Genomic DNA, 43655 nt, shown 5'->3' on the forward strand with positions numbered 1-43655 from the left:
AGCGCCGCGGGATGCCGAAGTCTTCCTCGAGGATCGCGCCATCTTCGGTGGCGTTGAACAGACCCAGAGGCGATTCGAATACCGGCGAGCCCTTGATCGCATAGAAGGGCACTTTTTCCATCAACTGTTTCAGCTTCTCGGCCAAGGACGATTTACCGCCACCGACGGGGCCGAGCAGGTAGAGGATCTGTTTCTTCTCTTCCAGGCCTTGGGCGGCATGGCGGAAATACGAGACGATCTGGTCGATGCATTCTTCCATCCCGTGGAAGTCTTCAAAGGCCGGATAGCGACGAATCACCTTGTTGGAGAAGATCCGCGACAGCCGCGAGTTGGTCGACGTGTCGAGCAGCTCGGGTTCGCCGATGGCCATCAATAGACGCTCGGCGGCGGAAACGTAAGCGCTGCGGTCCTTTTTGCACAGCTCCAGGTACTCCTGCAGCGAGAGTTCTTCCTGGCGTGTGGACTCGAAGCGTTGTTGGAAGTGGCTAAAGATACTCATGACGTCACCTCGCTCGATACGTGGAGCCGACGCCGGATCACTCAGTCGATGCTGGCAAGCAGCCGTGGTGGCTGCCTGTTTACCCCCCAGAACACTTTCGCGGTCGACAACCTTGAAAGTCACTCCCGATGACCCGTGCGCCGGTGTACCGGCTCTCCCCTGTTTTGGATGGCCTGGGCTTAAGGATAGTTGGGAATTCGAGAGGTAAAGGCGAGATACGTAATTAGTTGTGGCAGACCGTTCGTCTGCCCCGCGCAGGCCCACGGCAGCCGGGGCCTGCACGTGACAAAAAAATTATTCGGCGGCGCCTTGCGCGGTTTCCGACGGATAAGTCGTACGCCACAACTCAAAGCCACCGTCCATGCTGTAGACGTCGGAGAAACCCTGACTGATCAGGTAGGCGGCCGCGCCCTGGCTGGAATTGCCGTGGTAGCAGACGACAACGGTCGGTGCATCGAGGTCGGCGCCTTGAATGAAGGCGTGCAGCGAGTGGTTGTCCAGATGCTTCGAACCGCTGATATGCAGGGCGGCAAAAGTTGCAGGATCACGGACATCGACCACGACTGCGCCTTGCTCACGCAGGGCATGGGCCTGTTCCGGGGGGATTCGTTTGAATTCGCTCATGGCGGGTTCCTGTAGCTCGGCAGAGTGCGCAGTCTAACGCGGGGCGCTGACTGGCAGAGTTTTGGGGATAAGTGGTGCGACTGATGGCGCAAGCCCGCCGTGTTCATCGCATTTGCATGACACGCGCTCGCCGCTGTCGACGTTCATCAGGGTCAGGCTGCCGCCCCAGACACAACCGGTGTCCAGTGCCGAGATGCCCGGTTCACGGACATCGCCTTCCAGCGCGGCCCAGTGGCCGAAAATGATGCGCAGACCGCGGGTCTTGCGCTCTTTGTGCTGGAACCATGGCTTATAGCCGGGCGGGGCAGTGTCGAGACCTTCCTTGCTCTTGAGGTCGAGCTTGCCCTCGGCGGTGCAGAAGCGCATGCGGGTGAAATAGTTGGTGATGACGCGCAGGCGGGTCACGCCCGTGAGCTCGCTGTCCCACTTCGCCGGCTCATTGCCGTACATACCATCGAGATACAGCGGAAACAGGTTGTCGTCACGTAGTGCGGCTTCGGCCTCGGCGGCGTACTTCAAGGCCTTGCGCAAGGACCATTGCGGAGGGATACCCGCGTGCACCATGGCCACATCGCGTTGCTCGTCGTAATGCATGAGCTTTTGCTGGCGCAGCCATTCGAGCAACTCGGCGGCATCAGGTGCTTCGAGAATCTCGCTCAGGGTGTCGGATTTCTTCAGGCGTTCGATATTGTTGGCGGCGGCCAGCAAATGCAGGTCGTGGTTGCCGAGTACGCAGACCAGCGACTCGCGCATGCCATAGAGAAAGCGCAGGGTCTCCAGCGACTGAGGGCCACGGTTGACCAGATCACCGACCAGCCACAGCCGATCAAGCTTCGGGTCGAACGCCACTTGCTTGAGCAAGCACTTGAGCGGATCGAGGCAGCCTTGCAGGTCGCCGACGGCGTACGTCGTCATCAGTGCAAGGCTCCGGGCACAGCGAGGCGGAAAGGTTTGATGATCGCGTCGAAATGCTTGCCGTCATCGGCGACCATTTCGTAAGTGCCCTCCATGGTGCCGACCTTGGTGGTCATCACCGTGCCGCTGCTGTAGGTGTGGCTTTTGCCAACCTCAATCAGCGGTTGCTGGCCGACAACGCCGGCGCCGCGAACCTCTTCGACATGCCCGTCACCGTCGGTAATCACCCAGTGTCGTGACATCAGCTGGGCAGGGCACTCGCCATTGTTCTGCACGGTGATGGTGTAGGCGAAGGCGAAGCGGTGGTGCTCGGGTTGCGATTGGTCTGCCAGATAGCGGGTGACGACACTGACATCGACCTGATAACGAGGATCGGACATGCAAAAGGGCCTTAAGCAAAGCGGAACGCGAGGCGTAGCTGATGGGGAATCAGTCTAGGCAAGTATCGGGCAGTAAACCAGAGTGGCGGTCTGCCCGATAGCGTTCATCGCCGGTCAGTCGGCGGCGGGGGCGGCAGGAACCTGCTCGGCGAGCTTGTCGGCCAGGCGCACGAATGCGGCCAGGTCCAGTTGCTCGGGGCGCAGGCTGCCATCGACACCGGCGGCTTCGATCTCGGCAGCGGTCATCAATTGCTTGAGGGTGTTGCGCAGGGTCTTGCGACGCTGGTTGAAGGCTTCGCGAACGACGCGCTCGAGCAGGCGATGATCCTTGGCCGGGTGCGGCAGTACCGCATGCGGCACCAGGCGGACGATGGCCGAGTCGACCTTCGGCGGCGGGTTGAACGCGCCCGGGCCGACGTTGAACAGGTGTTCCACACGGCAGTGATACTGAACCATGATTGACAGACGACCCCAGTCGCCGCCGCCCGGGCCAGCCGCCAGGCGCTCGACCACTTCCTTCTGCAACATGAAGTGCATGTCGCGAATGATGCCGGCGTTGTTCAACAGGTGAAATATCAGCGGCGTGGAGATGTTGTAGGGCAGGTTGCCGACCACGCGCAGGCTGTTCGGTGCGGCGTTCAGTGTGTTGAAGTCGAACTTGAGCGCGTCGCCCTGATGCAGGTTGAAGTTGCTCTTGCCGGCAAACTGCTGGTTGAGGATCGGGATCAGGTCCTTGTCCAGTTCCACCACGTCGAGCTGCGCACCGGAGTTGAGCAGGCCAGCGGTCAGCGCGCCCTGGCCCGGGCCGATTTCCAGCATGCGGTCGCCGGATTTGGCACTGATGGAGCGCAGGATGCGGTCGATGACGCCGGCATCGTGCAGGAAGTTCTGGCCAAAGCGTTTGCGCGCCTTGTGTTGGTATTGCTCGGTCATAAACGGGTCTCGGCCATCTGGTAGGCGGTTTCCAGGGCGACCTGCAGGCTGCCGGTGTCGATCTTGCCGCTGCCGGCCAGATCCAGGGCAGTGCCGTGGTCGACCGACGTGCGGATGATCGGCAGGCCGAGGGTCACGTTGACCGCCGCGCCGAAGCCTTTGTACTTCAGCACGGGCAGGCCTTGGTCGTGGTACATCGCCAGCACTGCGTCGCAGTGCTCCAGATATTTGGGGGTAAACAGAGTGTCGGCAGGCAGCGGGCCACGGAGGTCCATGCCCTCGCTGCGCAGGCGCTCTAATGTCGGTTCGATGATGTCGATTTCTTCATGGCCCAGGTGTCCGCCTTCGCCGGCGTGCGGGTTGAGTCCGCAGACCAGAATGCGTGGCCGGGCGATGCCGAATTTGTCTTGCAGGTCGGCGTGCAGAATTCGCGTGACCCGCTCCAGCCGCTCCGGGGTGATTGCATCGGCAATCTCGCGCAGGGGCAGGTGAGTAGTGACCAGGGCCACGCGCAAGCCGCGGGTAGCGAGCATCATCACCACTTGGGCGGTGTGGGTCAGGTCGGCGAGAAATTCCGTGTGTCCGGAGAACGGGATACCGGATTCGTTGATCACGCCCTTGTGTACCGGAGCGGTGATCATCCCGGCGAAGTCGCCGTTCAGGCAGCCGTTGCCGGCACGGGTCAGGGTTTCGAGGACGAAGGCGGCGTTAGCCTTGTTCAGTTGTCCGGCGACCACGGGAGCGCTGAGTGGAGTGTCCCAGACATACAGGCTACCGGCGGGGGCTGGAACCGCCGGCCAGTTGTCAGGCGCAACCTCAAGCAAAGTGACGGCCAGCCCCAACTGCGCGGCCCGCTCGGTGAGCAGGTCGCGGCTGGTGATGGCAATCAGGGGATGTGGCTGGGCTTGCGAGGCGAGCAGCAGGCACAGGTCGGGACCGATGCCGGCTGGTTCGCCGGGTGTCAGCGCGAAACGCTTGGGTTTCACTGCGCTGCCTGGTCTGCACCAGGGAGTTTGATTTCTACGTAGGCTTCTTCACGAATCTGACGCAGCCAGTTTTGCAGCTCTTCATCGTATTTTTTGTTGCGCAGAACATTCATTGCCTGTTGCTCGCGAGCCGACTCGGTGCTGTCGGTGGCGCGGCGGCCAAGGACTTCCAGTACGTGCCAGCCGTACTGAGTCTGGAACGGCTTGGACAGCTGACCTTGTGGGGTCTTGGCCATCACTTCGCGGAATTCCGGTACCAGTGCGTTCGGGTCGATCCAGTTCAGGTCGCCACCGTTGAGCGCCGAACCCGGGTCTTCGGAGTAGTTCTTCGCCAGTTCAGCGAAGTCTTCACCGGCCAGGATGCGATCGTACAGCGACTGCACCAGGGCCTTGGTCTTGGCTTCGTCACGGATCGGGCTTGGCTTGACCAGGATGTGGCGCACATGCACCTCATCACGCATCTGCGCTTCGCCACCACGTTTGGCCAGCAACTTGAGGATGATGAAACCACCCGGAGTGCGTGCAGGCTGAGTGATGTCGCCAACCGCCATGCTGCTCAGCTCGCGGTCGAACGGCGGTGGCAGTTGCGCAGCTTTACGCCAGCCCATGTCGCCGCCTTCCAGGGCGTTGTCGCTGCCGGATTTGGCAACGGCCATCTGACCGAAGTCGGCGCCTTGCTTGAGCTTCTGGTAAACGTCCATCGCCTGACGGTAAGCGCTCTGAATCGCATCAGAGTTGGCGCTTTCCGGCGTCGGGATCAGGATGTTGGCCAGGTGCAGTTCTTCGGACAGTTGCATCTTGCCCAGGTCGGAGGCGAGGAAGTTCTTCACTTCCTGCTCGGAGACCTGGATGCGCTCTGCCACACGGCGCTGACGCACACGGCTGATGATCATCTCGCGCTTGATCTGGTCACGGGCGTCGTCATAGGACAAACCGTCGTGTGCCAGGGCGGCGCGGAATTGATCCACGGTCATGTTGTTGCGCTGGGCAATGGTGCCGACCGCCTGGTTCAGCTCTTCATCGGTAATGCGGATGCCGGAACGCTCGCCGATCTGCAGTTGCAGGTTTTCGACGATCAGGCGCTCGAGCACCTGCTGATCCAGCACGCCCGGAGGCGGCATGCCGCCGCCACGCTTGGCGATGGTCTGCTGAACTTCGTGGACGCGCTGGTCCAGTTGGCTCTGCATGACCACGTCGTTATCAACGATCGCGACCACTTTATCGATGGACTGTACTGCGGCGTTGGCCGCAGTACCCAGGAACAGCGCGCCCAGCAGCAGCGGGCGCAGAGAATCAGAAAGCTTGGTCTTCACGTTGACGATAACCTTGGATGCCTTTGTCGAGGAAGCTCTCTACCTTGGCGCCAGTCAGGCCGCCGAGTCCCTTCAGAACAATTTGGAGGAAGACGCCGTGGTCGCCTTTTTCGTTTTCCGGGGCGTTCTGACTGAATTCGTCATAGCTGACCCAGTAACGATTGATCAGGCGCAGTTTCCAGCAGCAGTTGTCGTATTCGAAACCACCGAAGGCTTCCAGCGTACGGTTGCGGTTGTAGTCGTACTGCCAGCGGCTGATCGCGCTCCACTGCGGAACGATCGGCCAGATGACCGAGAAGTCATGCTGCTGGATCTTGTAGTAGTCCTTCACGTAGCCAGGCTGGCCCGGCGTGCCGTAGTCGCCACCACCCACCGACCATTTACCGGTGTTCTGATCGTAACGAACCTGGTCGTTGCGATAGCGATAACCGACGTTGACCACCTTGTTCGGGTTGTCTTCAGGCTGGTAATGGAACATCGCGCTGCCGGAACGCGGGCTGCGGCTGTCCGGGTCCCAGTTGTAGTCGGCCGTGGTGCGCCAGTCACGGTTCCAGCGATATTCGTATTCCAGAGCGTACGGTGATACGTCGGACTGGGCATCTTTACGATCGTTGAACGCGATGCCTGGCAGTTGGACTTCACGATCCTTGAAGTAGTAAGCCTGGCCGACGCTGATGCGTTGACGCTCGAAACCGTCGTCTTCGATCCAGCGGCTGGTCACACCCAGCGACAGCTTGTTCTCGTCGCCGACACGGTCGGAGCCGGAGAAGCGGTTGTCACGGAACAGCGACGCGTAGTTGAAGGTGTATTCGCTGGTGTCGAATACCGGAATGTCTTCCTGATCAACCTTGGGTACATACAGGTAGAACAGACGCGGTTCCAGAGTCTGGCGATAGTTCTTGCCGAAGTACGACGTGTTGCGGTCGAAGTACAGGCCGCTGTCGACGCTGGCGATCGGTACGCCACGGCTCTGGTTGCTGTCGAAGGTGCCGTTGAGTTTGTTCTGCTCGGCGGTTTGATTGGCGATCTGGCCTTTGCCAATACTGTCCAAATCCAGCTGGTATTGGGTGTACTGATACTTGAGCGATGGCTTCAGGAAACCATAGGTCCAGTTCATCGGCAGACTGACACCAGGTTTCAGATTCAGGCGGTCGCCGTTGGCTCGCGCCAAGCCTTGAACATTGGTGTCGAGACGATCATCGATCGTACCGTCTTCGTTGGTGAATTTGCCATTTTGCAGATCACGATCAAAGCGAACAAGCTCGGTCTCGTAATCGAAGTTCAAACCTTCCGGGTGATACGGCAGTTGCCCGTTGAAAGTGATCTGCGGCAGACGGCCGTAAGGCGTGATGTTCGAAACGGTCGCGAGTTGGTACTGCTGAGCGTTCAACGTGGCGGTATACGAGTCGCCACGATAGGAAACCAGACCCTGTTGGTTCACGAAGTCAGCACTCTTCACACCGATCTGATCAGTGGTCAGGTCCTGGAAGTAGTACGGATCGCTGATCTTGGTGTAGTCGACCTGAGTCATCACACGGGAGTCGAGACCGCCCTTGTGCTGCCAGTTGTACATGTAGCGATTTTTTTCGTAATCGGACTGCTTGCTGCGATCGGTATCTTCGTCGTTCAGATACGCCGCACCAAACTGGCCTTCGCTGGACTTGGTCAGGTAACGGAACTCGCCTTCGACCAGCATGCCGCGTTTGCTCATGTAACGCGGGTACAACGTGGCATCGTAGTTCGGCGCCAGGTTGAAGTAGTACGGGGTGACCAGCATGAAGCCGGTATCGCTGCCGGTGCCGATGGTCGGCGGCAGGAAGCCCGATTGGCGACGATCGTCGATCGGGAAGTAGATGTACGGCGTGTACAGGATCGGAATGTCCTTGACCCGCAGTGTCACGTTGGTCGCGGTACCGAAGCCGGTGGCAGGGTTCAGGGTGATGTTGTTGCCCTTGAGCTGCCAGGCGTTGCTGTTCGGTTCGCACGTGGTGTACGTGCCGTCCTTCAAGCGGATGATCGCGTTCTCGGCACGCTTGGCGTACAGCGCGTTACCGCGGATGCGCGATTTGTGCATCACGTATTCGGCGTTGTCGACCTTGGCTTCACCGGTGTCGAGCTGTACATCGGCGTGATCGCCGACGATCAGTGCACCGTTGTCGCGAATGCGCACGTCGCCATTGAGTTCGGCGCGGCTCTCGGCCTGATACAGGCTGGCCTCGTCGGACTCGACCTGCATGCTGCCCTGACGCAGGACCACGTCGCCGGCCAGCGTACCCACCTGATCTTCGGTGTTGTAGCGCGAGGCTTTGGCGCCGATAAAGGTCGGTGCGTCACTTTTATTCGTCTTGTCATTCATGCCAGGACGAATCGGTTCGATATAGGAACCAGAGCAGTAAGGACCGGTCTCGGCCAATTGGGCGGCGGTGAGCTTCTCGCGCGGAACCCAGTCGAGGTGACTGTAGTCTTCGCTACGGGATTTCAGGCCGCGGCCTTTGGCTTCGGTGACCAGCACAGGCTTGGCGCCGGTGTCGGATGTGGAACCGTTCTGGGTCGGGGCTTCGCCGGCGGCGCTGACAGCGCTGCCGTCATGCACCGGACGCGGCGGCAATGCAGCTGCCGGCGTCTTGGGCGCACACGCCCAGCCACCCGTTGCCGAGACGGCGCAGTCATACTGCTCGGCGGCAACAACGAATTGACTGGCCAGAGGTTGCATAGCCAGCAGACTGCCGGTTACCAACAACGGAAATTTTTTACGAAACGCGGGGGATTTCAATGCCATCTTATTAGTCCGGGCTTCCTGCGTGCCATCTGCCCGCGGTGTGGGCCGCACGCCTCTCGATGGTCTGAAAAAGATGCTGGATAATAAAGCATGACCCGCTTGACGGCTAGCGCCGTCGGAGACCCTTGCAATGCCTGACCAAGATGTACGCTTGCAACACCTGAAAGTTTGGCTCGATGAGCAGTTGGCAATCCTGTTTGCAGATCAGGGCTGGGGCGCCGTGCCCCCGGCCACGTTGACCGCGGCCAGCAGCGACGCGAGTTTCCGCCGGTATTTCCGTTGGGAAGGCGCGGGTCGCAGTTTCGTCGTGATGGACGCGCCACCGCCCCAGGAAAACTGCAAACCGTTCGTGGATATCGCCTTTTTGCTGGCGAAATCCGGAATTAACGTGCCGAAAATTTATGCAGAAGACCTCGAACGCGGATTTCTTTTGCTCAATGACCTGGGCAACAAGACCTATCTGGACGTAATCGACAGCGAAAATGCCGACGCTTTGTTCAGCGATGCCTTGCAGGCGCTGTTGGCTTTTCAGCAATTGCCGATGGTCGCACCGCTGCCGAGTTACGACGTGGCACTGCTGCGCCGCGAGCTGGAACTGTTCCCCGAGTGGTATGTGAAGCGCGAACTCGGCGTCGAGTTCGACGCGGCACAGCAGCAACAATGGCAAGCCGTCAGCGATCTGCTGATCGACAGCGCCCTGGCTCAGCCGAAAGTGCTGGTGCACCGCGACTACATGCCGCGCAATCTGATGCTCAGCGAGCCGAATCCGGGCGTACTGGACTTTCAGGATGCGGTCTACGGCCCGGTCACCTACGACGTGACCTGCCTGTTCAAGGACGCCTTCCTCAGTTGGCCTGAAGAGCGCGTGCGTGGCTGGCTGGAAAGCTACTGGCAGCAAGCCTCGGCGCTGGACATCCCGGTGCAAGCGGATTTCGAAGACTTCCTGCGTGCCAGCGACCTGATGGGCGTACAACGCCACCTGAAAGTCATCGGCATCTTCGCCCGCATCTGCCATCGCGATGGCAAGCCGCGCTACCTGGCCGACGTGCCGCGTTTCTTCGCCTATATAGAAGCGGTGCTTGCGCGTCGTCCTGAACTGGCGGATCTGCAGGCGTTGCTCGCCAGTCTGCGTGGCGGAGCGACTGCATGAAGGCGATGATTCTGGCGGCAGGCAAGGGCGAGCGCATGCGCCCGCTGACCCTGACCACCCCCAAGCCGCTGGTGCGTGCCGGTGGCGTACCGTTGATCGAATATCACCTGCGCGCACTGGCGGCAGCCGGTTTCAGCGAGATCGTGATCAACCATGCCTGGCTCGGTCAGCAGATCGAAGATTACCTGGGCGACGGTTCGCAGTTTGGCGTGAGCATCCAGTACTCGCCGGAAGGTGAGCCGCTGGAAACCGGCGGCGGGATTTTCCGCGCCTTGCCGCTGCTCGGTGACGATGCGTTTCTGGTGGTCAACGGTGACATCTGGACCGATTACGACTTCAGCGTGCTGCATCAACCGATCAATGGTCTGGCGCATCTCGTACTGGCGGACAACCCGGCTCATCATCCGGCGGGCGATTTCATCCTGACTGACGGCCGGGTGAGCGATGCTCAGCCGGGTGCGCAAACCCTGACCTACAGCGGCATCGCTGTCCTGCATCCGCAGTTGTTCGATGGCTGCACGGACGGCGCATTCAAGCTCGCACCACTGCTGCGCAACGCCATGGCTGACGGACAGGTCAGCGGTGAGCGTCTGAAAGGTCACTGGGTGGATGTCGGTACGCATGAGCGTCTGGCCGAAGCTGAAGCATTGATAGAAGCGAGTCGTTGATATGTTGTGGCCAGGGACTCTGATTGGAGCCGGAGCGGGTTTTGCGATTGCCAGCATTCCGGGGGCCATGCTTGGGGCATTGTTGGGACAGGCGCTGGATCGGCGCCTGCACCTGCAAAGCTGGGGGCACTTGCGGGAAAAACTCGGCGGACGGCCGATGTTGCGCAACGACGAATTGCTGTTCGTGTTGCTCGGGCGTCTGGCCAAGAGTGACGGGCGAGTGACGGACGGCCATATCCAGCAGGCGCGCAATGAAATGAACGCCCTGGAAATGAGCGAACCGGCACGGCGACGGGCGATTGCTGCGTTCAATCGCGGTAAGGCCGGCGGCGACCGCCTGCGCGGTTATCTGCGCCGCCTGAGTGCTCAGCCGCATGCCGCCGAGGGCGTGTTGCGCGCCTGCTGGCGGATGGTCTGGGCCGACGGTCGTGCGGGCGTCAGTGAGCGTGAATTGTTGGCGCAGTGGGGCAAGTGGCTGGGTTGGACAACCCACCAGATTCAGGCGCTGGCCAACGATTACGAGCCCAATAAACGGCCGATTGTCAGTGCCGCGGTGAGTTATCAGGAAGCGATGCGCCTGCTCGGGGTGTCGGCGACCAGCGAGCCGGCGCAGATCAAGCGCGCCTATCGCCGGCTGCTCAGTCGTCATCACCCGGACAAGATCGCCGGCAGCGGCGCGACGCCGGAGCAGGTGCGTGACGCGACCGAGAAAACCCGCGAGCTGCACAACGCGTTTACGCTGATCCGGGCGCGGCGGGATTTTCGCTGATCGTTGCCGTTAAAGATGGGGCGGCTGAAATGGCCTCATCGCGAGCAGGCTCGCTCCCACACTGATTGCATTCCTACAGATGGAATGCATTCAAATGTGGGAGCGAGTCTGCTCGCGAATGGGGCGACTCGGTCTTCCAGTCAGTCCGTCTTCTGCGGATTCAACCAGCCACGCACCCGCCGGAACAGCTGTTCCTGCTCAGCCTTTTTATCCGGTAACGCCTTGAGCGCCACCTGGCTGAAGGTCGAAGTCTTCAAGCGCTTGCTGGCCTGCATGCGCTCCAGCGCCGCGTTGCGATCCAGCGCCTTGTCCATGTAGAAAATGTCGGCGGTCGGCAACTTCAGGGTCGGTGTCAGCTCGGCCAATTGTGGCTTGGCCTTGCTCGGCGTTTGCGCATCGACCATCACCAGTTTCTCGACCTGCGAACTCTGCCGCTCGCTGAGAAAGCGCGCTGCCCAGTACGCGCCCGTACCGTGACCGAGGACCACGACCCGGCGTGCGCTTTGCTGCTCGGCGTAGGCGATCGCCGCATCGATCCGCGCAAAGATCCGTTCGGCATCAGCCTTGGATTGTTCTTCAGTCGTTTCGGCGACCACCTGATCCGCCACTTCCGCTTCACCGCCCGCCGCCTGTTCGATCGGTTGCGCAGTGGTGGAATCCTTGCTGCCACTTTCCGGGGCTTTCGGCGCGGCGGCGGGCGCAATCACCCGCGGTGCGATGACATCGCTTTGCAGATCCGGCAGGGTGATACTCAGGCTGCTCCACTCGACATCGGGCAATTTGCTGCGCAGTGGGCCGATCACTTGCGGCCAGTCAGCGGTTTCGCCGGCGCCGGGGACGATAATCACCGCACCTTTGGGCTCGGCAGTGTTGGCCGGTTTCCACAGGGCGAGGAAAGTATCGGCGCCGGCCTGCAATTGCTGCTGTTCTTGTGCCGGGACTTTGCGTTCCAGTGCTGCGGCTTCTTCCTGACTACGCTCAAGCAGTGGCTGGCGTTCGGCCGGTTTTTCGGCGGCCGGTTGCTCGGCGGTGGAGGCGGGCGCCGGATCGGCGGCTTCGACGGAAAACGCACAAGGCAGGATCAGCGACAGGCACAATGCTGGCATTGCCAGGCGGTAGACAGAGGGCATCGGTTATTCCAGGCCAGAAAAGTATCCCGGCAGCCTAATGGGTTGGTCAGAATTTGTCAGTGCAAGAGACTTCAATGATGCGTTTTTGCTGCCTGTGGGTTATCGGCTGGTTGTGTTTTCCCTTGATGGGCTGGGCGGCGTCTGCGCCGGCGGCGCATGCAGCGCTGTTGACGCCCGGCGAGCAGCAATGGCTGGCGCAGCACCGTGAGCTGCGTGTTGGCCTGGTATTGCAGGCGCCGTACGCGCAATACGACCGGCGCTTGCAGCGACTGTCCGGGGCTAATGTCGAATTGATGAAGGCGCTGGCCAAGACGCTGAACGTCGAGCTGAGCTGGCGCAATTTTCAGGACCTGGCGCAACTGGAAGACGCCGCCCGCGAAGGTGAAATCGACATCGCCCCGGGCCTGACCCAGACCCCGGGTGCGCTGCGCCTGTGGCTGTTTTCCGATCCCTACATGCGTGTGCCGCAACTGGTGGTCAGCGACCAGAAGAGCGGCGGCGTGGTCGAGCTGGAAAAGCTCGACAGCCTGTCCCGCGTCGCGGTGCGCATGCCCAGCGTCACCGCGGATTATTTGCGCAGCACCTATCCCCATCTGAATCTGCAAGGCGTGCCGCTGGAGCGTCAGGCACTGCAACTGTTGCTGACCCAACAAGCGTCCTACGCCGTGATAGATGAAGCGCAACTCGGGCGCTTGTCCGCCGAGCCGGAGTTCGCCGGGTTGGTGGTGGTCGGCGATATCGGCTTGCCGCAGCTGTTGCGGGTTGCCACGCGGCGCGACTGGCCGCAATTGGCCGGGATCATCGAAAGCGCCTTGCGAGCGATCCCGGCCAAGGATCTGGAGCGCCTGCACAACCAATGGCTGCAACCCAAGTACCCACGGCTCACGGAGTCGCCGGGGTTCTGGCAGAACCTCAGCCTGTTGTTTGCGGTGTTGTTGCTCAGTTGCCTGGCCATCGTTGTCTGGCAACGACGCCAGCAACACAGCCTCGAACAGCGTCTGCTGGCTGCACGTGAAGACATCGCCCTGCGCGCGGCCAGCGAAGAAGCCTTGCGCCTGACCCAGTTTTCCATCGATCAAAGCACCGTCGGCATTCTCTGGGTCAACTGGGATAGCCATGTGCGCTACGCCAACCGCGCTGCGGAACACATGCTCGGTTATCCACAGGGCGCGCTGATCGAACGGCCGCTGATCGACTTCGAACCCGGCCTGCACATGGATCGCTGGCTCAACCTGTGGAAACGCGCGCGGGCCAGTGAAGAAGGGCCGCTGAGCTTTGAAACCAGTTGCGTGCGCGCCGATGGCAGCATCCTGCCGGCGGACGTCTCGCTGAGTTTTCTGCGTTTTCGCGACAGCGAGTATCTGGTGGTTTATCTCACCGACGTCACCGAGCGCCGCCGCGCCCTGGCCGCGTTGCAGGAAAGTGAAGCGCGCCTGCAAGGCATCGCCGCCAACGTTCCAGGGCTGGTGTTCCGCCTGGAGCGGGCGCCGGTGACCGGGCAGATCGATTTCGCCTACATCAGCGAGGGCAGCGAGAGTCTGGTCGGCTATGCGCCGGCCGCCATCGCCCATCGCGACATGGGCTTGCGCAGTCTGGTGCACCCGGACGACAGGGCCAGTTACCACCAGACTCAGGATCAAGCGCTGGACACTGACAGTGACTGGTCGTGGCAGGGTCGCATCCTCACCCGTCAGGGCGAGCAGCGCTGGGCCGAGATCAAGGCAATCACCCGACAGCTGGAGGATGGCGCCTATGTCTGGGACGGCATCGTCTGGGACATCAGCGAAAGCAAACGTATCGAGCTGGAGCTTGCCGCCTCCCGCGAGCAACTGCGCGAATTGTCGGCGCACCTGGAAAGCGTGCGCGAAGAAGAAAAGGCGCGGATCGCCCGCGAAGTGCACGATGAGCTGGGGCAGATGCTCACGGTGCTGAAGCTGGAAACCTCGATGTGCGAACTGGCCTACGCACAACTCGACCCGGGGCTGCACGAGCGCTTGAACAGCATGAAACGCCTGATCGCCCAGTTGTTCCAGCTGGTGCGTGATGTGGCGACGGCGTTGCGCCCGCCGATTCTCGATGCCGGGATTGCTTCAGCGATCGAGTGGCAGGCGCGGCGCTTCGAGGCGCGTACGCAGATTCCGTGTCTGGTGCAGGTGCCGGACAATCTGCCGGCGCTCAGCGATGCCAAGGCGATCGGGCTGTTCCGCATCCTGCAGGAGGCGCTGACCAACGTCATGCGCCATGCTCAGGCGCATACTGTGGAGCTGACACTGGCGCTGCAAGGCGACGAGTTGTGTCTGACGGTCAGCGACGATGGCGTAGGCTTTGTCGCTGCGGCGGATCGGCCGACGTCCTTTGGTTTGGTCGGTATGCGCGAGCGGGTGCTGATCATGGGCGGACGCTTGTTGCTTGAGAGTGAGCCGGGGGAGGGCACCAGTCTGCATGTGTGGGTGCCGGTGAATGAGGTCTGATGGTTATGTGGTGTTCGGGTCGACGCTTTCGCGAGCAGGCTCGCTCCCACATTGGAATGCACTTCCCTGTGGGAGCGAGCCTGCTCGCGAATGACCTTGGCGCTGAATAAGAATAATGGAGAAGAACGTGATCCGTGTATTGGTAGCCGAAGACCACACCATCGTCCGTGAAGGCATCAAGCAATTGATCGGCCTGGCCAAGGATCTGCAAGTGGTGGGGGAGGCGAGCAATGGCGAGCAGCTCCTCGAAACCTTGCGCAGCGTGCCGTGTGAAGTGGTGCTGCTGGATATCTCAATGCCTGGCGTCAACGGGTTGGAGGCGATTCCACGGATTCGCGCGCTGAACAATCCACCGGCGATTCTGGTGCTGTCGATGCACGACGAGGCGCAAATGGCCGCCCGTGCGCTCAAGGTCGGCGCCGCGGGCTATGCGACCAAGGACAGCGATCCGGCATTGCTGCTGACGGCGATTCGCAAAGTGGCGGCCGGCGGACGTTACATCGACCCGGAACTGGCCGACCGCATGGTCTTCGAAGTCGGCCTGACCGACACGCGTCCGTTGCATTCGCTGCTGTCCGAGCGTGAGTTCTCGGTGTTCGAACGCCTGGCCCAGGGCGCCAACGTCAACGACATCGCCCAGCAACTGGCGCTGAGCAGCAAGACCATCAGCACCCACAAGGCGCGGCTGATGCAGAAGCTCAACATCACCTCGCTGGCCGAGCTGGTCAAATACGCGATGGAGCACAAACTTCTCTAAAGATCACCGCAGTTAAAACTGTAGGAGTGAGCCTGCTCGCGATAGCGGTCTGTCAGGCAATACTTCAGTGACTGAGCCACCGCTATCGCGAGCAGGCTCACTCCTACAGGGGATCTTCATAGCGCCCGAAATTGCGAGCATACCCATTAGCGACAACCGCTTTTGCTTGTTCTCGTGGCTTGTCGCGTGGCGCTCGTCGCTCGCTTGCCAAAACGCGCCATCCTTGTAGGGCAATCCCTACCCCCAACCTTCCATCCGGCTGAGGCGATTCTCTCCTGCGCCCCGATTTGCGTGGCTGGCGCCAGCCACTAGGCTTAATCCACAGCAGTTACCAATAACAAAGGTGTGGGTATGAGCCAGGTCGATTCAAACGCAGGGGCCAGTGACGTGCTGGTCAGCTTTCGTGGAGTGCAGAAGAGCTACGACGGCGAGAACCTGATCGTCAAAGACCTCAACCTGGACATTCGCAAAGGCGAGTTCCTGACCCTGCTCGGGCCGTCCGGCTCGGGCAAGACCACCAGCCTGATGATGCTCGCCGGGTTCGAAACCCCGACCGCCGGCGAAATCCTCCTGGCCGGCCGTGCAATCAACAACGTGCCGCCGCACAAGCGCGACATCGGCATGGTGTTCCAGAACTACGCGCTGTTCCCGCACATGACCGTGGCCGAGAATCTGGCCTTCCCGCTGACCGTACGTGGCCTGAACAAGAGCGACGTCAGCGACAAGGTCAAGAAAGTCCTGAGCATGGTCCAGCTCGACGCCTTCGCTTCGCGCTATCCGGCACAACTCTCCGGCGGTCAGCAGCAGCGTGTGGCGCTGGCGCGGGCGCTGGTGTTCGAACCGCAACTGGTGCTGATGGACGAACCGCTGGGCGCCCTCGACAAGCAACTGCGCGAACACATGCAGATGGAGATCAAACACCTGCACCAGCGCCTCGGCGTGACCGTGGTCTATGTGACCCACGACCAGGGTGAAGCGCTGACCATGTCCGACCGCGTCGCCGTGTTTCATCAGGGCGAGATCCAGCAGATCGCCCCGCCGCGCACCCTCTACGAAGAACCGAAAAACACTTTCGTCGCCAACTTCATCGGCGAGAACAACCGCCTCAACGGCCGTCTGCTCAGCCAGAGCGGCGAGCGTTGCGTGGTTGAGTTGGGTCGCGGCGAGAAGGTCGAGGCGCTGGCGGTCAACGTCGGCCAGACCGGCGAACCGGTGACCCTGTCGATCCGCCCGGAGCGCGTCAGCCTCAACGGTTCGAGCGACCAATGTGTCAACCGCTTCTCAGGGAGGGTAGCGGAATTCATCTATCTGGGCGACCACGTCCGGGTGCGCCTGGAAGTCTGCGGCAAGACCGACTTCTTCGTGAAACAGCCGATTGCCGAGCTCGATCCAGCGCTCGCGGTCGGCGACGTGGTTCCGCTTGGCTGGCAGGTCGAGCACGTTCGCGCACTCGATCCTCTTCTAGAGGCGCATTAAGCGCCCCGGCAATACCAACACCAACCCTGCACGTGGAGAGAACAATAAATGTTGAGATCCCTGAAGTTCACCGCCCTGACCCTGGGCCTGATGGGTACGGCCAGCGCGATGGCCGCCGGTCCCGATCTGACTGTGGTGTCGTTTGGCGGGGCGAACAAGGCGGCGCAAGTCAAAGCCTTCTACGCACCGTGGGAAGCGGCGGGCAACGGCAAGATCGTTGCCGGCGAGTACAACGGCGAAATGGCCAAGGTCAAAGCCATGGTCGACACCAAGAGCGTGTCGTGGGATCTGGTGGAAGTTGAATCGCCAGAGCTGTCCCGTGGTTGCGACGAAGACATGTTCGAACAACTCGACCCGGCAATGTTCGGCAAGACCGAAGACTACGTCAAAGGTGCGATTCAGCCGTGCGGCGTGGGCTTCTTCGTCTGGTCGACCGTGCTCGCGTACAACGCCGACAAGCTGAAAACCGCGCCAACCAGCTGGGCCGATTTCTGGGACACCAAGAAATTCCCGGGCAAGCGTGGCCTGCGCAAAGGCGCCAAGTACACCCTGGAATTCGCGCTGATGGCCGACGGTGTTGCACCGAAGGACGTTTATAAAGAGCTGGCGAGCAAGGGTGGGCAGGATCGCGCGTTCAAGAAACTCGATGAACTCAAGCCAAGCATTCAGTGGTGGGAGGCCGGTGCACAACCACCGCAATACCTTGCTTCCGGTGACGTGGTCATGAGCTCGGCCTACAACGGTCGCATCGCCGCCGTGCAGAAAGAATCCAACCTGAAAGTGGTGTGGAATGGCGGCATCTACGACTTCGATGCGTGGGCCATCCCGAAAGGTCTGGACGCCAAGCGCGCCGAAGCGGCGAAGAAATTCATCGCCTACTCGGTTCAGCCGCAGCAACAGAAGACCTACTCGGAAAACATCGCCTACGGCCCGGCCAACACTCAAGCAGTCCCGCTGCTGAGCAAGGACGTGCTGAAAGACATGCCGACCACCCCGGAAAACATCGCCAACCAGGTGCAGATCGACGTCAGCTTCTGGGCTGATAACGGCGAGCAACTGGAACAGCGCTTCAATTCCTGGGCTGCGAAGTAATCCGAGAGCTTGCTCTCCTGTGGGAGCGGGCTTGCTCGCGAAAGCATCAGCACATTCAACATTGATGTCGACTGATGCGCCGCCTTCGCGAGCAAGCCCGCTCCCACATCTGGATTTGTGTGCATCAATCGATCGAGGTGGTTCGCCACCTCTGTAACGATCAAAGATTTGCGGAGTACGTCATGGCCATCGCCGTTCCCCTGAACGAGGGCGCCAGCCCCACCTTGAAGCAGAAGCTCAAGCGCGCCGAGCGGGTCAACCGCTGGAAGGCCCAGGCGTTGATTGCGCCGCTGGTGCTGTTTCTGTTGCTGGTGTTTCTGGTACCGATCGTGGCGCTGCTCTACAAAAGCGTCGGCAACCCGGAAGTGGTCGGCGGCATGCCGCGCACCGTGGCGGCCATCGCCAGTTGGGACGGCCGTGGCCTGCCCGCTGAACCGGTATACAAAGCGGCCGGCGAAGATCTCGCCGAAGCCCGCAAAAACCAGACGCTGGGCGATCTGTCCAAGCGCTTGAACATGGAGTTGGCCGGCTATCGCAGCCTGCTGACCAAAACCGCCCGGGCGCTGCCCTTCGCCAGCGAACCGGCCTCCTATAAAGAAGCCCTCGAAGCGCTCGACGAGCGTTGGGGCGATCCGGCCTACTGGCAAGCGGTCAAACGCAACACCAGCAGCATCACGCCTTACTACCTGCTGGCGGCGGTGGATCACCGTATCGATGATCTCGGCGAACTGGCCCCGGCCACCCCGGATCAGGCGATCTACCTCGACATCTTCGCCCGCACGTTCTGGATGGGCCTGATCATCACCGTGATCTGCCTGTTTCTCGCCTATCCCCTGGCTTATCTGCTGGCGAACCTGCCATCGCGGCAGAGCAACCTGCTGATGATTCTGGTGCTGTTGCCGTTCTGGACCTCGATTCTGGTACGGGTCGCGGCGTGGATCGTGTTGCTGCAATCGGGCGGGCTGATCAACAGCGCGCTGCTGGCCATGGGCATCATTGATAAGCCGCTGGAACTGGTGTTCAACCGCACCGGGGTCTACATCTCGATGGTGCACATCCTGCTGCCGTTCATGATCCTGCCGATCTACAGCGTGATGAAAGGCATCTCGCCGACCTACATGCGCGCCGCCATCTCGCTGGGCTGCCATCCGTTCGCCAGTTTCTGGCGGGTGTACTTCCCGCAGACTTATGCCGGCGTCGGTGCCGGTTGCCTGTTGGTGTTCATCCTCGCCATCGGCTACTACATCACCCCGGCGCTGCTCGGCAGCCCGAACGATCAGATGGTCAGCTACTTCGTCGCGTTCTACACCAACACCAGCATCAACTGGGGCATGGCCACTGCGCTGGGCGGCCTGTTGCTGCTGGCGACCGTGGTGCTTTATCTGATCTACAGCTGGCTGGTGGGCGCCAGTCGCCTGCGCCTGAGCTAAGGGGAATTTGAAATGCTGAGTCCTTACATGTCGCCCATCGAACGGGTGTGGTTCTACAGCTTGCGGATCCTCTGCGGCCTGATCCTGCTGTTCCTGATTCTGCCGGTGCTGGTCATCGTGCCGCTGTCGTTCAACTCGGGCAGTTTCCTGGTGTATCCGTTGCAGGGCTTTTCTCTGCACTGGTATCAGGACTTCTTCGCCTCGGCGGAATGGATGCGCTCGCTGAAGAACAGCATCATCGTCGCCCCCGCGGCGACCGTGCTGGCGATGGTCTTCGGAACCCTGGCGGCGATCGGCCTGACCCGTGGCGACTTCCCCGGCAAGGCGCTGGTGATGGCGCTGGTGATTTCGCCGATGGTGGTGCCGGTGGTGATCATTGGTGTGGCGAGTTATCTGTTCTTCGCACCGCTGGGACTGGGCAATAGCTTCTTCTCGCTGATCGTGGTGCACGCGGTGTTGGGTGTGCCGTTCGTGATCATCACCGTGTCGGCGACGTTGCAGGGGTTCAACCACAATCTGGTGCGGGCGGCGGCCAGCCTTGGCGCTTCGCCATTGACCACGTTCCGTCGGGTGACCCTGCCGTTGATTGCGCCGGGGGTGATTTCCGGGGCGTTGTTCGCCTTTGCCACTTCGTTCGATGAAGTGGTGGTGACGCTGTTCCTCGCCGGCCCCGAGCAAGCGACCTTGCCACGGCAGATGTTCAGCGGCATTCGCGAGAACCTCAGTCCGACGATTGCGGCGGCGGCAACCTTGCTGATCGCCTTCTCTGTCATCCTGCTGTTAACCCTTGAATGGCTGCGCGGTCGTAGCGAGAAACTGCGTACCGCGCAGGTCTGACGCCGTACACGGTCAAAACTGTAGGAGGGGGCTTGCTCCCGAAAGCGGTGGATCAGTTGAAGTTGATGTCGACTGACACACCGCTTTCGGGAGCAAGCCCCCTCCCACAAGGATTTGTGTTGTATGCGAAGTTTTGTGTCATTCATGGGGTGAATGCCAGACAACCTCAAAACCCCAGCTAACCTTGTGCTCAGCTCCCACATCTATAAGAGGCTGCGCACGATGAGTCTGTCCCAGTTCAAAATCGCTCACAAACTGATCACCGGCGCCGGGGCCATCGAGCAACTGGCGGCGGAGCTCACGCGGCTGGATATCGACAACCCGTTGATCGTCACCGACGCCGCGCTGGTCAAGTCCGGCACCGTGGAGCTGGCGCTGTGCCAATTGGGCGGGCGCGAGTACGAGATTTTTGACCGGGTGCTACCGGACCCGGAAATCGCCATCGTCGAAGATTGCATGCGCGTGTATCGCGAGGGCGGCCATGACGGCTTGATCGGTCTCGGTGGCGGCAGTGCCATCGACATCGCCAAGAGTGTCGCCGCGTATGCCGGATACCACGGCGCGCTGGAAGACCTGTTCGGCGTCGATCAGGTGCCGCGCAAAGGTCCGCCGCTGATCGCCATCCCGACCACCGCCGGCACCGGCTCGGAAGTGACCAACGTCGCCATCCTCTCCGACAAGGTCGCGCAACTGAAGAAAGGCATCGTCAGCGACTACCTGTTGCCGGACGTGGCGCTGGTCAGCCCGCAAATGACCCTGACCTGCCCGCGCAGCGTCACCGCCGCCAGTGGTGTTGATGCGCTGGTGCATGCCATCGAATCCTATCTGTCGGTCAACGCTTCGCCGATCACCGACTCGCTGGCGCTCGGCGCAATCAGGTTGATTGCCAGGTCGCTGCCCAAGGCCTACGCCAATGGCGCCAATCTGCAGGCCCGTGAGGACATGGCCACCGCCAGCCTGATGGCCGGGATGGCGTTCGGCAATGCCGGGGTCGGCGCGGTGCATGCGTTGGCCTATCCGTTGGGCGGGCGTTTCAACATCGCCCATGGCGTGAGTAATGCCTTGTTGCTGCCGTATGTCATGACCTGGAACAAGATGGCCTGCGTCGAGCGCATGCAGGATATCGCCGAGGCCATGGGGGTGAAGACCGTTCATCTGAGCGCCACCGAGGCGGCGGACAAAGCCGTGCAGGCAATGACCGAACTGTGCGCGGCGGTGGAAATTCCGGCCGGGCTGCGCAGTTTCGGTGTGCCGGAAGAGGCGATCCCGGCCATGGCCGTGGAGGCCGCGGGAATCGAGCGTTTGATGCGCAACAACCCCCGCAAGCTCAGCGCTGCGGATATCGAGAAGATCTACCGAGCGGCGTACTGATCATCGCGGTCACGGTGCGCGCACGGAAACTTGAGGTATACAATGCGCGCCATCGTGATTTAGCTCAGAAAAGGTGCGTCATGCAGCCCTTCGTAATTGCTCCGTCGATTCTCTCCGCCGACTTCGCCCGCCTCGGCGAGGAAGTGGACAATGTTCTGGCCGCCGGTGCCGACTTCGTCCACTTCGATGTCATGGACAACCACTACGTGCCGAACCTGACCATCGGCCCGATGGTTTGCGCGGCACTGCGCAAGTACGGCATCACCGCGCCGATCGACGCGCACCTGATGGTCAGCCCGGTGGATCGCATCGTTGGCGACTTCATCGAGGCGGGCGCGACCTACATCACTTTCCACCCGGAAGCCACGCTGCACGTCGATCGTTCGCTGCAACTGATTCGTGAAGGCGGCTGCAAATCCGGCCTGGTGTTCAACCCGGCGACCCCGCTGGACGTGCTCAAGTACGTGATCGACAAGGTCGACATGGTCTTGCTGATGAGCGTCAACCCGGGCTTCGGCGGGCAGAAGTTCATTCCTGGCACCCTCGACAAACTGCGCGAAGCACGGGCGATCATTGATGCTTCGGGGCGCGACATCCGTCTGGAAATCGACGGCGGCGTCAACGTCAACAACATCCGCGAAATCGCGGCCGCTGGCGCTGACACCTTTGTGGCCGGTTCGGCGATCTTCAATGCACCGAACTATCAGGAAGTCATCGACAAGATGCGTTCCGAATTGGCGCTGGCGCGCCCATGAGCGGTTTTGAGCAGCTGTTCCCGGGGCAACTGCCACGGTTGGTGATGTTCGATCTGGATGGCACGTTGATCGACTCGGTTCCCGACCTGGCGGCGGCGGTGGACACCATGCTGCTCTCCCTCGGCCGCAAGCCTGCCGGCATCGAGGCGGTGCGCGAGTGGGTCGGCAATGGCGCACCGGTGCTGGTGCGCCGGGCGCTGGCCGGTGGCATCGATCATTCGGCGGTGGATGACGTCGAGGCCGAGCACGCGCTGGAAGTATTCATGGAAGCCTATGGCGCGAGCCACGAGTTGACCGTGGTCTATCCCGGCGTACGCGACACTCTCAAATGGCTGCACAAACAGGGCGTGGCCATGGCATTGATCACCAACAAGCCGGAGCGTTTTGTCGCGCCGCTGCTGGATCAGATGAAGATCGGCCGCTACTTCAAGTGGATCATCGGCGGCGACACCCTGCCGCAAAAGAAACCCGACCCGGCGGCACTGTTCTTCGTGATGAAGATGGCCAACATTCCTGCCTCGCAATCGCTGTTCGTCGGCGATTCGCGCAGCGACGTGCTGGCGGCGAAAGCGGCGGGGGTCAAGTGCGTGGCGCTGAGCTACGGCTACAACCACGGTCGACCGATTGCCGAGGAATCCCCGGCACTGGTGATCGACGATCTGCGCAAGCTAATTCCCGGTTGCCTCGGTACAGCCGCTGAGATAACGTTGCCCGACGCTTCTCAATCCCATTCTGGAAACGCCATCGTGGTGGTCACCCGCAAACTCTGGATGAAAGTCATCAAGGCCCTGGCCCGCTGGCGTTGGCGCGCCTGACTGATGCCTGGCCGGCTTGCCGGCGCGTTTGCACACCTGACTGATTTGCCCCTCACACCACGAGGCACCCCATGATCCGCGAAGAATTCCTGCGCCTGGCCGCTGACGGCTACAACCGCATTCCGTTGGCCTGCGAAACCCTGGCCGACTTCGACACCCCGCTGTCGATCTACCTGAAACTGGCCGACCAGCCAAACTCCTACCTGCTCGAATCGGTGCAGGGCGGCGAGAAATGGGGCCGTTACTCGATCATCGGCCTGCCGTGCCGCACCGTACTGCGAGTGCACGACCATCACGTGAGCATCACCGTCGATGGCGTCGAGACCGAAAGCCATGACGTCGAAGATCCGCTGGCCTTCGTCGAAACCTTCAAGGCCCGCTACAACGTGCCGAGCATCGCCGGTCTGCCGCGTTTCAACGGTGGCTTGGTCGGTTATTTCGGTTATGACTGCGTGCGCTATGTCGAGAAGCGTCTGGGCAAATGCCCGAACCCGGATCCGCTGGGCGTGCCGGACATTCTGCTGATGGTGTCCGATGCGGTAGTGGTGTTCGACAACCTCGCCGGCAAGATGCACGCGATTGTCCTCGCTGACCCGGCGCAAGCCGATGCTTACGAGCAGGGGCAGGCGCAATTGCAGGCACTGCTGGAGAAACTGCGCCAGCCGATCACCCCGCGCCGTGGCCTGGATTTCAGCAAGCAACAAGCGGCTGACCCGGTATTCCGCTCCAGTTTTACTCAGGACGATTACGAAAAAGCCGTCGACACCATCAAGGAATACATCCTTGCCGGTGACTGCATGCAAGTGGTGCCGTCGCAGCGCATGTCGATCGACTTCAAGGCTGCGCCAATCGATCTGTATCGCGCCCTGCGTTGCTTCAACCCGACGCCGTACATGTACTTCTTCAACTTCGGCGACTTCCACGTCGTCGGCAGTTCGCCGGAAGTGCTGGTGCGGGTCGAAGACAATTTGATCACCGTGCGCCCGATTGCCGGCACTCGTCCACGCGGAGCCACCGAAGAGGCGGATCTGGCGCTGGAAGAGGATCTGCTGTCGGACGACAAGGAGATCGCCGAGCACTTGATGCTGATCGATCTGGGTCGTAACGACACGGGTCGGGTTTCGGAAATCGGTTCGGTGAAACTCACCGAGAAAATGGTCATCGAGCGTTATTCCAACGTGATGCACATCGTCTCCAACGTCACCGGCCAGTTGAAGGCCGGGCTGACCGCGATGGACGCGCTGCGGGCGATTCTGCCGGCGGGCACCTTGTCCGGCGCACCGAAGATCCGTGCGATGGAAATCATCGACGAACTGGAGCCAGTCAAGCGTGGCGTGTATGGCGGTGCGGTCGGTTACTTTGCCTGGAACGGCAATATGGACACCGCGATTGCGATTCGTACCGCGGTGATCAAGAACGGCGAACTGCACGTGCAGGCCGGTGGCGGTATTGTTGCCGACTCGGTGCCGGCGCTGGAGTGGGAAGAAACCCTGAACAAGCGTCGCGCGATGTTCCGCGCCGTGGCACTGGCTGAGCAGACCCCGGAAAGCTGAGTCCACACAATCCCCCTGTGGGAGCGGGCTTGCTCGCGAATACGGGCTGGCATTCAAAATTGATGTCGGCTGATACACCGCTTTCGCGAGCAAGCCCGCTCCCACATTGTGTTGTGATCAGCCATAAAAAAACGCGGCGCCTGTGAGGGCGCCGCGTTTTTTATGCCAGCAGATCAGAAATCGAGACTGACCCCGACGTTCACCCCCTGCTGGGTAAAGTCATCATCCTTGCGCACGTTGTAGCTGGCGCGCAACGCCAAATCCTGCGTGAGCTTGTGGCTCACACCCAGGTTCAGGCGATTGAGGTTGGTCTGCGGCTCGTAGCCTTCGAGCGTGAAACGGTTGCCCGGCAAGCTGTTGAGGTTGATGGTCAGATCCTGACGGTCATCGTTGTACTCACGTTCGTGAGCGAACTCACCGAACACTTCAGTCTGCGCGGTGATCTGGTACTTGCCCTGGATACCCACGCCCAGACGCCGCGAGTTGCGCGACTGGTCGTCAAAAGTCAGCGCCGTGGAGTCAGCGCCTTTTTCCGAGTAGCCATCGACTTCGGTCTTGCCAAAGTCGGCGCTGACGAACGGCGACAGGTGCCACGGGCTGCTGGCCTGCTGCGCGATGTCGTAGCCGAGGCGGCCGCTGATCGCCAGCACGTAACCGTCGGTATTGCCTTTCTCTCCGCGCTCGTTGACCCCAAGCTGGAATTTACGCTTGAGGCTGTCGTAGTCGAGTTTGCCGGCAGTCATCGCCAGATCGCCCCACCAGCGGTTTTGTTGATACTGGGCGAACGCGGTGCCCATGTAGGAATTGAGCTTGTATTCCGAATCGGCGTCGCCGGCTTCGAGTTTCTGGTTATAGAAACCTGCGGCCAAACCGACGCGCCAGGCTTCGTTGACGCGATAGCTGCCGCCGATGTTCAGGTTGTAGCCGTTGCCATCTGCACTGGCGGCGCTGTGCTGGCTGTCGAAGTCCTGATGTTGCCCGCCACCGGCAACGATGGCGCGCCATTGGCCCACGGCTTGCCAGTTTTCCCAATCGGCCAGCCATTGATTACGCAGTTCATCCTGATGCGCGCGCAGCGAACCCTGGGCCATTTCCGGCAGCAGGGTCAGCTCCCAAGGGGCGGCCAGCAGCGAATAGGCGTAGTCGGCAATCAGACGCTGGCCGGCTTCGGTCGGGTGCACTGCGTCGTTGTAGATCAGCTTGGTCGGATCCGGCGTGGCGCTGTTGATGCCGTATCGGGCGTTCTCGGTGCAGCTGTTGCCGCTGAAACAGGTGGCCGTCAGGTTCTGGTCGGTCGCGAGGCCGAACTGCGCCGGGTTGGCGAAGGCTTCTTTGAGCAGCACCGGAATGTTCAGTGGAATGATTTCGGCGTTGATGCCCTGCAGCTGGCTGACCAGCTCGGTGTTGAACTGGGCGCTGAGCTGCGAGGTGAAACCCTGCAGCGGCGAGCCGTTGATGGCCGGGGTCAGGCCGATGTCCGGCAGCAGCCAGACCATGATGTATTTGGCGCCGGCGCCTTGCAGCGTGCGGGCGCTGTCGGCCAGGCGATCGGCTGCGGCGCTGGCCTGATCGAGACTGAGTACGCGGCCTTGAAGGAAATCGTTGCCGCCCCCCGACAGGTAATACAGCGCGTTCGGGTCGGCACGGAAGCCGTTCGACGGCAGGTAACCGCTGCGGGTGCGTTCGCCGGTGGCGGACTGGGTGGTGATCGAGTCGAGAATCTGGTCGGTCCGGTAGCCGCCCACCGCCCAGTTGTTGCCATCTGCAAGACCTTCACCGGCGCGCACGGCCGAGGACGAGGAGGCGGTCTGGTCGGGGCTGAAACCGAGTTTGCCGCCGATGATCTGGGTGGCGTTGAGGTCACGGTTTTCTCCGGTGCCGTCCTTGTACAGCGGGCCGGTGCGGTTGGTGTAGCGCTGCGTGGCGCCGGCCGGGCCGCCGCTGTCCTTGAAGGTCCCGGCATCGTTCAGGCTGTCGCCGAAGACGATGAAGTTGGAGTAGGGCGCGGGTGCTGCGTACGCCTGGGCGCAGGCCATGGCGAGCAGGCAACCGGCAAGCGGTACAAACAACGTCTGTTTGATCATGAGCAAGTCCGTTTATTTATTGTTGTAGGTGAACGAAACGACAGTACCAAAAACTCCCGGCGTTTTGCCATCGGTCGCGAAGCCTCCCTTAGTTTTGTCCCCCGTCAGCCCCGCCATATTGCACGCTCCGCCCAGCTAAGTTACTGTGCCGGAACGTATGAACGAGACCTTCCCCGTGTTGATCGTCAGCAAACTTCTGGATCAAGTCATCAAGGCACACGCCCGTTGGCGTTGGCGCGCCTGAATCTTTTCTGCCGGCCCGGCCGGATCTGTATCGCTTTGCCTTCCTTGCCCGTTTGAAATGCCGCTGTGCCGACGCCACCTGCGCGTCCGACATCGTGCAGCGCCCTGCGGGCAAGTCATTCGAAGGCTGTCTTCAAGTCAGAATTCAAGAGGTTCGAAACGCCATGTTGCTGATGATCGACAACTACGACTCCTTTACTTACAACGTTGTGCAGTACCTCGGCGAGCTGGGTGCCGAGGTCAAAGTCGTGCGCAACGACGAACTGACCGTCGCCGAAATCGAATCGCTCAACCCCGAGCGCATCGTGGTCTCGCCAGGCCCGTGCACGCCGACCGAAGCCGGCATTTCCATCGAAGCCATCAAGCATTTCGCCGGCAAACTGCCGATCCTCGGCGTCTGCCTCGGCCATCAGTCGATTGGCCAAGCGTTCGGCGGCGATGTCGTGCGTGCCCGTCAGGTGATGCACGGTAAGACTAGCCCGGTATTCCATGAGGACAAGGGCGTTTTCGCCGGTCTGAACCATCCGCTGACGGTTACCCGCTACCACTCGCTGATCGTCAAGCACGATACTTTGCCCGAGTGCCTTGAGCTGACCGCGTGGACGCAGCACGATGATGGTTCAGTCGACGAAATCATGGGCCTGCGGCACAAGACCCTGAACATTGAGGGCGTGCAGTTCCACCCTGAGTCGATCCTGACCGAGCAGGGCCATGAACTGTTTGCCAACTTCCTCAAACAAACCGGCGGCACGCGCTAAGGACTTCCCATGAATATCAAGACAGCCCTGAGCCGTATCGTCGAACACCTCGACCTCAGCACCGAAGAAATGCGTGACGTGATGCGCGAAATCATGACCGGTCAATGCACCGAGGCGCAGATCGGCGCATTCATGATGGCCATGCGCATGAAGAGCGAGAGCATCGATGAAATCGTCGGCGCCGTTTCGGTGATGCGTGAGCTGGCCGATCAGGTCGAACTCAAGACCCTCGACGGCGTGGTCGATGTGGTCGGCACAGGCGGTGACGGTGCGAACATTTTCAACGTGTCGACGGCGTCCGCGTTTGTCGTCGCGGCAGCCGGTTGTACCGTGGCCAAGCACGGCAACCGCGCGGTATCGGGCAAGAGCGGCAGCGCCGACTTGCTCGAAGCAGCCGGCATCTACCTGAACCTGACGCCGGTACAGGTCGCCCGTTGCATCGACAACGTCGGCATCGGTTTCATGTTTGCCCAGACTCATCACAAAGCCATGAAGTACGCCGCTGGCCCGCGTCGCGATCTCGGCCTGCGTACGCTGTTCAACATGCTCGGCCCGCTTACGAATCCGGCCGGTGTCAAACATCAGGTGGTGGGTGTGTTTACCCCTGCGCTGTGCCGGCCGTTGGCCGAAGTCTTGCAGCGCCTGGGCAGCAAGCACGTACTGGTGGTGCATTCGAAGGACGGTCTGGACGAGTTCAGTCTTGCCGCGCCGACTTTTGTGGCTGAGCTGAAGAACAACGAAATCACCGAATATTGGGTCGAGCCGGAAGATCTGGGCATGAAGAGCCAGAGCCTGCACGGTCTGTCGGTCGAAGGCCCGGAAGCTTCGCTGGCACTGATCCGCGATGCGCTGGGCAAGCGCAAGACCGAAAACGGCCAGAAGGCTGCCGAAATGATTGTGCTCAATGCCGGTGCGGCGCTGTACGCGGCTGACCTGGCGACCAGTCTCAAAGAAGGCGTGGCGCTTGCGCACGACGCATTGCACACCGGTCTTGCTCGGGAAAAACTCGAGGAGTTGGGTGCCTTTACCGCGGTATTCAAAGTGGAGAATGAAGGATGAGTGTACCGACGGTTCTGGAAAACATTCTGGCGCGCAAAGTCCAGGAAGTCGCCGAGCGCAGCGCTCGTGTCAGCCTGAGCGAGCTGGAAAGTCTGGCCAAGGCGGCCGATGCACCCCGTGGTTTTGCCCAGGCATTGCTGGCGCAGGCCAAGAAGAAACAACCGGCGGTGATTGCTGAAATCAAGAAGGCTTCGCCGAGCAAAGGTGTGATTCGCGAGAACTTCGTGCCTGCCGACATCGCCAAGAGCTACGAGAAGGGCGGTGCGACCTGTCTGTCCGTACTGACCGATATCGACTACTTCCAGGGCGCCGATGCCTACCTGCAACAGGCCCGCGCCGCGTGCAAACTGCCTGTAATTCGCAAGGACTTCATGATCGATCCGTACCAGATCGTCGAAGCCCGCGCGCTGGGCGCCGACTGCGTGCTGTTGATCGTCTCCGCACTGGACGACGTGAAAATGGCTGAGCTGGCCTCGGTCGCCAAAGGCGTGGGTCTCGATGTGCTGGTGGAAGTGCACGATGGCGACGAGCTGGAACGCGCACTGAAAACTCTCGACACGCCGCTGGTCGGGGTCAACAACCGCAACCTGCACACTTTCGATGTCAGCCTGGAAACCACCCTCGACCTGCTGCCGCGTATTCCGCGCGATCGTCTGGTGATCACCGAGAGCGGCATTCTCAATCGTGCCGATGTCGAGCTGATGGAAATCAGCGACGTTTATGCGTTCCTGGTGGGCGAAGCGTTCATGCGCGCGGAAAGCCCGGGCACCGAACTGCAGCGCCTGTTCTTCCCGGAGCGTGGCGTGCCGGTCAGCGGTTCGACCCTCGACTGACTCAGTCAGACCGGCTAGACGCCATCGCGAGCAGGCTCACTCCTACACTTGGAATGCGTTCCCCCTGTAGGAGTGAGCCTGCTCGCGAAGAGGCCCTCAAAATCCCTAAAGATTCCAGATCTGCCGGAGCCCTCCATGTCGCTGCCCACCTCACTGACCATCGAAGCCGGCCTGCAAGCCGAGCAAGACTTGTTGGCCTCGATCTGCGCCGGCAACGCCGAATCCGGTCTGCTGTTCTGGCAACCCAGTGATCGCGCCCTGGTCATGCCGCGCCGCCTCAATCGCCTGCCCGGTTTCGAGCATGCCTGCGAAGTCTCCGCTGCTGCCGGTTGGCCAGTCTTGCTGCGGGAAACCGGCGGTGAACCGGTCCCGCAATCCGCTTCAACCATCAACATCGCCTTGGTCTACGCCCCGCCCCGCAGCGAGGGGGATCTGAACCGCATCGAAACCGGCTACCGGCGGCTGTGCGATCCGATCTGTGAGTTGCTGGATGAGTTGGGCGGTGTGTCGTCGTTGGGCGAAATCGACGGCGCGTTCTGCGACGGTCGTTTCAACGTCAATCTCGACGGCCGCAAGATGGTCGGCACCGCTCAGCGCTGGCGCCAGAGTCAGGGCGGTCAACGTCCGGTGGGGCTGGTGCACGGGGCGATGCTGATGGATAACGAGCGCGAGTCGATGGTTGCAGCGGTCAATCGCTTCAACGAGGCTTGCGGTCTGGAGCAGCGGGTGCGCGCCGAAAGCCACATCGCCCTGCATGAGAAGTTCGTCGCGCCAACGGCTTTGGCGCGTCTGGATGAGCTGTTTCGTCTGATGCTGGCGCAGGTCTACAACGCCTGATTTTGCGCGCTTAGCGCGTACCGAAGACTACCATGGTCTTGCCTTTCACATCGACCAGGTTGCGTTCTTCAAGATCCTTGAGCACGCGACCGACCATCTCCCGCGAACAACCGACAATCCGGCCGATTTCCTGACGGGTCACCTTGATCTGCATGCCGTCCGGGTGGGTCATCGCGTCGGGCTGCTTACACAGCTCCAGCAGGCAGCGGGCCACGCGACCGGTAACGTCGAAGAACGCCAGGTCGCCGACCTTGCGCGTGGTATTGCGCAGACGTTGGGCGATTTGTCCGCTGAGGACGTAAAGAATGTCTGGATCCTGCTGCGACAGTTCGCGGAACTTCACGTAGCTGATTTCGGCGATTTCGCATTCGACCTTGGCCCGCACCCATGCGCTGCGTTGCTGTTCCTGGCCTGCCTGTTCGAACAGACCCAGCTCGCCGAAGAAGTCCCCGGCGTTGAGGTAGGCGATGATCATTTCGCGGCCGTCGTCATCTTCGATCAAGATGGTGACCGAACCTTTGATGATGAAGTACAGCGTGTCCGAGCGATCGCCGGCGCAGATGATGTTGCTCTTGGCCGCATGGCGACGGCGCTGGCAATGCATCAACAGCTTGTCGAGGTTCTTGATTTTGGGTGTGGGGGTAATAGCAACCATGGTTGTATCCCGAAAAGACTGCACGGTGATGTTTGATTTTTTTATGAGGCGCTGAAGGCGGTCGCTACACAGGCTGACAATTGGCGCCAGCGAATTGGCGCCAGCTTACCAGACACTTCGTCGAAAATTCGAGAAATTACCTACGCAGCTGAGGCATCCCTCCTAGGAACGCCGGGCGCTGCCAGAGCAAAGGCCTGTGCTAAGCTGGCGACCCTTTTTTCTACAGTGGAGTCTTGGCGATGAAGGCACGCATCCAATGGGCTGGCGAAGCCATGTTCCTCGGCGAATCCGGTAGCGGTCATGTTGTGGTCATGGACGGACCGCCGGACGCCGGTGGTCGTAATCTGGGTGTTCGCCCGATGGAAATGCTCCTGCTGGGCGTTGGCGGTTGCAGCAACTTCGACGTGGTCAGCATCCTGAAGAAGTCGCGTCAGGCGGTTGAAAGCTGCGAAGCGTTCCTCGAAGCCGAGCGCGCGACCGAAGATCCGAAGGTGTTCACCAAGATCCACATGCACTTCGTGGTCAAGGGCCGTGGCCTGAAAGAAGCCCAGGTCAAGCGCGCCATCGAACTGTCTGCCGAGAAGTATTGCTCGGCCTCGATCATGCTCGGCGCGGCCGGCGTGGCGATCACTCACGATTATGAAATCGTCGAGCTCGATTGAATCGACATTCAACTATCATAAAAGCAGTGCAGACTCTGGCGATCCCTCGCTGACGTCTGCATAATGCGCCACTTTTTTCAGGGCAGTGATCGGTCAACCGACGGATCGTCCGCCTGAACAGATAACCAAAATCGCCATCGCGAAGAGGTGTTAACCGTCCTACGCAGGTGCGTTGTTCGCACTTGACGGGCATGCTTGATCACGCGGCTGCGCCGCATACATAGAGAGTTTTTAACGGTGAAAAGCAAACTCAAGCTCCACGGGTTCAATAACCTGACAAAGACCTTGAGCTTCAACATCTATGACATCTGCTACGCGGAAACCCCGCAAGACCAGCAGGCTTACGTCGAGTACATCAACCAAGAGTACAACGCCGAACGCCTGACGCAGATCCTCACGGAAGTTGTCGAAATCATTGGTGCCAACATTCTGAACATCGCGAGTCAGAACTATGAGCCTCAGGGTGCCAGCGTCACGATTCTGATCTCGGAAGAGCCGGTGACCCCGACTGACAGCCAGATCGAAGAGTCCCCGGGTCCATTGCCCGAAATCATCCTTGCCCACCTCGACAAGAGTCACATCACGGTGCATACCTATCCGGAAATCCATCCGGACGCCGGTATTGCGACGTTCCGTGTGGACATCGACGTGTCGACCTGTGGTGTCATTTCACCGCTTAAAGCGCTCAACTTCCTCATTCACCAGTTCGATTCGGACATCGTGACTGTGGACTACCGTGTGCGCGGCTTCACCCGTGACGTTGAAGGCAACAAGCACTTCATCGACCACGAGATCAACTCGATCCAGAACTACCTTTCCGAAGACACTCGCGACGCGTACCAGATGACCGACGTGAACGTGTACCAGGAAAACCTGTTCCACACCAAAATGCTGCTGAAGAACTTCGAACTGGATAACTACCTGTTCGGCGACGCCACCAGCAACCTGTCCTCCGAGCAGCGTGCTCAGGTGACCGAGCGTGTGAAACACGAAATGCTGGAAATCTTCTACGCGCGCAACATGCCAGCGTAAGATTCCCGGGCACAAAAAAGGCGACTACCGTGCGGTAGTCGCCTTTTTTATTGCCGAAAAACAGAACCCTGTGGGAGCGGGCTTGCTCGCGAAGAGGCCCTTTGCGGCAATACAGATCTCAGATCCGATAAGTACTCTTGGTCATCACCTTCGCCAACAGACTCATCCCGAACTTCACCGGCGCCGGAAAGCGGAAACCACCCGCATCCAGTGCGCTCTCCGCATGATGCTCTTCATCAATGCGCATCTGTTCCAGAATCGCCCGGGACTTCTCGTCCTCGGCCGGCAATTGCTCAAGGTGCTCGTTCAAGTGCTTGCACACCTGATGCTCGGTGGCCGCGACGAAACCAAGGCTGACCTTGTCGCTGATCAGACCGGCGACGGCGCCAATACCGAACGACATCCCGTAGAACAGCGGATTGAGCACGCTGGTGTGGCTGCCCAGTTGATGTATGCGCTGTTCGCACCACACCAGGTGATCGATTTCTTCTTCGGCGGCGTGCTCCATGGCAGCACGCACCTGCGGCAACTTGGCGGTCAGCGCCTGCCCCTGATACAGCGCCTGGGCGCAGACTTCACCGGTGTGGTTGATGCGCATCAGGCCGGCGACGTGGCGGGTGTCTTCATCGCTCATCTGCACATCCGGCTGCACGATGGCAGGCGACGGACGGTACGGCTGGCCGCTGAAAGGCAGCAGGGTACGCATCGCGGCATCGGCTTGCAGCAGAAGACGGTCAATCGGCGAGTAGTGACGTTGGGTTGTCATGCTGACCTCCGGTAAAAATCTCGACCGCCAGTTTAACCGAATCGGCCGGGGAAGGTTTGCGCTGGGTCATTTGCCACGCGGTCATGCTTTTGGTGGGAGCGGGCTTGCTCGCGAAGGCGTCGGCATCTTCAGAATATCAATGTCAGACACTCCGCTTTCGCGAGCAAGCCCGCTCCTACAGGGGCGGATGCAGTGAATCAGCCCGGCGGCCAGTTCATCTGGCGCTGACCAAGTACGTGCATATGAATGTGATAGACGGTCTGCCCACCTTTTTCATTGCAGTTCATCACCACCCGGAAGCCTTCCTCGCAGCCNCAGTTCATCTGGCGCTGACCAAGTACGTGCATATGAATGTGATAGACGGTCTGCCCACCTTTTTCATTGCAGTTCATCACCACCCGGAAGCCTTCCTCGCAGCCCAGCTCCAGCGCCAGGCGCTGGGCAGTGAACAGGATGTGCCCGGCCAGTGCCTTGTCGTCTTCGGTCAGGTCGTTGAGGGTACGCACCGGTTTCTTCGGGATCACCAGAAAATGCACCGGTGCCTGAGGGGCGATGTCGTGGAACGCCAGAACCTGGTCGTCCTCGTAAATGATCTTGGCCGGGATCTCCCGGTTGATGATCTTGGTGAACAGAGTATCCACTGCTGTTTTCTCCGTTGTGGGGGCTGGCCTGAGTGTACGCATGGGAAATGACCCCGCCCAGTGTTTTGCCGTAGGACAGTTCAGCGCGGGCAGTAAGCCTTGTTGACCATGCCGACGAGGGTGCGATTGAGCCAGCGCGAGCCGAGGCGTGGCAGGAAGGCCAGCCAGCGGTTGCGTCGTCCCGGAATGATGATGGCGCGGTTTTTCTCCAGTGCACGCACGGTGTACAGCGCGACTTCCTCGGGACTCATCAGCAGTTTGCTGTCCTTGAGTTTGTCGCTGTTGAGCTGCGCGGTGCGGAAGAATGCGGTGCGGGTCGGGCCGGGGCAAAGTACCGAGACTTTGACCGCGCTCTGTTTCAGTTCAACCCGCAGCGCTTCGGAGAAGTGCAATACGTAAGCCTTGCTGGCGTAGTAAGTGCTCATCCACGGGCCGGGATTGAACGCCGCCACCGAGGCGACGTTGAGGATCTGTCCGCCGCCCTGCAGCGCCATGCTGTTGCCGATGGCGTGGCACAGGCGGGTGAGGGCGAGGATGTTGACTTCGATCAGATCCTGCTCGGTCATCCAGTCCTGGGCGAGGAACGGGCCGCAGGTGCCGATGCCGGCGCAATTGACCAGCAGATCGATCTGCCGGTCGCCTTCTTCCAGTTCCAGCAGGAAGCCGGACAAGCGCAATGGCTCGCCCAGGTCGCAGGCGCGGAACAACACCTCCACGCCAAAGCGCTGGGTCAGTTCGATCGCGATACTTTCCAGCTGATCACGCTGGCGGGCCACCAGAATCAGGCTGCGGCCGCGCCGGGCCAGCGCTTCGGCCATGGCCAGGCCGATGCCGCTGGAGGCGCCGGTGATCAGAGCGTAACGGGTCATGCAATTCTCCATCGCAACAGCTCCGCGCCAGCGACGCAGGTGTCACGGCGGGGAGCGTTGTTCATTCTTTCGCAGAGTCTACAGGGGCCGGAGCCGCTTCGGCTGCATCGTCCACGGAATTCGCCGGTTCAGTCTCGACCTCGACTTCATCGGTGGTGACCGAGCCGCTTTCGTAGCTGCTCTCAAGGTTGCTTTCGTATTCCTGCTGGATCGCCGAGATACCGCCGAGCATGCCACCGGCAAATACCAGGGCGAAGAACACGATCCACAACGAGCACAGCACTTTGACCGCGGTGCTGTTGGGTGGCGGTGGCGGGCCGTAGCGGTTGGCGCCGGTGTTGCCCGGCACGACCATGATCACCAGCGGGAAGAAGCTGCCCACGAACGGCACCAGGTTCAGCAGCCAGAGCCAGCCGGACCAGCCGATATCGTGCAGGCGCTGTACGCTGAACAGAATGCTGACAATGATGAAGCCGAGGAACAGGAAGAACGCGAATATCCCGCCAATGATCAGGCCGGTGGTGGAGTCGCCACTGACCAGTCCGAGAGCGAGCAGGGCGAATATGCCCACGATCGGCAGAGTCACCAGACTCAGCACCATCGTCCAGGCCAGAAACCGCAGACGACCGATCCGGCCTTCGACGCTGAAGGGCTTGAGCACTGCGAATGCTGGCAGGTTTTCGCCGACGTTGGCCCGAGGTGGCGCATAGGGTGATGCGGGTTCGTTGAAAGTCGCCGGTTGTTCATGCACGTCCGACAGACTCAGTTCGATCGCCGTTTCGCTTTCGATCCGTGCGTCGATCCCGGTCTTGCTCAGTGCTTGCAGATAAGTCTGCGCATCGCTGTGGGTCAGGTCGCGTTTGAGAGCGACGGTGCTGCCGTTGAACAGGCGCTCGATGGCGGCAACATCGCTTTTGAACAGGGCCGCCAGATTGAGCTTGGCGGTGGTGAGATCGACACCGGGCTGTAGAGCACCGTCGAAAACGATCTTGTAGCGAGGTTCGCTCATGGCCGAGGCATCCTTGTCGCGAATGAATTGAAGGTCAGCAAGTGTAAGGCCAGTCGGTCGATGACTGGCTTGATTTTTCTCAGCGTGGCCAGCGTTTGGGCAACTGCGCCGCGCGTTCCAGCGCCTGACGATATTCCGCGTCGAGCCGGGCGATCAACTGGTCGACGCTCGGCAGGTCGTCGATCTGGCCTACGCCCTGGCCGGCCGACCACACGGTCTTCCAGGCCTTGGCTTCGTCGTTGATCGGTTTGAGCTTGTCACCGAAATTGACTTCGCCCTTGCCTTGCAGCGCGGCCATGTCGAAACCCGCCGCCTCCAGGCTCTGGCGCATGAAGCTGGCCGGTACTCCGGAGACTGCAGGAGTATGAATGATGTCCGCCGCCTTGGCCGTCAGCAGCATGTCCTTATAGGCGTCAGGCGCATGACTTTCGGTGGTGCCGATAAATCGCGTACCGAAGTAGGCCAAATCCGCGCCAAGCAGCTGTGCGGCCAAAATCTCATGGCCGTGGTTCAGACACCCGGCAAGCAGCAGGGTTTTATCGAAGAACTCACGGATCTCGGCGATCAGTGCAAACGGACTCCAGGTGCCGGCATGGCCGCCGGCGCCTGCCGCAACCGCGATCAACCCGTCGACTCCGGCTTCGGCGGCTTTCTCGGCATGCCGGCGCGTGGTCACGTCGTGGAACACCAGTCCACCATAGCTGTGCACGGCATCGACCAGATCCTTCACTGCGCCGAGGCTGGTGATGACAATCGGCACCTTGTGCTCGACGCAGATGTTCAGATCCGCCTGCAGGCGCGGATTGCTGTTGTGCACGATCAGGTTCACTGCATACGGCGCCGGGTTGTCCAGTGTCGCCAGGCCCGCTTCAATCTCCTCCAGCCAGGCCTTGAAGCCGCTGCTTTCACGCTGGTTCAGCGCCGGGAAGCTGCCAACCACGCCGTTACGGCAGCAGGCGAGCACCAGCTCCGGGTTGGAGATCAGGAACATCGGCGCCGCCACTATCGGCAAGCGCAGACGTTGTTCGAGCAAAGCGGGTAGCGACATTGGAAATCCCCCGAGGTGTGATGCTGTTATGAAGTTAGAACGGCTTGACCACGACCAGAATTACGATAGCCAGCAATATCAGAACCGGCACTTCATTGAACCAGCGATAAAAGACATGGCTGCGGGTGTTCTCGCCACGGGCGAAGCGTTTTACCTGCGCGCCGCACATGTGGTGGTAGCCGATCAGCAGCACCACCAGGGTCAACTTGGCGTGAATCCAGCCGCCCATGCTGAAGATGCCCGGATTGAGGTAGATGAGCCAGCCGCCGAAGATCAGCGTGGCGATCATCGCCGGGCCCATGATGCCGCGATACAGCTTGCGCTCCATGAGGCTGAAGCGTTCCTTGCTGATCGCGTCTTCACTTTGCGCGTGATAAACGAACAGCCGCGGCAAGTAGAACAGCCCGGCAAACCAGCAGACGACGCTGACGATGTGAAACGCTTTGATCCACAGATAGAGCATTTTTGGTTATTCCCAGGTTCACGGTAGCCGGGATAGTAGAGGCTTGAGCGTCCGCACGTCACCTTGATGGTTGTCGCAGGGGCGCGCGGCCCCTATTATCGACGGCTTTCCAGTGGGTTCGTTGAGGGCAGGTTTATGGTCAAGGTCGGTATCGTCGGCGGCACGGGTTACACCGGTGTCGAACTGCTGCGTCTGTTGGCACAGCATCCGCAGGCAGAAGTGGTAGTGATCACTTCCCGATCCGAGGCCGGTCTGGCCGTGGCTGACATGTACCCGAACCTGCGCGGTCACTACGACGGTCTGGCGTTCAGCGTGCCGGACATCAAAACCCTGGGTGCGTGTGATGTGGTGTTCTTCGCCACCCCGCACGGCGTTGCCCATGCGTTGGCCGGTGAACTGTTGGCGGCGGGCACCAAGGTCATCGACCTGTCTGCGGACTTCCGTCTGCAGGACGCTGAAGAATGGGCCAGGTGGTACGGCCAGCCGCACGGTGCGCCGGCGTTGCTGGACGAGGCGGTCTACGGTCTGCCGGAAGTCAATCGCGAGCAGATCAAGAAGGCTCGTCTGATCGCCGTACCGGGTTGCTATCCAACCGCCACACAGTTGGGTTTCCTGCCGCTGCTTGAAGCGGGGCTGGCTGATACTTCGCGTCTGATCGCCGACTGCAAATCCGGCGTCAGCGGTGCTGGTCGCGGTGCTTCTGTAGGCTCGCTGTATTCCGAGACGTCGGAAAGCATGAAGGCTTATGCGGTGAAAGGTCACCGTCATCTGCCGGAAATTCGCCAGGGTCTGCGTCGCGCTGCCGGTAAGGATGTCGGTCTGACCTTCGTCCCGCACCTGACCCCGATGATTCGTGGCATTCATTCCACGCTCTACGCGACCGTGGTTGATCGTTCGGTGGATCTGCAGGCACTGTTCGAAAAGCGTTATGCCAACGAGCCGTTCGTCGACGTGATGCCGGCCGGCAGCCATCCGGAAACCCGCAGCGTGCGTGGCGCAAACGTCTGCCGCATCGCTGTACATCGTCCGCAGGATGGTGATCTGGTGGTGGTGCTGTCGGTGATCGACAACCTGGTCAAAGGCGCGTCGGGTCAGGCGGTGCAGAACATGAACATTCTGTTCGGCCTGGATGAGCGCTTCGGCCTCTCCCACGCCGGTATGCTGCCGTAACACGTTCGGCAACACAGCAAAAAGGCCCGTCAAACGGGCCTTTTTGCATTCTGGGCAGTTGGTCGGGTTTATTGATATACCGTAACAATAGTTGACCGATTTTCTAGGACAAGCGGATAATGCGCGTCATCACGCATTATGGCGGCGTAACGCCGGGAGATAGTCAGCATGAGCGTCGAATCCTTCACCCCCACGGCTTTGCAATTCACCCAAGGTGCTGCGCACAAGGTGAAGAGCCTGGTCGATGAAGAGGGGAATGATCGCTTGAAGCTGCGCGTATTCGTTACGGGCGGCGGTTGTTCAGGGTTTCAGTACGGCTTCACCTTCGATGAGGATGTGGCCGAGGACGACACCATCGTCGAGCGCGAAGGCGTGAGCCTGGTGGTTGATCCGATGAGCTTCCAGTATCTGGCGGGTGCCGAAGTGGATTACCAGGAAGGTCTGGAAGGTTCGCGCTTCGTGATCAAGAACCCGAACGCTACCACGACCTGTGGTTGCGGCTCTTCGTTCTCGATCTGATCGCACCTTGCTGCACACAATAAAACGCCGCAGAGCCTTACGCTTCTGCGGCGTTTTTTGTTGCATGTCTTTTGTTCAGTTCGGGTAGATGGCGCCGAGTACCCGCAGGCCTTTGGCGCCGGTGACGCTCGGGCGATTGGCGGCAATGCCTTCGAGGCAGCAATGGGCCAGCCAGGCGAAGGCCATTGCCTCGACCCAGTCCGGATCGACGCCGTGAGTGGCGGTGCTGGCGACGGTGGCGTTAGGCAGCAGGTCGGCAAGACGTTTCATCAGCGTAGCGTTGTGAGCGCCGCCGCCGCAGACCAACATTTCCCGCGTATCGGATTGAGCGCTTTGCAGCGACTCGACGATGGTCTGCGCCGTCAGTTCGAGCAGCGTTGCCTGAACGTTTTCAGCGGCGAAGCTCGGCAAACTTGAGAGGTGGTGCTCCAGCCACGGCAGGTTGAACACTTCCCGGCCAGTGCTCTTCGGGCCTTTGGTCACGAAGAACGGGTCGCCGAGCAGAGCTTTCAGCAAGACTGGCTCGACCGTGCCGGTGGCTGCCCACTGGCCGTTGCGATCATAGTTCTCGCCGCGTTGCTGATGAATCCAGGCATCCATCAGCACATTCCCAGGGCCGCAGTCGAAACCGGCTACAGGCCTGGTCGGTTCTATCAGACTGAGATTGCTGAAACCGCCGACATTCAGGACTGCGCGGTTGCCGTTACGCTCTTCGAACAAAGCCTCATGGAAGGCTGGCACCAGTGGGGCACCCTGACCGCCAGCAGCCACATCGCGGCTGCGGAAGTCGCTGACCACGGTAATGCCGGTCAGCTCTGTCAGGAGTGCGGGATTGCCGATTTGCACAGTGAAGCCACGAGCGGGCTCATGACGAATGGTCTGGCCATGGCTGCCGATTGCACGAATGGCCTCAGGCTTTAGTTGCTGCTGATCGAGGAGGGTATGGATGCCCTGTGCAGCGAGTTTGACCCAGTGCTGCTGGGCGATCGCCGAGCGGGCAATCTCGTCGGGGCCGCTGGCGCACAAGCCAAGCAGCTCGGCGCGCAGGGTTTCAGGCATGGGGATGTAATGCGTGGCGATCAGTTTGATCGCCGAGGTCTGCTCGATCAGGGCGATGTCCAGCCCATCGAGACTGGTGCCGGACATCACGCCGATATAAAGAGCCATGGCTTAGCGCTTGCTCGAAGCCAGCATGGTGGCCTTCTCTTGATCCATGCGCGCCATCAGCGGTTGGCTCTGCGCAAGGAAGCGTGCGCGCTCGGACTTGGCGATCGGATCTGCCATCGGCAGCTTCTGGCCCAGCGGGTCGACGTGAACACCGTTGACCTGGAACTCATAGTGCAAGTGCGGTCCAGTGGACAGGCCGGTGGTACCAATGTAACCGATCACTTGGCCCTGCTTGACGCTGCCGCCGGTTTTCACGCCTTTGGCGAAGCCTTGCATGTGGCCATACAGCGTGCGGTAGGTGTTGCCGTGCTGGATGATCACCGTGTTGCCGTAGCCACCGCGGCGACCGGCCAGCAGCACTTTACCGTCGCCGGCAGCCTTGATCGGCGTACCGCGTGGCGCTGCGTAATCGACGCCTTTGTGGGCGCGGATCTTGTTGAGGATCGGGTGTTTGCGGCCCATGGAAAATTTCGAACTGATGCGGGCGAAGTCCACCGGGGTACGAATGAACGCTTTCCGCATGCTGTTGCCATCAGCAGTGTAGTAGCTGCTGTTGCCTTGTTTATTGGTGTAACGCACGGCGGTGTAGGTCTTGCCGCGGTTGGTGAAGCGCGCAGACAGGATCGGGCCGGTGCCCACTGCCTTGCCGTTGACCACTTTCTGCTCGTAGATCACGTCGAATTCGTCACCCTGGCGGATGTCCTGAGCGAAGTCGACGTCGTAGCCGAAGACGCTGGCCATATCCATCGTCAGACTGTGGGACAGGCCTGCGCGGGCAGCGGATTGTGACAGGGAGCTATTGATCACGCCGTGCACGTAAGCCGTGCGAACGGTCGGCTTGGCTGTTACGCGGTTGAATGCGTAGCCCTTGTCATTCTTGGTCAGGGTAATGGTTTCGACATCGCTGACCTTGCTGTGCAGGCTGGTCAGTTGGCCTTCCGGGTTCAGTTCGAACTCCAGCTTCTGGCCGTGCTTGAGCTGGCTGAACTGTTTGGCTTGTATGTCGCTGGCCAGCACTTCGTGCACAGCAGCGGCTGGCAGACCGACTTTCTCGAACAATGTAGAGAGCGTATCGCCTTTGGATACGACGACTTCGCGGTGACCCGGGGCTTTTGGTTTCTCTGCAGCCGGAGCTGGGGCAGGTGCGGCTTCAGCGGTTTTCGGGGTTTCTTCGGTGCTGTTTTCGATCTGGGCGAAAGGTGAGGCTGCTGGCTCATTTGTGGCTTGAATCGCGTCAGCAGCGTCTTGATCTTGTGTCAGTTGTTCAGCAGGACTTTCCAGTTCCAGGCTCAGGGTCGTCTTTTTGGCTTCAACATCACTGGAAGGAAATACCAGGAGCGCCAGACTGAGAAGGGCGGCGATTCCACTTGCGGCGAGCAGGTGGGTCTTCGGGTAAAGCGGTGGCGCTTTAGACGGTTCAGTGGTCATAAGTAATTTTGACTTTGAAAAAAGATGAATTGGAAAAGATGAATGACATGATGAAGATGAAATAACTGTATAAAATATAACCAAATCATCCCCGAAGCAAGTCTACAGACACCCTGTCTGCAGATTGGTGTCCGTGCGCCGGGCAAAACTTGTAATTGGTGCACGATCTTGTATGGTTGGTTCCCTTTGAATCTGAGCCTTGCGGGTCTGTTATGAAGTCGGTTGAAGAGCAGCTAGCGCTGATTAAACGTGGTGCGGAAGAACTATTGGTCGAGTCCGAGCTGATCGAGAAGCTCAAGCGCGGCCAGCCGCTGCGTATCAAGGCTGGTTTCGATCCAACCGCCCCGGATCTGCACTTGGGTCACACCGTGCTTATTAATAAGCTGCGCCAGTTCCAGGAATTGGGGCATCAGGTGATCTTCCTGATTGGTGACTTCACCGGGATGATCGGTGATCCAAGCGGCAAGAGCGCTACGCGTCCTCCGTTGACTCGCGATCAGGTTCTGGAAAACGCTGAGACGTACAAGACTCAAGTATTCAAGATTCTTGATCCGGCGAAAACCGAAGTTGCCTTCAACTCCACCTGGATGGATCAGATGGGGCCGGCGGACTTTATTCGTCTGACTTCGCAATACACTGTCGCGCGTATGCTTGAGCGTGATGACTTCGATAAGCGTTACACCACCAATCAGCCGATCGCTATTCATGAGTTCCTCTATCCGCTGGTTCAGGGTTATGACTCGGTTGCTCTGCACGCGGATGTCGAGCTGGGTGGTACCGATCAGAAGTTCAACTTGCTGATGGGGCGTGAGCTGCAGCGTGGTTATGGTCAGGAAGCTCAGTGCATTCTGACCATGCCGTTGCTCGAGGGCCTGGATGGCGTGAAGAAGATGTCCAAGTCGTTGGGCAACTACGTCGGTATCCAGGAAGCGCCAGGTGTGATGTACGGCAAGCTGGTTTCGATTCCGGATGCGCTGATGTGGCGTTACTTTGAGCTGCTCAGCTTCCGTTCGATGGATGAGATCAATGCCTTCCGTGCAGATGTCGAGGCGGGGGCTAACCCGCGCGACATCAAGATCAAGTTGGCGGAAGAGATTGTCGCGCGCTTCCATGGTGAGGAGGCTGCGGCCAATGCTCATCGCGCTGCCGGTAACCGTATGAAGGATGGCGAACTGCCGGATGATCTGCCGGAGATTGAACTGGCCTCTGCTGAAGATATGCCAATTGCGGCCGTCCTTAATAAGGCAGGCCTGGTGAAGAACTCGGCGGCTGCGCGTGATCTGTTGGCTTCCGGTGGTGTGCGTGTGGATGGTGAGGTGGTTGATCGCTCCTTTATATATGTGCTGGGCGCGACCCACGTTTGCCAGGCGGGCAAGAAGGCATTTGCACGAATCACACTGAAAGCTGAATAAGTTTGAAATAAGGGTTGACGGCGAATTTTAGAAGTCTATAATTCGCCCCACTTCCGGCGCAGTCGAAACGGAAAACTCCTTGATATTCAACGAGTTACGCAGTTTTCGGCAGCGGCTTGCTTCAGTTTATCGAAGCCTGGAAGGAGTTGAAAGAGCGGTGATGTTTGGCTCTTTTGACGGTTCGATCTTCTCGATCGAAAGCGGAGAAAAAGAGGTGTTGACAGCAGCGTGTAACGCTGTAGAATTCGCCTCCCGCTAACGAGAGATCGGAAGCGCAAGTGGTTGAAGTTGTTGAAG

40 protein-coding genes and 2 pseudogenes (1 of these 42 only partly in view) are annotated in these 43655 nt (G+C 60.3%); 22 read left to right on the top strand and 20 right to left on the bottom strand.

Going from position 1 to position 43655, the window contains the following annotated elements:
- From VLA07_RS24570 to VLA07_RS24605, 8 genes are all read right to left on the bottom strand, one after another.
- On the bottom strand, positions 1-499 hold the 5' end (the start) of the coding sequence (locus tag VLA07_RS24570; protein WP_003228848.1) for a PrkA family serine protein kinase. Its footprint begins 1424 nt before the window's first position; the window shows 499 of its 1923 coding nt (coding positions 1-499); it begins with the start codon at positions 497-499; its stop codon lies off the left edge, out of view.
- 294 nt (positions 500-793) lie between these two features.
- Positions 794-1123 (bottom strand): thiosulfate sulfurtransferase GlpE, encoded by a 330-nt coding sequence (gene glpE / locus VLA07_RS24575; protein ID WP_098965914.1) that lies wholly within the window; start codon positions 1121-1123, stop codon positions 794-796.
- A 33-nt stretch (positions 1124-1156) separates the two neighbouring features.
- Positions 1157-2038, bottom strand: a complete 882-nt coding sequence (locus VLA07_RS24580; RefSeq protein ID WP_333992040.1) for a symmetrical bis(5'-nucleosyl)-tetraphosphatase — start codon at positions 2036-2038, stop codon at positions 1157-1159.
- The gene (gene apaG, locus VLA07_RS24585) at positions 2038-2418 is read right to left on the bottom strand and encodes a Co2+/Mg2+ efflux protein ApaG (protein WP_333992042.1); all 381 of its coding nucleotides are present in this window, start codon (positions 2416-2418) and stop codon (positions 2038-2040) included. Before apaG ends, VLA07_RS24580 begins: the two co-directional genes overlap by 1 nt.
- A gap of 114 nt (positions 2419-2532) precedes the next feature.
- The gene (rsmA, locus tag VLA07_RS24590) at positions 2533-3351 is read right to left on the bottom strand and encodes a 16S rRNA (adenine(1518)-N(6)/adenine(1519)-N(6))-dimethyltransferase RsmA (protein ID WP_027610718.1); all 819 of its coding nucleotides are present in this window, start codon (positions 3349-3351) and stop codon (positions 2533-2535) included.
- Positions 3348-4337, bottom strand: coding sequence for a 4-hydroxythreonine-4-phosphate dehydrogenase PdxA (pdxA, locus tag VLA07_RS24595; RefSeq protein WP_145593497.1), 990 nt, complete (start codon positions 4335-4337; stop codon positions 3348-3350). The genes rsmA and pdxA overlap by 4 nt, the downstream gene beginning before the upstream one ends.
- Positions 4334-5650: a peptidylprolyl isomerase SurA gene (surA, locus tag VLA07_RS24600; protein ID WP_183785569.1), complete on the bottom strand. Its 1317-nt coding sequence runs from the start codon at positions 5648-5650 to the stop codon at positions 4334-4336. The genes pdxA and surA overlap by 4 nt, the downstream gene beginning before the upstream one ends.
- Positions 5631-8429 carry an LPS-assembly protein LptD gene (locus VLA07_RS24605; protein WP_150370212.1) on the bottom strand — a complete coding sequence of 933 codons (2799 nt, stop codon included), beginning with the start codon at positions 8427-8429 and terminating at the stop codon, positions 5631-5633. The genes surA and VLA07_RS24605 overlap by 20 nt, the downstream gene beginning before the upstream one ends.
- A 130-nt stretch (positions 8430-8559) precedes the next feature.
- Here VLA07_RS24605 and VLA07_RS24610 point away from each other — a divergent pair, with 130 nt between their 5' ends.
- From VLA07_RS24610 to VLA07_RS24620, 3 genes are read left to right on the top strand one after another with little or no spacing between them, the layout of a single operon-like run.
- Positions 8560-9579, top strand: coding sequence for an aminoglycoside phosphotransferase family protein (locus tag VLA07_RS24610; RefSeq protein ID WP_333992046.1), 1020 nt, complete (start codon positions 8560-8562; stop codon positions 9577-9579).
- Positions 9576-10247: an N-acetylmuramate alpha-1-phosphate uridylyltransferase MurU gene (gene murU / locus VLA07_RS24615; RefSeq protein ID WP_183785570.1), complete on the top strand. Its 672-nt coding sequence runs from the start codon at positions 9576-9578 to the stop codon at positions 10245-10247. The genes VLA07_RS24610 and murU overlap by 4 nt, the downstream gene beginning before the upstream one ends.
- 1 nt (position 10248) lies before the next feature.
- A complete protein-coding gene (locus VLA07_RS24620) occupies positions 10249-11016 on the top strand; it encodes a TerB family tellurite resistance protein (protein WP_103368679.1) in 768 nt (255 codons plus the stop codon).
- Positions 11017-11156: 140 nt separating this feature from the next.
- Here the strand turns inward: VLA07_RS24620 and VLA07_RS24625 are convergent, their stop codons facing one another.
- Positions 11157-12146 carry an alpha/beta hydrolase family protein gene (locus VLA07_RS24625; RefSeq protein WP_330207886.1) on the bottom strand — a complete coding sequence of 330 codons (990 nt, stop codon included), beginning with the start codon at positions 12144-12146 and terminating at the stop codon, positions 11157-11159.
- Between the two features lie 74 nt (positions 12147-12220).
- Between VLA07_RS24625 and VLA07_RS24630 the strand changes: the two genes are divergently transcribed.
- The 10 genes from VLA07_RS24630 (at position 12221) to trpE (ending at position 24703) form a co-directional block, all read left to right on the top strand.
- Complete coding sequence (locus tag VLA07_RS24630) at positions 12221-14617, top strand: PAS domain-containing sensor histidine kinase (RefSeq protein WP_333992051.1); 2397 nt, start codon at positions 12221-12223, stop codon at positions 14615-14617.
- A gap of 115 nt (positions 14618-14732) precedes the next feature.
- Positions 14733-15374 (top strand): response regulator, encoded by a 642-nt coding sequence (locus VLA07_RS24635; protein ID WP_177327384.1) that lies wholly within the window; start codon positions 14733-14735, stop codon positions 15372-15374.
- Between the two features lie 351 nt (positions 15375-15725).
- Positions 15726-16850, top strand: a complete 1125-nt coding sequence (locus VLA07_RS24640; protein WP_007966453.1) for an ABC transporter ATP-binding protein — start codon at positions 15726-15728, stop codon at positions 16848-16850.
- A gap of 48 nt (positions 16851-16898) precedes the next feature.
- Positions 16899-17942, top strand: coding sequence for an ABC transporter substrate-binding protein (locus tag VLA07_RS24645; RefSeq protein ID WP_333992057.1), 1044 nt, complete (start codon positions 16899-16901; stop codon positions 17940-17942).
- A gap of 182 nt (positions 17943-18124) precedes the next feature.
- Positions 18125-19372, top strand: coding sequence for an ABC transporter permease (locus VLA07_RS24650; protein WP_096796648.1), 1248 nt, complete (start codon positions 18125-18127; stop codon positions 19370-19372).
- A gap of 12 nt (positions 19373-19384) precedes the next feature.
- Positions 19385-20209, top strand: coding sequence for an ABC transporter permease (locus VLA07_RS24655; protein WP_041070101.1), 825 nt, complete (start codon positions 19385-19387; stop codon positions 20207-20209).
- Between the two features lie 222 nt (positions 20210-20431).
- Positions 20432-21580, top strand: a complete 1149-nt coding sequence (locus VLA07_RS24660) for an iron-containing alcohol dehydrogenase (protein WP_247269628.1) — start codon at positions 20432-20434, stop codon at positions 21578-21580.
- An 80-nt stretch (positions 21581-21660) separates the two neighbouring features.
- Positions 21661-22335 (top strand): ribulose-phosphate 3-epimerase, encoded by a 675-nt coding sequence (rpe, locus tag VLA07_RS24665; RefSeq protein WP_003228808.1) that lies wholly within the window; start codon positions 21661-21663, stop codon positions 22333-22335.
- On the top strand, positions 22332-23150 hold the full coding sequence (locus tag VLA07_RS24670) for a phosphoglycolate phosphatase (RefSeq protein WP_047296963.1): 819 nt from the start codon (positions 22332-22334) through the stop codon (positions 23148-23150). Before rpe ends, VLA07_RS24670 begins: the two co-directional genes overlap by 4 nt.
- Positions 23151-23221: 71 nt before the next feature.
- Positions 23222-24703 carry an anthranilate synthase component I gene (gene trpE / locus VLA07_RS24675; RefSeq protein ID WP_247269627.1) on the top strand — a complete coding sequence of 494 codons (1482 nt, stop codon included), beginning with the start codon at positions 23222-23224 and terminating at the stop codon, positions 24701-24703.
- A gap of 173 nt (positions 24704-24876) precedes the next feature.
- On the opposite strand, the gene estP is transcribed toward trpE, so the two are convergent.
- Complete coding sequence (gene estP, locus VLA07_RS24680; RefSeq protein WP_333992065.1) at positions 24877-26787, bottom strand: esterase EstP; 1911 nt, start codon at positions 26785-26787, stop codon at positions 24877-24879.
- 407 nt (positions 26788-27194) lie between these two features.
- On the opposite strand from estP, the gene VLA07_RS24685 reads away from it, so the two are divergent.
- The 4 genes from VLA07_RS24685 to VLA07_RS24700 all read left to right on the top strand — a co-directional run bounded on the left by VLA07_RS24685 (position 27195) and on the right by VLA07_RS24700 (position 30517).
- Positions 27195-27788 carry an aminodeoxychorismate/anthranilate synthase component II gene (locus VLA07_RS24685; protein WP_027610734.1) on the top strand — a complete coding sequence of 198 codons (594 nt, stop codon included), beginning with the start codon at positions 27195-27197 and terminating at the stop codon, positions 27786-27788.
- A gap of 9 nt (positions 27789-27797) precedes the next feature.
- Entirely contained in the window at positions 27798-28847 is a 1050-nt protein-coding gene (gene trpD / locus VLA07_RS24690; protein WP_003228800.1) for an anthranilate phosphoribosyltransferase, read from the top strand.
- Positions 28844-29680 carry an indole-3-glycerol phosphate synthase TrpC gene (gene trpC / locus VLA07_RS24695; protein WP_047596411.1) on the top strand — a complete coding sequence of 279 codons (837 nt, stop codon included), beginning with the start codon at positions 28844-28846 and terminating at the stop codon, positions 29678-29680. The genes trpD and trpC overlap by 4 nt, the downstream gene beginning before the upstream one ends.
- A gap of 135 nt (positions 29681-29815) precedes the next feature.
- Positions 29816-30517, top strand: coding sequence for a lipoate--protein ligase family protein (locus VLA07_RS24700; protein WP_333992072.1), 702 nt, complete (start codon positions 29816-29818; stop codon positions 30515-30517).
- 10 nt (positions 30518-30527) lie between these two features.
- Here VLA07_RS24700 and crp read toward each other — a convergent pair whose 3' ends face one another.
- Positions 30528-31172, bottom strand: coding sequence for a cAMP-activated global transcriptional regulator CRP (crp, locus tag VLA07_RS24705; protein ID WP_007966430.1), 645 nt, complete (start codon positions 31170-31172; stop codon positions 30528-30530).
- Positions 31173-31411: 239 nt separating this feature from the next.
- Between crp and VLA07_RS24710 the strand changes: the two genes are divergently transcribed.
- Positions 31412-31834, top strand: a complete 423-nt coding sequence (locus VLA07_RS24710) for an OsmC family protein (RefSeq protein WP_330207880.1) — start codon at positions 31412-31414, stop codon at positions 31832-31834.
- A gap of 237 nt (positions 31835-32071) precedes the next feature.
- Positions 32072-32866, top strand: a complete 795-nt coding sequence (speD, locus tag VLA07_RS24715) for an adenosylmethionine decarboxylase (RefSeq protein ID WP_027610737.1) — start codon at positions 32072-32074, stop codon at positions 32864-32866.
- A gap of 118 nt (positions 32867-32984) precedes the next feature.
- Here speD and coq7 read toward each other — a convergent pair whose 3' ends face one another.
- The 7 genes and pseudogenes from coq7 to hemJ form a co-directional block, all read right to left on the bottom strand.
- Positions 32985-33632 (bottom strand): 2-polyprenyl-3-methyl-6-methoxy-1,4-benzoquinone monooxygenase, encoded by a 648-nt coding sequence (coq7, locus tag VLA07_RS24720; protein ID WP_027610738.1) that lies wholly within the window; start codon positions 33630-33632, stop codon positions 32985-32987.
- 197 nt (positions 33633-33829) lie between these two features.
- Positions 33830-33946 (bottom strand): annotated as a pseudogene (locus tag VLA07_RS24725) (HIT domain-containing protein); the annotation flags it as partial.
- 3 nt (positions 33947-33949) lie between these two features.
- A pseudogene (locus VLA07_RS24730) lies at positions 33950-34273 on the bottom strand (histidine triad nucleotide-binding protein); the annotation flags it as partial.
- 80 nt (positions 34274-34353) lie between these two features.
- On the bottom strand, positions 34354-35142 hold the full coding sequence (locus tag VLA07_RS24735; protein ID WP_041070136.1) for an SDR family NAD(P)-dependent oxidoreductase: 789 nt from the start codon (positions 35140-35142) through the stop codon (positions 34354-34356).
- 61 nt (positions 35143-35203) lie between these two features.
- Complete coding sequence (locus VLA07_RS24740; protein WP_103368672.1) at positions 35204-36151, bottom strand: DUF805 domain-containing protein; 948 nt, start codon at positions 36149-36151, stop codon at positions 35204-35206.
- Between the two features lie 79 nt (positions 36152-36230).
- On the bottom strand, positions 36231-37199 hold the full coding sequence (locus VLA07_RS24745) for an NAD(P)H-dependent flavin oxidoreductase (protein ID WP_333992075.1): 969 nt from the start codon (positions 37197-37199) through the stop codon (positions 36231-36233).
- Between the two features lie 34 nt (positions 37200-37233).
- Positions 37234-37662 carry a protoporphyrinogen oxidase HemJ gene (hemJ, locus tag VLA07_RS24750; protein ID WP_027610742.1) on the bottom strand — a complete coding sequence of 143 codons (429 nt, stop codon included), beginning with the start codon at positions 37660-37662 and terminating at the stop codon, positions 37234-37236.
- 135 nt (positions 37663-37797) lie between these two features.
- On the opposite strand from hemJ, the gene argC reads away from it, so the two are divergent.
- Both argC and erpA read left to right on the top strand, forming a co-directional pair.
- Positions 37798-38832: an N-acetyl-gamma-glutamyl-phosphate reductase gene (gene argC, locus VLA07_RS24755; protein ID WP_183785586.1), complete on the top strand. Its 1035-nt coding sequence runs from the start codon at positions 37798-37800 to the stop codon at positions 38830-38832.
- 168 nt (positions 38833-39000) lie between these two features.
- Entirely contained in the window at positions 39001-39351 is a 351-nt protein-coding gene (erpA, locus tag VLA07_RS24760) for an iron-sulfur cluster insertion protein ErpA (protein WP_003228776.1), read from the top strand.
- A 75-nt stretch (positions 39352-39426) separates the two neighbouring features.
- Here the strand turns inward: erpA and VLA07_RS24765 are convergent, their stop codons facing one another.
- Positions 39427-40518: an anhydro-N-acetylmuramic acid kinase gene (locus tag VLA07_RS24765; protein ID WP_135296672.1), complete on the bottom strand. Its 1092-nt coding sequence runs from the start codon at positions 40516-40518 to the stop codon at positions 39427-39429.
- Positions 40519-40521: 3 nt separating this feature from the next.
- Complete coding sequence (locus VLA07_RS24770) at positions 40522-41946, bottom strand: peptidoglycan DD-metalloendopeptidase family protein (protein WP_247269748.1); 1425 nt, start codon at positions 41944-41946, stop codon at positions 40522-40524.
- Between the two features lie 212 nt (positions 41947-42158).
- Between VLA07_RS24770 and tyrS the strand changes: the two genes are divergently transcribed.
- The gene (gene tyrS, locus VLA07_RS24775; RefSeq protein WP_333992081.1) at positions 42159-43358 is read left to right on the top strand and encodes a tyrosine--tRNA ligase; all 1200 of its coding nucleotides are present in this window, start codon (positions 42159-42161) and stop codon (positions 43356-43358) included.
- Positions 43359-43655 lie beyond the last annotated feature (297 nt).

The sequence above is a fragment of the Pseudomonas sp. S3(2024) genome (assembly GCF_036861315.1).
Taxonomy (GTDB): Bacteria; Pseudomonadota; Gammaproteobacteria; order Pseudomonadales; family Pseudomonadaceae; genus Aquipseudomonas; species Aquipseudomonas putida_A.

Bases quoted from the DNA above. Each gene is read 5' to 3' on its own strand.
- glpE (WP_098965914.1), bottom strand. From the start codon at position 1,123: ATGAGCGAATTCAAACGAATCCCCCCGGAACAGGCCCATGCCCTGCGT.
- VLA07_RS24580 (WP_333992040.1), bottom strand. From the start codon at position 2,038: ATGACGACGTACGCCGTCGGCGACCTGCAAGGCTGCCTCGATCCGCTC.
- apaG (WP_333992042.1), bottom strand. From the start codon at position 2,418: ATGTCCGATCCTCGTTATCAGGTCGATGTCAGTGTCGTCACCCGCTAT.
- rsmA (WP_027610718.1), bottom strand. From the start codon at position 3,351: ATGACCGAGCAATACCAACACAAGGCGCGCAAACGCTTTGGCCAGAAC.
- VLA07_RS24605 (WP_150370212.1), bottom strand. From the start codon at position 8,429: ATGGCATTGAAATCCCCCGCGTTTCGTAAAAAATTTCCGTTGTTGGTA.
- VLA07_RS24610 (WP_333992046.1), top strand. From the start codon at position 8,560: ATGCCTGACCAAGATGTACGCTTGCAACACCTGAAAGTTTGGCTCGAT.
- murU (WP_183785570.1), top strand. From the start codon at position 9,576: ATGAAGGCGATGATTCTGGCGGCAGGCAAGGGCGAGCGCATGCGCCCG.
- VLA07_RS24620 (WP_103368679.1), top strand. From the start codon at position 10,249: ATGTTGTGGCCAGGGACTCTGATTGGAGCCGGAGCGGGTTTTGCGATT.
- VLA07_RS24625 (WP_330207886.1), bottom strand. From the start codon at position 12,146: ATGCCCTCTGTCTACCGCCTGGCAATGCCAGCATTGTGCCTGTCGCTG.
- VLA07_RS24630 (WP_333992051.1), top strand. From the start codon at position 12,221: ATGATGCGTTTTTGCTGCCTGTGGGTTATCGGCTGGTTGTGTTTTCCC.
- VLA07_RS24635 (WP_177327384.1), top strand. From the start codon at position 14,733: ATGGAGAAGAACGTGATCCGTGTATTGGTAGCCGAAGACCACACCATC.
- VLA07_RS24640 (WP_007966453.1), top strand. From the start codon at position 15,726: ATGAGCCAGGTCGATTCAAACGCAGGGGCCAGTGACGTGCTGGTCAGC.
- VLA07_RS24645 (WP_333992057.1), top strand. From the start codon at position 16,899: ATGTTGAGATCCCTGAAGTTCACCGCCCTGACCCTGGGCCTGATGGGT.
- VLA07_RS24650 (WP_096796648.1), top strand. From the start codon at position 18,125: ATGGCCATCGCCGTTCCCCTGAACGAGGGCGCCAGCCCCACCTTGAAG.
- VLA07_RS24655 (WP_041070101.1), top strand. From the start codon at position 19,385: ATGCTGAGTCCTTACATGTCGCCCATCGAACGGGTGTGGTTCTACAGC.
- VLA07_RS24660 (WP_247269628.1), top strand. From the start codon at position 20,432: ATGAGTCTGTCCCAGTTCAAAATCGCTCACAAACTGATCACCGGCGCC.
- rpe (WP_003228808.1), top strand. From the start codon at position 21,661: ATGCAGCCCTTCGTAATTGCTCCGTCGATTCTCTCCGCCGACTTCGCC.
- VLA07_RS24670 (WP_047296963.1), top strand. From the start codon at position 22,332: ATGAGCGGTTTTGAGCAGCTGTTCCCGGGGCAACTGCCACGGTTGGTG.
- trpE (WP_247269627.1), top strand. From the start codon at position 23,222: ATGATCCGCGAAGAATTCCTGCGCCTGGCCGCTGACGGCTACAACCGC.
- estP (WP_333992065.1), bottom strand. From the start codon at position 26,787: ATGATCAAACAGACGTTGTTTGTACCGCTTGCCGGTTGCCTGCTCGCC.
- VLA07_RS24685 (WP_027610734.1), top strand. From the start codon at position 27,195: ATGTTGCTGATGATCGACAACTACGACTCCTTTACTTACAACGTTGTG.
- trpD (WP_003228800.1), top strand. From the start codon at position 27,798: ATGAATATCAAGACAGCCCTGAGCCGTATCGTCGAACACCTCGACCTC.
- trpC (WP_047596411.1), top strand. From the start codon at position 28,844: ATGAGTGTACCGACGGTTCTGGAAAACATTCTGGCGCGCAAAGTCCAG.
- VLA07_RS24700 (WP_333992072.1), top strand. From the start codon at position 29,816: ATGTCGCTGCCCACCTCACTGACCATCGAAGCCGGCCTGCAAGCCGAG.
- crp (WP_007966430.1), bottom strand. From the start codon at position 31,172: ATGGTTGCTATTACCCCCACACCCAAAATCAAGAACCTCGACAAGCTG.
- VLA07_RS24710 (WP_330207880.1), top strand. From the start codon at position 31,412: ATGAAGGCACGCATCCAATGGGCTGGCGAAGCCATGTTCCTCGGCGAA.
- coq7 (WP_027610738.1), bottom strand. From the start codon at position 33,632: ATGACAACCCAACGTCACTACTCGCCGATTGACCGTCTTCTGCTGCAA.
- VLA07_RS24735 (WP_041070136.1), bottom strand. From the start codon at position 35,142: ATGACCCGTTACGCTCTGATCACCGGCGCCTCCAGCGGCATCGGCCTG.
- VLA07_RS24740 (WP_103368672.1), bottom strand. From the start codon at position 36,151: ATGAGCGAACCTCGCTACAAGATCGTTTTCGACGGTGCTCTACAGCCC.
- VLA07_RS24745 (WP_333992075.1), bottom strand. From the start codon at position 37,199: ATGTCGCTACCCGCTTTGCTCGAACAACGTCTGCGCTTGCCGATAGTG.
- hemJ (WP_027610742.1), bottom strand. From the start codon at position 37,662: ATGCTCTATCTGTGGATCAAAGCGTTTCACATCGTCAGCGTCGTCTGC.
- argC (WP_183785586.1), top strand. From the start codon at position 37,798: ATGGTCAAGGTCGGTATCGTCGGCGGCACGGGTTACACCGGTGTCGAA.
- erpA (WP_003228776.1), top strand. From the start codon at position 39,001: ATGAGCGTCGAATCCTTCACCCCCACGGCTTTGCAATTCACCCAAGGT.
- VLA07_RS24765 (WP_135296672.1), bottom strand. From the start codon at position 40,518: ATGGCTCTTTATATCGGCGTGATGTCCGGCACCAGTCTCGATGGGCTG.
- VLA07_RS24770 (WP_247269748.1), bottom strand. From the start codon at position 41,946: ATGACCACTGAACCGTCTAAAGCGCCACCGCTTTACCCGAAGACCCAC.
- tyrS (WP_333992081.1), top strand. From the start codon at position 42,159: ATGAAGTCGGTTGAAGAGCAGCTAGCGCTGATTAAACGTGGTGCGGAA.